We start from the raw sequence: 57671 nt of genomic DNA on the forward strand, positions 1-57671 counted from the left end.
CAGCAGGACGCCGCGGCGCGCGCCCGCACGCAGCAAAACGCCGCCGCCGACGTGCGCGGTCGCGTGATCGCCGAGGGCTTCGCCGCGCTCGACCGCGACGACGTCGTGACCGCGCGCGCCAGGTTCTCGTCGGTGCTCGCAAACAGTCCTAACGATACCGACGCGCTCGGCGGCATGGGCATCGCCGCGCTGAAGCAGGAGCGATTCGCGGACGCGCGCAACTACCTGGAGCGCGCCTCGCGCGGCCCCAATCCGGCGCGCTGGAAAACCGCGCTCGACAGCGCGACCTACTGGACCTACACGAGCGAAGCGATCGGCGCGCGCAGCAACGGCGAGTTCGCGAAGGCGAAGGCGCTGTTCGAGCGCGCGATCGCGCTGAATCCTTCGGACGTGACCGCGCAGGTGCAGCTCGGCGAAATGCTGCTTCAGACCGGCGACCCGGCCGGCGCCGAGCAGGCGTACCGGATGGCGCTGCGCCGCCAGGCCGACAACCCCGACGCGATTCGCGGCCTCGTCGGCGCGCTCGCCGCACAGGGCCGCGCCGACGAAGCGCTGCAGTTCGCCAATCAGCTGAACGCGGAGCAACAGGCGAAGGTCGGCGGCATCGACCGTTTGCGCGGCGATGCGCAGGCGGCGCAGGCACGCGCGGCCGAAGCGCGCGGCGACCTCGGCACCGCGCGCAGCCTGTTCGAAGACGCGCTGCTGAACAAGCCCGACGATCCGTGGCTGCGGCTCGACCTCGCGCGCATCTACGTGCGCCAGGGCGCCGTCGCGAATGCGCGCAGCATGATGGACGGCCTGCTCGCCACCCATCCGGACATGACCGATGCGCTGTACGCGAGTGCGCTGCTGTCGGCGGAAACGCAGGACTGGTCGACCGGTCTCGCGCAGCTCGACCGCATTGCGCCCGCGCAGCGCACCGACGCGATGACGACCTTGCAGCATCGGCTGTGGGTGCATCAGCAGGCCGATCTCGCGACGCGCATGGCGAAGAACGGCCAGACGCAGCAGGCCATCGCGACCCTGCGCGCCGCCGAGCCGGTGGCCGGCAACAACCCCGAGCTGATCGGCGTGATCGCCGGCGCGTACCAGCAGGCCGGCGATTCGACCCGCGCGCTGGGTCTCGTGCGCGCCGCGATGAGCGCGGCGCCCGGCAATACCGATCTGCTGCTGCAGTACGCGGGCATTCTGTCCGCGGCAGGCCAGCAGGTCGAGCTCGGCAACGTGATGCGCCAGTTGCAGGCCACGCAGCTGACGCCGCAGCAGCGCAACGACTTCGACAACCTGAATCTCGGCATCGTCATCCGGCAGGCCGATGCGGTACGCCTGCGCGGCGATCTCGCAAGCGCCTACGAGGTGATCGCGCCATGGCTCGCCGCGATGCCCGACAACCCCGACCTGCAGGCCGCGCTCGGGCGCATGTACGCGAGCGCGGGCGACGACCGCAACGCGCTCACGAGCTTTCGCGTCGCGCTGCAGCGTCGCCCCGACGACCTGAGCCTGCTGCAGGCGGCGATCTCGGCCGCGGCCGGCTCGAAGCAGTTCAGCTACGCCGAAACGCTCGCGAACCAGGCGCTCGCCCTCGCACCGAACGATCCGGGCGTGCTCGCGACGGTGGGCCGCATGTATCGCGCCCAAGGCAATCTGTCGCTCGCGTCGACCTATCTGCAACGCTCGCTGGTCGCGGCCAATACGCCGCTGGTCGCGAACGCGCCCCGAACCGCAGGCAGCAACGTGCCGCGCGGCTGGGAAGCGGCGATGAGCCAGATCGGCGCGACGCCGCTGCCGGGCACCAATCCCTTCGAAGGCAAGACGGCGATCGCGACTTCGAGCGACGCCGACAATGGCGCGCGTCCCGCGCTTCCGTTCCTGAACACGCAGTCTTCCTCGCCGACGCAGACCGTGCCGAACTATCCGCCGCCCCCTCCGCCCGCGCCGTATGTCGCGCCTTATACGGCGCCCGCCGCGACGCCTTATAACGCGCCCGCCGTGCAGCCCGCCCCCGTCGCCGCACCATATGGAGCGCCCCGCTCCGCCGCCGAGGTCGGCGGCTACGGCCAGGAATCCTATGGCTCGAGCCAGTCGGGCACGCCGTTGCAGCCTTATCCGGGGCAAGGCCCAGCGCCGATGCAGCCGATGCCGCAGCAGCAGTACAACGCGGGTTATCCGCAGCCGCAGCCTTATGCGCAGCAGCAGGCGTATCCGCAGCAGCCCTACGGCGCGCAGGACGGCTATGCGGCCACTCCATGGCCGATGTCGCCGGCCGCGCGCGAAGCGCAGGCCAACGCCGCGTCGGCGACGCCGCTGCCATACGGATCGACCCGCAACAGCGCGAAGAAGAACACGAAGAAGAGCACCGCGAAAACGAGCCAGCCGGCGCCGGTCTATGCGCAGCAACCGCCGCCGTATCCGCAGCAGCAGGGCTATGCTCAGCCGTATCAGCCGTATCAGCCGTACCCGCAGCAGCAGCCCTATCAACCGCAGCCGCCATACCCGAACCAGGGCTACTACGCGCAGCAGCCGTACATTCCGCAACCGCCGGCCGGCTATGCACAGCCGTACTACCCGCCCGGCGGCAGCGCGCGGAACAACCCGCAGCCGAACGTCGCAAACGCGCAGACGCTCGGCGTCGCCGAGGAGCTTGCGCAGATCAATCGCGAGCAGTCGAGCACCGTGTCGGGCGGCCTGATCTTCCGCAATCGCGTCGGCGAGGACGGCCTGTCGTCGCTGACCGACATCGAGGCGCCGATCCAGGGGCGCATCAAGGCGGGCAACGGTCACGTGGTCGTGACCGCGACCCCGGTCACGCTCGACGCCGGCACCGCGTCGAACAGTACGTCGACGCTCGCGCGCTTCGGCGCGGGGCTTTCGACCGACTCGTCAAAGAACGCCGCGGTAAACGGCACCAACAACTATGGCAGCCAGACCGCGAGCGGCGTGGGATTGTCGGTCGGCTACGACAGCCGCAGCATCAGCGGCGATATCGGCGTGACGCCGATCGGCTTTCGCGAGACCAACATCGTCGGCGGCGCGCAATACAACGGCGGCATCACCGACAAGGTGTCGTACTCGATCGCGGTCGCGCGGCGCGCGGTGACGGACAGCCTGCTGTCGTATGCGGGCGCGCGCGATGCGGCCGCCGGCCTCGAATGGGGCGGCGTCACGTCGACCGGCGCGCGCGCCAGCCTCGCGTGGGACGACGGCACGAGCGGCCTGTACGTGAACGCGTCGTATCAGCACTACATGGGCAACAACGTGCCGAGCAACAACGCGGTCAAGGGTGGCGGCGGCGTCTACACGCGTCTGCTGAAAGACGCCGACCAGACGCTGACGGTCGGCGTGAACACGACGATCATGGGCTACAACCGCAATCTGTCGTTCTTCACGTACGGCCAGGGCGGCTACTTCAGTCCGCAGCAGTACGTGATCCTGAATCTGCCGGTCGAATGGTCGGGCCGCGCAGGCCTGTTTACGTACGACGTGAAAGGCTCGATCGGCGTGCAGCATTACCGCGAGGATGCGTCGAACTACTTCCCATTGAACGACGGCTCGTCGCGCCAGGGCGACGCGGCCGCCGCCGCGCAATCCCTCGGCAACGGTCTGACCGCCGTCTACCCGGGGCAGAGCAAGACCGGTGTGTCGTATTCGATCAGCGGCGTTGGCGAATATCAGCTCGCGCCGCAGCTCGCGGTCGGGGCAACCGCGTCGTTCGGCAACGCTTATGAATATCGCGAGTGGCTTGCGGCCGTGTACGTGCGCTACAGCTTCAACAAGCAGACCGGTTTGCAGCCGTTCCCGCCGGTGCCGTTGACCTCGCAGTATCTGTCGTTGTCCAACTGACGCCCCACGTTCATTCGCATTGCCTCGCATAGCGCGTACGTCGCGTGTCGATCCACGCCGGAAAAGCGGGCGCTTCTTCCGCTTTCGCTGCGCTGCAAACGCGCCTCGCGGTAAATGTTGCCCGTGCATCGAACGACGTGCCGAATCGGTACGTTTTCGGACATGGCTGCTTACCCGGCAAAACCCCGAATAGCGTTCTCGAAGCATCAACGGTACGGCGATGTGCCATACAATAATTGCAGCTCGCGAGGCTGTCCGAAGCCCTCGAAGCTTCGGTCCCGAGCCGACCATTTTCGACGTGAATTCAGGTGGAGCGCTGCATGCCTTTTCCGGCACAAGACTACGGCTGCGCCGGCTGGCGCGGCGAGATGGCGCGACGCATCAGCGAATTCGACTGGCGTGCGACCAGCCTCGGCGCGATCGAAAACTGGCAGCGCAGTCTGAACTCGACGGTCCTGACGATGCTCGCGTCGCCGATGCCGCTCGTGCTGCTGTGGGACGAGCCCGGCTACATGATCTACAACGACGCCTATGCGGTCTTCGCGGGCGGCCGGCATCCGTATCTGCTCGGCCGTCCGGTCGAAGACGGCTGGCCCGAAGTGGCCGACTTCAACCGTCACGTCATGGTCACCTGTCTCGCCGGCGGCACGCTGTCGTATCGCGACAAGGCGCTCGTGCTGCTGCGCGACGGCAAGCCGGAAGACGTGTGGATGGATCTGTACTACAGCCCCGTCGCGGGCGACAGCGGCGCGCCGGCAGGCGTGCTCTCGATGGTCGTCGAAACCACCGGGCGCGTGCTCACCGAGCGCCTGCGCCAGCAAGCCGAAACCGAACTGCACGAGACCAACGAACGCCTGCAGCTTGCGCTGAACACCGGCGCGGTGCTCGGCACCTGGGTGCTCGACGTGCGCACGGGCGAGGTCACCGGCGACGAACGCTTCGCGCGCACCTTTTCATTTGGGCGCGATACAGCGTTGAAAGGCGTCGCGCGGGATGCCGCCACGCAGATCATCCATCCCGACGACCAGGCGCTCAACGACCGCCTGACCGCCGAAGCGATCCGCAGCGGCGAGCCCTTTCGCGCCGAGTACCGGATCCGGCGTCCCGACGGCGGCTATATGTGGGTGCAGGCGAACGGCCGCTGCCAGTTCGACGAACACGGCGAACCCACGCGTTTTCCGGGCGTGCTGATCGACATTCACGAGCGCAAGATCGCCGAACAGCAGCTTCTTCAGCTAACCGAAACACTCGAGCAGCGCGTCGCCGATTCGATTGCGGCGCGCGCGCTCGCCGAGGAGCAGCTGCGCCAGGCGCAGAAGATGGAAGCGATCGGCAGCCTGACGGGCGGCGTCGCGCACGACTTCAACAACGTGCTGCAAGTGATCAACGGCAATCTGCAGATGCTCGCCGCCGACGCCGACGACAACCCCGTCACCCAGCGGCGTCTCTCCGCCGCGACCGATGCCGTCAGACGCGGCGCGAAGCTCGCCGCGCATCTGCTCGCGTTCGCGCGGCGTCAGCCGCTGTCGCCGACCGTGCTGAATCCGCGCCGCCTGCTGACCGGCATGAGCGAAATGCTGCACCGCGCGCTCGGCGAAACGGTGCGGATCGACACGGTGCTCAGCGACGATCTGTGGAACGTGCAGGTCGACCGCAACCAGCTCGAAAACGCGCTGCTCAATCTCGCGATCAATGCACGCGACGCGATGCGCGCCGACGGTGTGCTCACCGTGCGCGCGACCAACCGCACGCTCGACGCCGCGTTCTGCCGCGGCAAACCCGACCTGTCGCCGGGCGAATACGTGGAGTTCTCGGTTGCCGACACCGGTTCGGGGATGCCGCCCGAAGTGCTGCAACACGTGTTCGAACCGTTCTTCACGACCAAGCCCGACGGCCACGGCACCGGCCTTGGCCTGTCCATGGTGTTCGGCTTCGCGCGTCAAAGCGGCGGACAGGTGTCGATAGAAAGCCAAGTGGGACGCGGCACGACGGTGTCGCTGTTCTTTCCGCGCTGCTGCGAGGCGGAGACGCCGGAGACCGTCGACGGCACCGCGGCGTCGGTCGGCGGCGGCGAAACGATACTCGTCGTCGAGGACGATGCCGACGTGCGGCTGACCGCCGTCGAAATGCTCGCGCAGCTCGGCTATAAGGTGCTGACCGCATCGAACGGCGACGCGGCGCTCGAGTTTATCGACAGCGACATGCCGATCGATCTGCTGTTTACCGACGTCGTGATGCCCGGCAAGCTGAAGAGCGTCGAACTCGCGCAACGCGCGGCCGCGCGCACGCCGCCTCTGCCCACGCTGTTCACATCGGGCTATACGCGCGACGAAATCGTCCACCACGGCAAGCTCGACGCGGGAATCACGCTGCTATCGAAGCCGTACCGGCGCGACGATCTCGCCCGCATGGTGCGCAACGTTCTACGTGCGGGCGCCGCCCGCGCGGACCGCGCGGCCGAGATGCGAGAAGCGGGTATCGCCGCATGCGTTCCGCCCGCGGCGTACGAAGCCGTCAACACGTACGGCGTCACGAAGGCGCCGCAGAAAACGTCGAAAAAAGAGCCGAAGAAAAAGCCGCCAAAGGCGACCCAGCCGCGCGCGGCCCAGGAAGCCGCACGCGTGCTGTTCGTCGAGGACGACAGCGAATCGCGCGAGGCGCTTGGCGAACTGCTCGGCGCGCTAGGTCTCGCGTGCACCGCGGTCGCGAGCGCGGAAGCAGCGCTGCCGCTCGCGACCGCGCAACACTACGACGTGCTGTTGACCGACCTCACGCTGCCCGGTATGTCCGGCGACGAACTCGCGCGCGCCGTGCGGCAAGTGCAGCCCGCAATCCGCGTGCTGCTGGTGTCGGGCTACGGTCGCAGCGCGGAGATCGGGGCGGCGATTCCGGGTGCGCGGCTGCTCGGCAAGCCGCTCGATATCGCGCAGTTGCGGCACGAGTTCGCGCAATGGCTCGATCACACCGAAGCGACGTCCTGATCTAAATACCGAACCTCTGCCGCCGCGGCGTAAGTGTCTTCATGATGCTTCAGATCGACCGGAATAACGGGCTTTTCGCGAGCGCTTCGGCGCCGTCCGCATTGCTGAGGAATTTCTCCGTGTAGATGTCGCGCTCGAACAACTGCCCCTGCATCAGCGCGCGGATCGACGCTTCGATCATCACCGGCGGTCCGCACAGATACGCCTTGTGGCCACGAAAATCGCCGCCGAAATGCGCCTTCGCGGCCTCGTGGACGAAGCCGCGAAAACCCTCCCATGCACTGCCTTCGGCCTCGTTCGACAGCGCCGGCACATAGGTGAAGTTCGCGTGCCGCTCGGCAAGCTCGGCGAACTCGTCGTGGTAGTATAGCTCCGCGCGATCGCGCGCGCCGTACACCAGCGTGATCGGCCGCGTGTCGCCCTGTTCGAGCAGATCGAGCAGCATCGAACGCGGACTCGACAATCCCGAGCCGCCCGCGATCAGGATCACGGGCTGCGGGTCCGACGCACGCACGAAGAAGCGGCCGAACGGACCGCTGAAACGCAGCGCGTCGCCGGGCTTCAGCGCTTCATGAAGATAGCCGGTGCCTTTGCCGCCCGGCACGCGCCGCACGTTCAGTTCGATCAGCGTCGACGAACCCGGTTTGCCGGCGAGCGAAAACGCGCGCGGCGTGTCCTCGCCGGGAATCTGCACGTTCACGTACTGACCCGCCTGAAACTCGATGCCGTCGCCGTCCAGTTCGACGAAGATGCCCTTGATCGTCGGCGTCAGATCGATGCTGTCCTTCACGCGGCCGGTGAAATCGCGGACCGGGAAGTGGCGCGCGTCGGCGTCCTCGTCGATATCGGCTTCGATCGTCAGATCCGATTGGGCGGTCGCGCAGCACGCGAGGCACTTGCGTTCGTCGCGCTCGAAATCCATCAACGCGAACGGCGACGCATTGCCGTGCTCGATCTCGCCGTCGACCACCTGCACCTTGCAGGTCGCGCACAAACCGTGGCAGCACGCGTGCGGCAGCCAGACGCCGGCGCGCAGGCAGGCGTCGAGAATGGTCTGTTCCTCGGCGATCTCGATCGTATGGCCGATCGGCTCGATGGTTAGCTGGTAGCTCATGTCAGCGTCTCCTGTTTCTCTGATCCGGTGAACCCGCGGCCTAGCTGCACGATCCGCGAATGCCGGTCAGACCCGGCGTGCGAAAACGGACCAGCGCCTTGTGGCGCAAGCCGTTTTCTTCGAGCGTCCGATCGAACACGGGCGTAAAGCGCTCGTTCGAGCGGAACCATTCGATATCGTCGAGCTTCACGTTCTCCCAGTCGGGATGCGCGGAATAGATGCCGGGCAGCACGTCGTTCGCGAGCGTCGCGAACGTCATCGTTGGCGGCACCGGAATGCAATGCGGTGCACAGAACATCAAATGATCTTCCCAGCCGATGAACAGCAGCCGGTTGCCGTGGAAGTTCTCCTCCCGGTCTTTCACTTCGCCCGTGTAGCCTTCTCTGAGCGCGATAACTGACATGGTGTGTCTCCTTCGTATTCGGTTGGCGTGGGCGAATCACGCAGCCTGCGCGGCCGGCGTGCTTTGCGATGCGGTATCGGTCGCGCTTTCCTTGGTCCCTTCGCCGCCGTGACTCGGCTTGCCGGTCCAGCGCAGCCAGTTCTTCCTGTCGGGCGAATCCTCGAATTCGTGGCCGTCCGCGCCGACGTTGATGTGGTAATAGCGCAGCACTTCGGCGAGCGGATCGAAATCGGCGGCGCTCGGGTCCGCGTCTTTCTCGAAGCAGTTGCCCTGATAGATCTGATGCACCGGCAACCAGGCCTGAACGTATTTCTCCGGCTCGTTGTCGAAGATGTCCTTGCAGCCGTCCGAGCAGAAGTGATACTTGTTGCCGAGATAGTCGCTTTCGCGGTAGCAGGTTTTGGTCGGATCGTCGGGCTCGGTGAAGGCCATCGGGACCTGGCAGACCTGGCACAGCATCGGCAGCGTGTTGTTGTAGAAGCGCTTGCCCGCTTGCTGCTGCTCGCGCCAGTACTCGAAGCGCGGACGATACAGCCTGTCGAACGTCGCCGGATACTTTTCGGCGAGCCAGTTCATTTCGTCATCCGACGGAATCCATGTGTGCATCGCCGCCGCGTGCGTGTAGTTGTAGAAGATGCCCCACGCCTCGTGTGAAATGCGATCCTTCTCCTTCGACGCGACCTCGTGATACTTCGGCATGCGAATGCCGTAGCGTTCGAGGTCGTGAAACAGCGCGCCGCCGTTCTTCTCGAAGTAGGTTTCCCATGCTTCCTGCCACGACATGATCCGCTTCGGCAGCATGTAGTCCATCATCATCGCGACGAGCGTCAGCAGCCGGTAGCCGCGCCAGAACCATTTATCGATCCACTTCTGGATGATCGGCACGTTGCCCGGGTCCTGTTCGAGCAGGAACTTCACCACTTCGAGTCCGAGCGTCATATGGCGCGATTCGTCGGACTGCGCGGAGAAGCCGAACGTCACCGTCGCCATGTCGCCGTTGAAGGCGGCACCCGACATGAACGGCATGAACAGCAGATTGGTCAGCACGTATTCGAACGAGAACGAGATCGCGGTAACGAACTCGAACGGGCCGGCGCTCATCGCGTCTTCGAAATACGACTTCGGCACCGACAGATACCAGACCCGGTCGTGCATGTGCTTGAAGTCGTGAAAGCCGTTGAAGAACTTGTTGTAGTGGCTGATCGTATGAACCTGCGTCTGCGCGTGACGCAGCTCGTCGATCGCCTGCATCTGACACGCGATTCGCGCGCCGGCGCCGCGAAAGTTGCGGCCGGCCAGAGCGAAGCCGCGGTGCGCCGCATATTCGAGCGGACTCACGCCGGTCAGGAATAGCTTCAGCGCGTTGATATAGCGTGGGTCCGTCACGTTGAACTGGCCATTGTTCTGCTGGAACGCGTCGATGATCGCGTACAGCTTGCGTTCCTTTTCACCCTGATATTTCCAGTAGGCGTCCATCGTCAGACGGAACGGGTCTTCCCATTTGTCCCAGTCGTGGACCTTGATGCCTTCGAAGCGGTCGTATGGAAAGACCTCGTCCATCGGCTGATAGGTCGTGTCCCAGCCAAGGCCGCGCGTCAGCATCGCGTAGTTTTCCTTGATGCTCAGTTTTTTCGGCGTGGTATTCGTGGTGCTCATCGTGCGTCTCCCATGCGATTGATCGCGGCCGCTCAGGCCTTCCATTCGAGAATGAATTCGTCGTCGGTCTCGTCGATGTTGCCGCCGAGCGAAATAAGATTGAGTTGCAGCTCGCGCAGATCGAAGTCGCGGCCGATGCGCTCCTCGATCGACTCACGCCGGATCACGAGCCGACCGACCGCGTCGATCTTGACCATCGCCGGAAACGCGTTGACGACGGCGTGCGGGTTGTCCGCCTCGATCGCCTCGATGATCGGGCGCGAGTCGTCGTTGGCCTGAAACGCGATGAATACGGAATCAGCCATGTTTGGCCTCCCCGATTTGCTGTTCTGCGTGCTCCGCCACGAGCGGCACACCCTGCTTCTGCATGCGCGCATCGAACGCCTGGGCGATATCGGCGAACGCCGCTTCGGCTTCGTCCGCGCCGAGCGCTTCCAACGCCAGCGGGCACAGCGCATCGAGAACGCGCGAGCGCCACTGCGCGATCCACCGGCCGAGCAGCACAGCGTTATCCGTCGACTCCGCCACCGCGGTCTTCAACGTCGCATCGACCCAGCGGCTCGTTTCGTCGTACCAGGTGCTCGCGAACTCGTTCAACATGCCGATTGCCGCGCCGTAGTCGCGCGACAGACGCTGGTCGATATGCCGATACACGAGCGGATACAGCAGACCATCGAGCACGACGTTCTGCGCGACGAAGGTTTCGAACCAGTCCTGCACGACCATCGTGTCCTCGACCAGCCGGCGCAGGGCCTGCCACAGCGGATCGTCGAGCCAATGCGCCTTGCCAACGACCAGTGACGCGCCCGAATTGCCATCGAGCAGCAGACCGATACGCGACAGGTACTGCGCGATGCCGAGCCGGTCCATCGCATGAAACATCGTCGCCTGCGTGATCGCGGTGCCCCAGCCGTAACCGCTCACGAAGCAGTTGTTGGTATTGGCCGCCCATTCGATATGGCGCAGCGGCACCATCAGCGCGGCGATCCGCGCTCTCGCGTCGTCAGGCAAGTCGGCGAGCAGACGCCGCCGCGTGACGAACTCGATGTTCTTTTCCATCGCATCCTGCTGCCGGGCGCGCGCGATCGTGTACGCGCCGTAGTAGTACTGGCGCGGGTCCTTGAACGCGTACCAGTCGTTCATGCGGATCGCCGTGCGGCCTTTGTCGTAGAGCGCGAAGTCCGGCTGCCACAGCGGGCGATAATGAAAGTTGTCTTCGGGCTGCAGCTCCAGCGTCGCTTCCTGATAGCGCGACGCCGGTTTGTCTGCGCCGAGCCTTCTCGCGACGTGCGAGAAAGTCTGGCGGATCTGCTGAACCGAGGACGTCTTGATGTCGATCTGCATGCGGTGTCTCCTTGTCTGTTATGCGGGGCCTTCGACGGTCATGCGCGCTTCATTCGCTGACACCCGGCTCGCCGTAGCGCCACTTCAGTTGTTCGAGATCGAGCGCCGCGGCTTCGTCGTCGCTCAATTGGCACACGCGATGATTCGCGCAAAAAGACGCGAAGTCGTGAGCGCTCATCACGAGCTCGACGCTCAAGCCCGGATCTCCGATCGAAAAATCGAACTCGACGAAACCGTCGTCGCGCTGCTCGCGCACGCGGACATAGCGCCGCGTGACGTCGAAGGGTCGCGAGACCGGTTCGGCGTGGGGTGTATGCGAGGGCATCACTGTCTCCAGATGGTTTTGCGTTATCCGTCACTGCACGTTTTGGTTCAAATCGGCGGCAGCGGGCCTATTAACGCAACTGCTATGCCAACGAACCCGGAAAGACCGCGCTCCGTGCGGCGAAAGGCGCACAATCCCTTGTGAATCAATGCCCAAACATAGAGCGGCGATTCGCGCGGCGCAGGCGCGGCGAAACGCGCGCGGGCGTGGGCTAGATCAAATGATCGAAACCGGCCGCTCGCACGCATTGCGTAACCGATCAATTCGTTATCAGGGAACACCCGGAGGCGCTCGTCGCGCGATTCGCGATACAGCACTGCGCGTGGCATTGCATACTGACGGCCGGCATTTGCCGGCAATCCACATAGACAAGCAGTTGGAGACGAATTCAGATGGCCACCCGAAGCAAGCCCGCGGCGAGCCCGCGCATGTCGATGGTCTCGCCCAAGGGCGACTGTGTGGACAGCCTGCGCTATCCAGACATCGCGGACCTGATGTCCCGGCTGCACTTCGCGCCCGGCGACGGGCGCATCTGGCTCGGCGATCAGCGCATGCTGCTCGTGCACACGGGCTCGGTCGGCGTGATGCGTCGCGAGCTGATCGACAGTCTCGGTATCGACGCGGCGCGCGGCCTGCTCACGCGCATGAGCTACAACTCGGGTGCACGCGACGCCGAACTCGCGCGCAAGGCGCGTCCGGATAGTTCGATTACCGAAATGTTCGCGGTCGGCCCGCAATTGCACATGCTCGAAGGCATGACCGTGGTCGAGCCGGTGCGGCTCGAAATCGACGTCGAGAAAGGCCAGTACTACGGCGAGTTCATCTGGAAGAACTGCGCGGAAGACGAGGAGCACATCCGTATCTACGGAATCGGTGCGGAGCCCGTGTGCTGGACGCAGATCGGTTATGCGTCGGGCTATACGAGCGTGTTCATTGGACGCCCGGTCATCTATCGCGAGGTCGAGTGCCGCGCGCTCGGGCAATCGCAATGCCGGATCGTCGGCAAGCCGGTCGAGGAATGGGGCGACGAAGCCGCCGACGATCTGCGCTTCATGCAGGCGCAGTCCTTCACGCAGGGGCTGTCGGCCGCGGCGGTCAAACGTGAGGCCAGGCACGCCCCAGCCGTCGCCCTGCTCGGCGGCACCCCGCCGCCCACGCCGACCGCATTCGGCGACGACAACATGGTCGGTGCGTCGCCCGGTTTCAATGCCGTCTGCCATATGATCCGGCGCGTCGCGAGCACGCGCGCGACCGTGCTGTTTCTCGGCGAGAGCGGCGTCGGCAAGGAGGTATGCGCGCGCACGCTGCATCGGATCAGCGCATGCAGCGACGGTCCGTTCGTCGCGGTCAATTGCGCGGCGATCCCGGAGGCGCTGGTCGAGTCGGAGCTGTTCGGCGTCGAGCGCGGCGGCTTTACCGATGCGACACACAGCCGGCCGGGCCGCTTCGAACGTGCCGACGGCGGCACGCTGTTTCTCGACGAGATCGGCATTCTGAGCCTGACCGCGCAGGGCAAGCTGCTGCGCGCGTTGCAGGAAGGCGAGATCGAACGGGTCGGCGATACGCAGACGCGCCGCGTCAACGTGCGTGTGATCGCGGCGACGAACCTCGACCTGAAGGACGAGATTCGCGCCGGACGCTTCAGGGAAGATCTGTATTTCAGGCTCAACGTGTTTCCGATTCGCGTGCCGTCGCTGCGCGAGCGGCGCGAGGACTTGCCGGTGCTGCTCAATCACATGCTGCACAAATACCGCGAACGTCACGGGCGCGACGTGACCGGCTTCACCGGCCGCGCGCTCGATGCGCTATTGAGCTACGGCTGGCCCGGCAATATCCGCGAGATGGAGAACCTGGTCGAGCGCGGCGTGATTCTCGCGCCGGACGGCGGGGCGATCGACATCGGCCATCTGTTCACGAGCGGCGAAACCATCGACGCGCAGATGTTCGGCCTTGGCACCAACGGCTCGCTGATGCCGTCGGGCTCGCTGCTCGATCAGCAGGCGGGCGGCAGCGGCGAAGCGGAACGCGTTGTCAGAAAAGTGAACGATCTGCTGATGGGCGCGAGCGGCGACATCGATCCGACCTCGCTCGACGATATCGAAACCGCGCTGCTGAAAAGCGCGGTGCAGCGCGCGCAGGGCAATTTGTCGGCGGCCGCGCGCACGCTGGGGATTACGCGGCCGCAGCTGGTTTATCGGCTGAAGAGTCGCGGGCTGCGGGTGTAGGCCGCCGAATGCAACGCTAGCATCATCGGAGGCGAAGCAATTGGCGGTTCAGCGGGCCAAACCACGCGTAAATCCGGAATTAGAAGGAACCGCCCAAACCGTAAGATCGCCGGGAACCGGTCAGTTAGGCGTTGGCGGCATGTTAGATCTTCCTCTTTCCGATGACGCGTGGGCGCGCATCAGTCATCTGTTCCAGCAGAACCCGAAGAAACGTTTGGGCCGGCCCGCGCGTCCTCCGCGCGAGATTCTGGACGCGATTCTGTGGATCGTCACGCGCAACGAGAAATGGCATCGGCTGCCCGGCACGTTTCCGCCGTCGCAGACGTGCTACATCAGGTGGCTGCAATGGCGCCGCACCGGCTTGATGAGCGCGATTCTCGACGAGCTCGGCCTGAGCGCTTGCGCGCTCGCATCGGCATCGTGCGCGCACGCGGCGCCTTCGGCGGGGCCGCAAGCCGACGCCTGAAATCGTGGCCTGGAATGGCATATATTGTGGGTAAGGATGGGTACCCGCGACGGCGCGGCCAACTGCATCAGCCGTGCGCGCGGGTATGATGCCGGGCGCGGTATCCACCGCGGCCGCTTCCGATGCCGCATCTTTTGCCACGAGAACCATCATGCCTGCCCAACACGACGAAGCACCCGGCGCTCACGACACGAACAACAAGCCGAAGCGCAAGACGCTGTCCCTGTCCGTGCGCAATCTCCTGATGGTCGCCATTGGCGTGGCGATGTTCGCGATCGTGTCGGGCGTCGTGCTGTACAACCCGATCATGTACGGCGACGAGATCCCGAACTTCGGCATCATCCTGATGCTGACCGTGCCGGTGATCGCGGGCGTCGCGTTTCGCGTTGGGCTCGACGCGTGGCTCGATCGCGAGTGAGCGGCAACAACACCGCACCCTCCCTCCGTTGCGCGGTTATGCCGCCTTGACCGGCAATACGACCCACACTTCGAGGCCGCCCCCTTCGCGCGGATGAAACTGCAGGCCGCCGCCGTGCAGCCGTGCGATCCGCTCGACGATCGACAGCCCCAGCCCCGTGCCGCCGCTGTGCGCACGCGCATTGCGGCCGCGCTGGAACGGCGCCTTCAGCTTTTCCAGTTCCTCTGCCGTCAAACCCTTGCCGCGATCGGCGACCGCGACGGTCACCGTGTCCTGCTTCGCCCACGTGCGTACTGCAAGCCCGCTGCCGCCGTAGACGATCGCGTTCTGCATCAGGTTCATCAGCAGCCGCATCATGCTGACCGGCCGATAGGGAACCGCCGGCAAACTGCCCAGCGACAGTTCGAACTCGTGCCCGAGCCCAGCGAAGTCGCCCGCGAGCCGTTCGATCAGCGCATTCAGATCGCCGGGCTGCACTTCCTCGCGCTCGCCGCTGCCCGCGTAGTCCATGAACTGCTGCAGGATCGTCTCGATCTGATCCAGATACGATTCGGCGGCGATCACGAAGCTGCTGTCGGCCCCCTGCGGCATCGCCATCGCCATCGACAGGCGCAGCTTCGTCAACGGCGTACGGATGTCGTGCGAGATGCCCGCGAGCATCAACGCACGCGTCGCTTCGGCGTCCTGTAACGCGCGCGTCATCTGATTGAAAGCGCTGCCCACGGCGGCGATTTCTGCGGGGCCGTCGGTCGGCAGCGGCGCGGGCAGATCGCCGGCGCTTACGCGCCGCGCCGCTTGCGTGAGCTCGTGCAAGGGTTCATTCAGATGCAGCTGGATCGCGTAGCCGGCGAGCGCGGCGAGCACGCCGAGACCCAACGACAGAAAGATCGCCGCTTCGAGGCCGCTGCCCTGCGCGTCCTCGGGAACCGGCAGCGCAATCCAGTACGGCGCGCTCGCCAAACCCGCCGCGTTGCCGGCGCCGGCAAGCGATCCATGCATGCGAATCCACAGCCGCTGAGCGCCCTCGGTCTGCCAGCGTGCGGGCATATCCGCGGGCAGGTGCTTCTGCAGGCTGTCGATGAACACGCCGCGCTGATAGGTGCGATACGCGTGCAACAGATCGTGCGGCGGTGTGTCGGTCGCTTCGGGCGGCAACTGCTCGCGCGCGTCGAGACGCGCGGTCAGCGCCGCGCGCGAGGCGGGCGGAGTGGCCGCGAGCAGGTTGTCGAGCGTCGTCACGTAGGTCGCGAACACGGCCGCCGCGCGCTCGACGCGCGGCCGCTGCACGTAATGCAGCAGCACGACGATCGAGCAGATCTGGCTCAGCATCACGAGCGCGATCAACAGCGCGATGTTGCGCGCGAGCAGCGTGCGCGGCAGCAGCCCGCGTGACAGTGAGCGCATCATGATTCCACATCGGCGACGAGCATATAGCCGACGCCCCAGACGGTACGAATGAAACGCGGCTTCGACGGGTCGTCCTCGACGATCTGCCTCAGCCGCAGCACCTGCACGTCGATGCTGCGATCGAGCGCGTCATGGTCGCGCCCTCGCGCTCGCGCGAGCAGATTGTCGCGGCTCACCGCGCGATTCGGCGACGACGCGAGCGCGACCAGCAGCAGCATCTGCGCGGAATGAATCTCGAGCGGCTCACCCGCGCGCGATAGCTCCTGCTTGCCGACGTCGAGCGTGAAGTCGCCGAAACGCACGCGCTGCGAGGTCACCGTGACGTCGCCGGCGGCCATCTTCTGGCGGCGCAGCAGCGCGTTGATTCGCGCCACCAGCTCGCGCGGCAGGAACGGTTTCGCGAGGTAGTCGTCGGCGCCGGTTTCGAGGCCGGTCACGCGATCGAGCGGATCGCCCTTCGCGGTCAGCATCAGGATCGGCAAGGTCTGCCCTTGCGCGCGCAGCTTCGCGCAGATCTCGAGGCCGTCCTCTTCGCCGATCATCAGATCGAGGATCAGCAGATCGAACGGCTCGCGCTCCAGGTAGCGGTTCAGACGCTTGCCGTCTTCGGCCGCGCGCACGTCGAAACCGTGACCGCGCAGGAAGCGCAGCAGCATGTTGCGCAGCTCGGCTTCGTCGTCGAGCACGATGATCCTGGCGGGGCGTTCCATTCGAATGCTCCTGTCCGAGCCGCTCAGTGTGCGGCGCCGCGTTCCTGCATGAACGCCTCGATCTGCGGCAGCGTGATGTAGCCGGCCTTCTGCGTGTCGATCTCATCGAAATGACGCGCGAGCATCGGCATGCCAGCCGCCGCCTGGTCGCGGGTCAGCTTGCCGTCGTGCGTGGTGTTCGCGGTTGAAAAGCGCATCTGCAACTGCTGCTCCATGCGCTCCATGCGCTGCTGGCTGATACCTTGCGGCGCGGCGGCCTGAGCGAACGTGACGGTGGACGCGCAGCACAGCAGCACGGTGGCGAGCAACTTCTTCATGACTGACTCCTTCGGTTGGAACATCGACCGTCGCCTGGCTGGGTGCCGCGATCCGTTTCGATGACAGGCCGAATTCTTGGTCAGACGCCACGCGATCGCAATTCAAGAATCATGTCGAATCATGTCACGGCGCCGGGTGCCGGTGCAGCGTGACATCGAATGAAATGAGTTTGCGGTTTCGTTTCGCGGGCCTGCTGCGTATCGTTCCGTCTGCCGTCCGTCGGCTTTCCCGCATCAGGAGTCCCAAATGAGTATCCGCCTCGCCTGTGCCTCGACTTTCACCGCCATCGGTCTCGCCTGTTCTTCCGCTGCCTACGCGAGAGTCGTCGTGTATCTGCCCGCCGCCGTGGTCTACGCGCCGCCGCCGCGGCCGGTCTACTACCCGGTGCCGATCAATCCCGTGTACGTGTCGGCGCCGCCTGTCGCCGTTCCGGTGGCGGCCGCGACCATCGTCGCGGCGCCGCCCGTACAACCGGCGAACTCCTCGGCCGCCGCGGTCGTGCCGCCCGCGCCCAACTATGCGGTGGTGCCCGCACCGACGGTCAGCTATGCGCAACCGCTGGTGATCGTGCCGCATTGAAAATGCGTTCAGGGTCCTCGCGCGGGCGGTTCCGATCGCCCACGGCCGGGCCACGCCGTTGACTCAGCATAGGACACGCGCCTGGCGCGCACGCCTGGTGAATTCCCGTTGTCTGGTTGAAAGGTAGAGCGCCGCCGCGGCGCGTGGGGCGTCGCGCGTAAAGCTTGCATGGAGTTTGCCGCTTCTTACCATCGCGCAGCGCGCGAGGCGCGCGCCCGATCTGGCGCTTCGCGCCGTCACGGCTGATTTTGACTAGATTAAGGCGGGATGGAACGGAGCTTGCTCCCTTTTTAGGTTCGCGCGCCTCTATCCCCAATCTTTTCCTGGACCTTTGCGATGAGTTACCAAGATATCGACAGGGAAATTGCCCACCTCGAAGTCGTTTTCAATGCGCTTTCAGCGCGCGACCGCTTTCCGCTGTCGTACTGGCATCGCCGGCTGCATGCGTTGAACCGGTCGTCGATGGTGCCCGCGCAACGTCAGCGCGTCGCTCACCTCGAAGCGAGGCTGCGCTCGGTCGGCGCGCAACTGGACCAGCTCGCCGGCGCGACACGCGTCGGCTCCCGCGCGAGCCCGCGGATCGAGGGCCGGTCCGGCGTCCCGTCAGCCCGTTAGAATCCGTGCCCCAAGCGCCAGCACGAGCGCGGGCACCATCACCAGCACGCCGACCTTCAGGAACTTCATGAAGCCGACGTCTTCGCCTTCGCGGCGAATCGCGTTGAGCCACAGGATGGTCGCGAGCGAGCCGCTGATCGACAGGTTCGGGCCGAGGTCGACGCCGATCAGGAACGCGTCGATCACCCGTTCCGGGCTCTGCGCCTGCATCACGGTCGAACTCGCGATCAGTCCGGACGGCAGGTTGTTGATCAGATTGCTGAGCGCCGCGATGCTCGTGCCAGCCCACGCGGCCGCTTCCATTTCGTTGTGTTCGGTCGCGCGCCGCAGCGCACCCGCGAACGTGCTGATCACGCCGGTGTGATCGAGCATCTCGACCAGCACGAACAGCCCGGCGACGAGCGGCAACACGTTCCACGAAATTTCGCGGATCATCGGCAGCGGTGATTTGCGCTCCTTGATCAGCACGACGAGCGCGGTCAGCGTGCCGAGGATCGCGGTGGGCATGCCGAGCTGGATGTCGTACGCGGAGACCGTCAGCAGCGCGCCGGCCGTCACCGCGATGCCCGCGAGGGCGACCTTGCCGCTTGCCGACAGCTCGACCGCGTCGAGATTCGCCTCGCAGACGCCAGCGAGCGCGTCGCGTTGCGTCCAGCGCAGCATCACGAAGGTCGCGCCGATCGACAGCACCGACGGCAGCGCGAAGCGCAGCATCCACGGTCCCAGCGGCGGCGTGTGATTGCCGTACAGCACGATATTGGCCGGATTCGAAATCGGCAGCACGAAGCTCGCCGCATTGGCGACGAACGCGCAGACGAACAGCAGCGGCAGCGGCGGCGTCTTCGCTTTCTTCGCCGCCGCGAACACGGCGGGTGTCAGCACGACGGCGGTGGCGTCGTTGGAAAGAAACGCGGTGATCACCACGCCGAACAGATACACGAGCACGAACAGCTTGCGCGGCGAACTGCGCGCATGATTGACCGCGAGCACCGCGACCCAGTCGAACAGCCCTTCGCGGCGGCCGACTTCGGATAGCAGCATCATGCCGATCAGGAACAGATAGACGTCCGTGCCCTTGCCGATCGCTTCGATCGCGAGATGCAAGGGCAACAGCCCGAGCACGACGAGCAGCACCGCGCCCGCGACGGCCCACACGGCTTCGGGCCATTTGAACGGCCGGGTGATCACCCCGGCGGTGGCGAGCACGGCAATGCCCCAGGAAAGAAAAACAGGATTCACAGCTTGAGCCCTGACAATGGGTTGGGTCGATGGCCGCGCAAAGCACGCGCAACCTTGTTATTTCGGCGCAACAAGTTACCACAGCGGTTGTCGCAGCAACCGGGCCATAGCAGCCGGCGTGCGTTGCCACGCGCATGTCTTTCAACACAATTAACATCAACGAGGAAACAATCTGTTCCCGCGCACCCCCTATTCAGTTTCTATTGACCTCCCTACCATCCGCATTCCCACACGGCTACTCGCCAGCAACAGACAAACCACGATGCGAACACACGCTCACGCTCCCACGCGCTACCACGGCGCCGCAATCGCGCTGCACTGGCTGATCGCCGCGCTGATGATCGGCGGCTTCTACATCGGCTGGATCATGACGGATATCCCAGGCTTCACGCCGACGAAGCTCAAATACTTCTCGTGGCACAAATGGATCGGCGTGACCGTGTTCGCGCTCGCGCTGCTGCGCGTGCTGTGGCGCGCGACGCACCGCGCGCCCGCGCTCGATGCCGCGACGCCCTTGTGGCAGAGGGCCGCCGCGCATCTGGTGCACGGCCTGCTGTATCTGCTGATGCTCGCGATTCCGCTGTCCGGCTACTTCTACAGCTCGGCGGCCGGCATTCAGGTCGTGTATCTGGGCATCGTGCCGCTGCCGACCATCATCGGTCCCGATCAGGCGCTGAAGGCCACGCTGCGCACCGTGCACGTGCTGCTCAATTACACGCTGCTCGCGCTCGTGCTGATGCATGTGCTCGCGGCGCTCAAGCATCAGTTCGTCGATCGCGACGGCTTGCTCGCGCGCATGGTGCCGTTTCTGAAGCCCCATGCATAACGACATGACAGCTTGAAGAAAGGCATAACGCCTGTCGATTGGTTACGACTGGTTGGCAATCAAATTCCTCGCGGTGTGCAATCAGGCCGCGAAGCTCGGATAGGATGCGTACCATCATGAAGACACCCTTTTATCTCTCCGCTCATCGCGCGGCGCTCGCTTCTTTCGCGGCGCTTGCGCTCATCGGCGCGAACCTCGCGCACGCCGACGTCGACCTCGCGAAAAGCAGCGTCATCGCGACGACCAAACAGATGAACGTGCCGGTCGACGGCAAGTTCAGGAAGTTCTCCGCGCAACTGAACTTCGATCCGGCGAAGCCCGCCGCGGGCAGCGCCAACGTGTCGATCGACACCGGAAGCTACGACCTCGGCGCCGACGACTACAACAAGCAGGCGCAAGGCAAGGAATGGTTCGACAGCGGCGCGTTCCCGAGCGCGACCTTCGTGTCGAGCTCGATCGCGCCGGCCGGCGGCAACCAGTACAAGGTGACCGGCAAGCTGACGATCAAGGGCAAATCGCAAACGGTCGTCGTGCCGGTCGTGATCGCGAGCCAGGGCGCCACGCAAACCTTCGACGGCTCGCTGCCGATCAAGCGCACGCAGTTCGACGTCGGCACCGGCGAATGGAAGGACACGTCGGTGGTCGCCGACGAAGTCGTCATCAAATTTCACCTGGTCGCGGCAAAGAAATAACGTTCAACACAGCAGCACCGCATTACCTTTAGACCCCTGGAGTCCAACTTGAAGAAATCCCTCCTGCTCGCCGCCGGCGCGCTCGCCGCCGCATGCTCGTTCAACGCGATGGCTGCCGCCGAGACCTATCTGCTCGATCCGACGCACACGTCGCCGAGCTTCGAGACCGACCACTTCGGCGGCCTGTCGATCTGGCGCGGCAAGTTCCAGAAAGCCAACGGCACCGTCGTGCTCGATCGCGCGGCGAAGACCGGCACGGTCGAGGCGACGATCGATCTGAGCTCGGTCGGCATCGGCAACGACAAGCTCAACGAGGAGCTGGTCGGCGACAAGTTCTTCGACACCGCGAAGTTCCCGACCGCGACCTACAAGGGCACGCAGATCCGCTTCGACGGCGACAAGCCGGTCGAAGTGATCGGCACGCTGACGCTGCACGGCGTCACCAAGCCGGTCAACCTGAAGATCGAATCGTTCAAGTGCATCCAGCACCCGATGCTCAAGCGCGAAGTGTGCGGCACCGAATCGGTCGCGACGTTCAATCGCGACGATTTCGGCATCGACTTCGGCAAGGCGTACGGCTTCAACATGAAGACCACGCTGCATATCCAGGCCGAAGGCATCAAGCAGTAAGCGCATCGCGCCCGGCCCGGCCGGGCGCCGAACTACTGGATCGCGGGCTGCGCCGGCGCGTGCGACGCGCGGCGCGCCTCGAGCCACGCGAGCAGTTCCTCGCGCCGCATCGCCTTCGCGAACAGCCACCCCTGCCCGAACTGAACGCCCCGGCGCACCAGATACTCGACCTGCTCGCTGCGCTCGATCCCCTCCGCGACGATTTCCACCCCCAATTCGTGCGCCATCTCGATGATATGCGGCGCGACGATGCTCGACGCCGCGTCCTGGGCGATCGTGTCGACGAACGATTTGTCGATCTTCAGCACGTCGATCATGAAGGTTTGCAAATAGGCGAGGCTCGAATAGCCGGTGCCGAAATCGTCGATATAGACCGGGTGGCCGGCGCTTCGGAAGGCCGCGATCGTCTGCCGGGTCACATCGGCGTTCAGAAAACTGCGCTCGGTCGCTTCGATCCTGATTTGCGCGGGACGCAGGCCGGTTCCGGCGAGCCTCGCGTTGATCAGGTTCAGAAAGCGCGGCGTGCGCAGATCCTCGCCGCTGACGTTGATCGACACGTAGAACGACGGCCGCGAACGCAATAGCTCTGTCAGATCCTCGAGCGCTTCATCGAACACGAGGTCGGTCAGCGACTGGATCAGGCCGTGCTGTTCGGCCAATGCAACGAAGATATTCGGCGAGATATCGCGTCCGTTCAGATTCCATCTGGCCAGCGCTTCGACGCCGACGCATTCACTGGTCGCGAGATTCATGATCGGCTGATAGACGACGTCGATGGTTCTCTGCGAGATCGCCCATTCGAGCGAGGCCTCTAACGACACCTGCCGCGAGATCCGTTTGAATGCGAACCAGCCGAACGCGGCGCCCATCGCGACGCCGATGGATAGCCACGTCGCCAGCAGGCCGGGCCAGTCCCTGAGCAGGCTGGTGCGCCGGCCTTTGACGACGACACCGAGAGCGCGCGTCTCCGAGCGTGCCACCGCGTAGTTCCATTCATCGCTATCGACGCGCCCCGCCTGCTTCCATGCATGCAGCATCTCGTCGGCGTCCGCGCCGGTCGACAGTGCAACGATCGAATTTATCTCCGTGTTGATCGTAGCGATTGGCCGTCCCGCTGGGTCCATCACATCGACATATGACTGCGGATCGATCGACACGTACTCGCCGTTGCGCCCGATCTGGATATCCTCGCGCAAGTCGCTGAGCGGATTCTTTTGCTGAAACCAGATCAGGTAGCCGTCGTTGCTGCGCCAGCGCGGCGGCGGCAGTTCGACATCCTGCGCGCGAACGTCGCCCAATAGCGGCGAGCAAAGATAGCGCCCGTCGCCGTACGCGCCCGCGTCCCGCACGTAGCGGTAGTTGAAGATCACGTGGGCAGCCCGTCTCAGATATTCCGGCGAGCACGGCTCGGCGTGCTCGGCCTGCAGGTCCGCGATCGCGGCAAAGCCCTGATACGTGACCAGTTCCGTGCGCATCACGGCCTTTTCCGCGTAAAGGTTCAAGTCTCTCTGCTCGCGGCGGCCGACGTCTTCGTTCGCGATATAGATGCTGATCAGGACCGGCAGCACCGTTGCGGCGCAGCCGAGTGCGATATACGCCGAAATCAGCGACATGCGCTTGATCATCTGTCGAGCCCGGTGGTGAACGGTCGCGGCGAAATCGGCTGCAGCGGTCGCGGACCCGCGTGGACCCGCCACGCAACCTGCGGATTTCAGTGTGAAGAATAGTTACTGGAGCCGCTTTTTCAACATTGCGTTGAATGCCACGCATGCGGCCAGCCGCGGCGAGCCCGACCCGTGGCGCGCCCGGCAAGGTACCATTACGGCCTGGCGGCGTCGCGACGCGCGCCGTCACCGCTTTCGTTCATTACCATCGCCCGCTTCGATTCCCATGAATTCGCCATCCCGCCGCATCGCGCACCTCGATATGGACGCGTTTTACGCGTCCGTCGAACTGCTGCGCTATCCGGAACTGCGCGGCCGGGCGGTGGTGATCGGCGGCGGCCGCAACAGCGCGCCGCAACTGCTCGAAGACGGCAGCAAGCGCTTCGCGAAGCTGCGCGATTACGCGGGCCGCGGCGTCGTCACCACCTCGACGTACGAGGCGCGCGCGCTCGGCGTGTTTTCGGCGATGGGCATGATGAAGGCCGCAGCGCTCGCGCCCGACGCGATCCTGCTGCCGACCGACTTCGATTCGTATCGCCACTACTCGCGCCTCTTCAAGGCGGCCGTCCGGACGTTCACGGACCGCATCGAGGATCGCGGCATCGACGAGATCTATATCGACCTGACCGAGCTGCCGGGCGAAGCGGCCGACATCGGGCGGCGCATCAAGGAGGCCGTTCATCAGGCCACCGGTCTCACGTGTTCGATCTGCGTCGCGCCGAACAAGCTGCTCGCGAAGATCGGCTCCGAACTCGACAAGCCCGACGGCCTGACGATCCTCACGCCGGCCGACATTCCGCTGCGCGTGTGGCCGCTGCCGGTGCGCAAGGTCAACGGCATCGGCCCGAAGGCGGCGGAGAAGCTGACCGCGCTCGGCCTCGCGACGGTCGGCGATCTGGCCGCCGCCGACGCCGGGCTGTTGCAGGACAATTTCGGGCGCAGCTATTCCGCGTGGCTGATGGAAGTCGCGCAGGGTCACGACGAGCGGCCGGTGGTGGTCGAATCGGAGCCGAAGTCGATCAGCCGCGAGACCACGTTCGAGCGCGATCTGCATCCGCGTCACGATCGGCCGGCGTTATCCAGCGCGTTTACGGGGCTGTGCGTGCGGGTCGCCGACGATCTGGTGCGCAAGGGCTACGTGGGCCGCACGATCGGCATCAAGCTGCGTTACGACGATTTCCGCACCGTCACGCGCGACCTGACGCTCGACGAACCGACCGCCGACGCAACCGAAATCCGCCGCGCCGCGACCGAATGTTTGCGACGCGTGCAGTTGAACCGCAAGCTGCGGCTATTGGGCGTGCGCATCAGCACGCTGAGCTCGGCCAGCGAACAGGCGCTGAAGCCGCGCCTGCCGGTTCAGGCCGACTTGCCTTTCGCGAGCGACGAGTAGGCGGTATCGGCGGCGACGCCGGCCGCATTGGTATTGGCATTCGCGCTCGCGTTCGCACGCGCGGCCGGTATATCGCCGGACGTGGAGATCACAGACGCCGCCACCGAAAACGAGAACGTGTTGATGCCGTTCGCGCTGTGCGCGGATACGGTGCCACGATGCATCTCGGCGATCGCCTTAACGATCGCGAGTCCGAGGCCGTGGTTTTCACGGCTATTGGTGCGCGAGACTTCCGCGCGATAAAAACGGTCGAACAGATGTTCGAGGACGTCCGGCGCGATCGGCTGCCCCGGATTCGCCACGACGACGCGCACCTGGTCGCGCATCGCACCTTCGCCGCGCGCGATCGTCACGCTGATCGTCGCGCCCGGCTCGCAGTGCTGGATCGCGTTCATCAGCAGGTTCGCGCACGCGCGGCCGAATAGCGAGCGGTTCACGCGCGCGTACGCATCGCCCTGCAACTTCGCATGCACGCGCGCCTCTTCGAGCGGAATCTCCAGAAACTCCAGCGTATGCGCGACTTCCGCCGCGAGCGACACCTCGATCAGGCCGGTCGCGCGTTCGCCCTGGTCGGCGCGCGCGAGGAACAGCATGTCGTTGATGATCGCGCGCATCCGCTCGAATTCTTCGAGGTTCGATTGCAGCGTGTGACGCAGATCGTCGACCGAGCGGTTGCGCGTCAGCGCGACCTCCGTCTGGCCGATCAGGATCGTCACCGGCGTGCGCAGTTCGTGCGCGACGTCCGCGTTGAACGATTCGAGGCGGCCGTAGGCGCCGTCGAGCCGTTCGAGCGCGCCGTTGAACGAGTTGGCGAGATCGTTCAGTTCGAGCGGCAAGGACGCGGTATTGAGCCGCTGCGAGCGGTTGTTCGGGCTGACCGCGGATGCGTCGCGCGTCAGACGCGTGAGCGGCGCGAGGCCGATGCGCGTAACCGAGTAGCTGAGCAGCAGCACCGCGAGACTGCCGAGCGCCGACAGCGCCGCGAGTGCCGAGCCGAACACGCGCATCGTGCGCAGGTTCGGCGAATAGCTCGCCGCGACCTGCAACTGCACCGCAGGCCGCGCGCCATTGGCGGGCAGGATCACCGTCGAGGTCAGCATGTCGGGGCCGCCGCCCTCTGGCGCGATGCGCGCGTAGCCGCCGGGCCAGCTCTTCCTGACGGCCCCCTGCACCGGGGTGCCGAAGTGGAAGTTCGGCTCCGCGCTCGTCACCGAGTACATGGTGCTGCTGTCGTGCGGCGTCATGTCGGCGAGTTTTTCGCGGGCCATCCGCCATTTTTCCGGCGTCACCGCGTGAGAGACGATGATGCGCGCGATCTGCGTGCGATCGTCGAGCGACTCGCGCAGATGATGTTCGAGCTGCGAGCGCAGCACCAGAAAGAGCCCGCTGCCGACGAGCGTAAAAACGAACAGCGCCACCAGCGCGAACATCGACGCAAGGCGGCGGGCAATCGAGCGGTTCATGATGACTCGGCCTCTTCGCGCACTTCGAGCACGTAGCCCATGCCACGCACCGTGTGCAGCAGCTTCGACGGGAACGGGCCGTCGAGTTTCGCGCGCAGCCGCTTGATCGCGGTTTCGACGACGTTCGTGTGGCTGTCGAAATTGACGTCCCATACGAGCTCGGTGATCGCGGTCTTCGACAGAATGTCGCCCTGGCGGCGCGCGAGCACGCTGAGCAGTTGAAACTCTTTCGCGGTCAGGTCGAGGCGCACGCCGTCGCGGGTCGCGCGGCGGCCGATCAGATCGACGAACAGATCGCCGACCGAAATCAGCGTGGACTCCTGCGAACGCGTGCGGCGCGCAAGCGCATGCAGGCGCTCGACGAGTTCGAGGAACGAGAACGGTTTGGTCAGGTAGTCGTCGGCGCCTTCGCGCAGGCCGCGCACGCGATCGTTCACGTGGTCGCGCGCGGTCAGCATGATGACCGGCGTCGACTTGCGCATGCGCAGCGCCTTCAGCACGCTGAAGCCGTCGCGCTTGGGCAGCATCACGTCGAGGACGATCACGTCGTAATCGAATTCGGTGGCCAGATGCGTGCCCTCCTCGCCGTCGAGCGCGACGTCGACGACCCAGCCCTGCTCTGTCAAACCGGAGCGCAGGTAGTCCACTACCTTGTGCTCGTCTTCAACAATCAGCAATTTCATTCGCGTCCTCGCCACTAATGGCTGTCAACCTTGCATTATACGAACGCCCTCGATTCTTCGCGCCGACCCCACTGCGTCGGCATGGAAGCACGGCCGCGGCGATTCAGCGTGCCGGAGCCGGCATGTCTTTCTGCTGCGCGTCGCCGGCAGGCGCTTGCTGCGGCATCGCCGCAGCGTCGGTTGCATGTGCCTCGTTCGCGGCCATCGCACTGCCTTGCGCGCCGCCATCCCAACCGCCGCCCAGCGCCTTCACCAGCGCCACCGACAGCGTCAACTGCTGCCCGTGAATCTGCACATCCGTGCGCTCGCTCGTCAGCAGCGACTCCTGCGCGTCGATCACGTTCAGATACGCGACGAGCCCGCCCGAATAGCGATCGTTCGCGAGCGACAGCAGCCGCTGCGCATCCTCGACCGCCTCACGCGACTGCTTCGCCGCGCCATCGAGCACCGACAGTCCGGTGATGCCGTCCTGCACCTGCTGGAACGCGCTCAGTACCGTCTGCCGATAATTCGCCTCGGTCGCCTTGTAGCCCTCGCTCGCGAACTTGACGTTGGCCGCGCGCCGCCCGCCGTCGAAGATCACCTGGCCGACCGCCGCGCCGAGCGTCCACATCAGCGTCGGCGCGCTCAGCAGATTGGCGAACTCGGTGCTCTCCCAGCCGATGCCCGGCGTCAGCGTCAAACTCGGGAAGAACGCGGCCTTGGCCACGCCGATCTGCGCGTTGGCGGCCGCCATCGCGCGTTCCGCCGACGCGACGTCGGGCCGCCGCTGCAGCACGTCGCTCGGCACACCGAGCGGCACCGTCGGCGGCTTGATGTCGAGCACCTTCGGCTCGATCGAAAACTGCGGCGCCGGCACGCCGACCAGCGCGGCGATCGCATGCTCGAATTGCGCGCGCTGATTCAGCAGCAGTTGCGCCTGCACGCGCGTCGCATCGAGCTGCGATTTCTGCTGCAGCACGTCGAGGCCCGAGACCGAACCGAGGTCGTGCTCGGTGTTCACGTAATCGAGCGCCTTCTGCTGCAGCTTCACCGACTGGTTCAGCACGTCGATCTCGTTGTCGAGCTCACGCAGCGAGAAGTAGTCGGTGGCGAGATCGGTCGTCAGCACGAGGCGTGCGTTCGCGAGATCGTCCGCCGATTGTTCGGCCGACGCCTGCGCGCCCTCCACCTCACGACGGATGCGGCCGAACAGGTCGGTGTCGTAGCTGAGCGTCGGTCCGAGCTGGATGTTGTTCTGTACCGTCGATTGAGTCGGTGTCGCGTAGTTGGTCAGCGGCCGGTCGTGCGAAATGCGAAAGCGCGAGGCCTGGGCCGAGAAATCGACTTCCGGCACGCGCTGCGCGCTGGTGTTCGCGAGTGTCGCCTTGGCCTGCTCGTAGTGCGCGCTCGCCGCGGCGAGCGTCTGGTTCTGCGCCAGCGCCTGGGTTTCGAGCGTCGCGAGCGTCGGGTCGGCGAAGCCCGTCCACCAGTCCGGCGCAATCGGCGCATGCGACGGCGCGGCGACGCGCCAGAACGAATCGGTGCGCCATTCGGGCGGCACCTCGGCCTGCGGACGCTGATAGTCGGGACCCACCGTGCAGGCGGCGAGCAATGCCGCGCCGGCGCAAGCGCTCAGCGCGGTGAACGCGGTGCCACGTGGGCGCGCCCGGCGGGAAGCCGCGAACATCACGACGCCTCCTTGCCGTTCTTCGGCAGCGGCTGCACCTGAACGTGATCGCCGTCGGCGATCGAGTCGCTCGGATTGATGATGATGCGATCGGTCGGCGAGATACCGCTTTCGATTTCGAGCTGCTGTCCGAGGTCCACGGCGATCACGACCTTGTGCAGGCTCACGTTGCCCTTCGCATCGACGACCGCGAGACGCGGACCCTCCGCGCGAAACAGCAACGCGTTGCCCGGTACCGTCAGGCGTTCGTGCGCGGCGGCCGGCACCTCGACCTGCACGTAGGCGCCGGGGCGCAGCCTCGCGTCGGGATTCGGCAGCGTCACTTCGATCTGCAGCGAACGCGTGGGCACGTCGATCGCACCGGAGATATGCGTGATCGTGCCGTTGAACTGCTGGCCCGGCAGCTCGGCCTGCGTGACCACGACCTTCTGCCCGACCGAGACGTTCTGCGCGTAGGCCTGCGGCAACTGCACATAGACGCGCAACGGGTCCGACTGCGCGAGCGCGAACAGCGCCCGGCTCGTGCCGCTGCCCGCGTCGATCAGATCGCCGACGTCGACGTTGCGCTGCGTGACCACGCCGGCAAACGGCGCGACGATCCGCTTGAACGATTCGAGCTGCTGCAGACGCTTGACGTTCGCATCGGCCGCGGCGAGATTCGCGAGGTCCTGCGTGTAGGTGCTTTGCCGTTCGTCGAGTTCCTGTTGCGAGACCGCATCGCGCTGACGCAACTGCTGCCAGCGCTCCAGCGAGCTCTTCGCGAGCGCGAGGCTCGAATTGATCTGCTGACGCTGCGCCAGAGCCTGCGCGAGTTCCTGGTCGATTTCCGGCGTATCGAGCTCGGCGAGCAATTGCCCCTGCTTCACGCGCGCGCCGATATCGACGTACCAGTGCAGCAGATAACCGGTCGCGCGCGCATAGATCGGCGACTCGACATAGCCGCGCAACGTGCCCGGCAGCAGCGTGTTGCCGCCGCCGTCGGTCTGCTTCGGCGTGACGACGTTCACGTACTGCGTGGCGTTCTGCTGCGCGGTCGCCGTGACTTCGCGGTTTTGCATCACGTTCGCGATCACGGTGCGCAGCGTGCCTATCGCGAGCAGTACGAACACGATCAGGATCGCGACCTTCGCGTGCCGCCATTCGCGATGGCGCGGCGGCAGCAGGTGCTCCCCTTGTTCGGTTTCCCGCGTGGGGATCCCTAGCGATGCATGAGTTTTTTCGGTCATCTCAGTCAACCATCGTTTAACTTTTACGCGGGCGTCGCCGCACTGCTGTGTTCAGGCGCGGGGCTGTCGCTATGGCCGCTGCTTCGGCCGCGATCACCGCCTGTTCCACCGCCATTGCCGCCGTTGCCGCCGCCATTTCCACCGTCATCGCCGCCGCCGTTGCGATGGCGGCGCGCGAGCCACGAGTGAATTCCCGCGAACACGAGCGGCACGAAAAACAGCGTCGACACGGTCGCGAACAGCAAGCCGCCGATCACCGCGCGGCCGAGCGGCGCATTCTGCTCGGCGCCTTCGCCGAGACCGAGCGCCATCGGAATCATGCCGATGATCATCGCGAATGCGGTCATCAGCACCGGACGGATCCGGCTCGCGCCGGCTTCGAGCGCGGCCGTGAGCGGCGGCGCGCCGGCCGAAAGCCGCTGGCGCGCGAACGCGACCATCAGAATACTGTTCGCGGTCGCGACGCCCATCGTCATGATCGCGCCGGTCAACGCCGGCACGCTCAGATGGGTGCCGGTCAGGAACAGCATCCACATGATGCCCGCGAGCGCCGCCGGCAACGCGCTGACGATGATCAGCGGATCGACCCACGACTGGAAGTTCACCACGATCAGCAGATACACGAGCACGATCGCCATCGCGACGCCGATGCCGAGCCCAAAGAACGAACTGCGCATCGTCTGTACCTGGCCGCGCACGGTGATCGTGCTGCCGCGCGGCAAGGTACCGCGCACCTCGTTGACGATCCTGTCGACCTGATTCGCGACGCTGCCGAGATCGCGCTTTTCAACGCTCACATACAGATCGATCACCGGCCGGATGTTGTAGTGCGAGACCTCAGCGAACTGGCTCTTCGGCGATACCTGCACGAGGTTGCCGAGCAGTTGCGTCGGGCCGTTCATCGTGGCCGACACCGGGGTGCGCAACAGTTCGTCGATCGACGACACCTGGTACTGCGGCGTCTGCACCTGAACCCTGTATTCGACGCCGTTCCTGTTGTTGACCCAGAAGCCCGGCGACGTCTGCGAGCTGCCCGACAGCGAAACGAGCACGTTCTGCGCGACGTCGTTTGCGGTCAGGTTCAGTTGTTGCAGGCGGGTGCGGTCCATCTGCAGACCGAGTACCGGTTCGTCGAGCTTCTGCTGGATGTGCGTGTCGACGGTGCCGGGAATCAGCCGCACCTGCTTCAGCAATTTGCGCGCGACCTCGAGGTTGCCCTGCTGATTCGCGCCGGCGATCTGCACGTCCACCGCGGCGGGCAGGCCGAAGTTCAGGATCTGCGTGACGATATCGGCGGGCTGAAAGAAGAACTCGACGCCCGGGAAACGCTGCGGCAGGATCGTGCGCAGCTTGTCCATGTAGATCTGCGACGGCTTGTGGCCTTCGTTCAACGCGATCTGGATCTCACCGTCGAGCGTGCCCATCGTGCCCGCATTGCTGTACGACAGGTTGATGCCGCTATACGGCAGACCGAGGTTGTCGAGAATCGTGCCCAGTTCCCTCTGCGGCACGACTTCGCGGATCACCTTCTCGACCTCGTCGGCGAGCCGCGCGGTTTCCTCGATCCGCGTGCCGGTCGGCGCGCGCATGTGCAGACGGATGTCGCCCGCGTCGACGCTCGGGAAGAAGTCTTCGCCGAGCGCAAAAAACAGGCCCATCGACAGCACGCAGAAACCGAGGAACAGCGTGCCGAACACCTTGCGGCGCACGAGCAGGCTGCTCAGGATCATGATGTAAGCCGCGCGCATGCGCTCGAAGCCGGCGTCGAAGCGGTGATACAGACGCATGAACGGATTCGGTTTCGCGCCCGCCTTCGGCTTATGCGCGTGGCCCATCAGCAGCATCGCGAGCGTCGGCACGAGCGTACGCGACAGGATGTACGACGCGAGCATCGCGAATACCACCGCTTCCGCGAGCGGCACGAACAGATAGCGCGCGACGCCGGTCAGGAAGAACATCGGCACGAACACGATGCAGATACACAGCGTCGACACCAGCGCCGGCACCGCGATTTCGCCGGCGCCGTCGAGAATCGCGTCGTGCAGATTGGTGCCCATGTGCAGGTGCCGCTCGATGTTCTCGATCGTCACGGTCGCGTCGTCCACCAGGATCCCGACCGCGAGCGCGAGACCGCCCAGCGTCATGATGTTGATGGTCTGCCCGAGCGCGTGCAGCACGATCAGCGACGACAGGATGGACAGCGGAATCGAGATCGCGATGATGCAGGTGCTGCGCCAGTTGCCGAGGAACAGCAGGATCATCGCGGCGGTCAGCGCGGCGGCCACCAGCGCCTCGCGCACCACGCCCTGCACCGCCGCCTTCACGAACACCGACTGGTCGAACAGCGCGGTGATCTGCAGATCCGGCGGCAGCGCGGCGCGCGCGGCTGGCAACAGGCCTTTCAACGTATCGACGATCGACAGCGTCGACGCGTTGCCGTTCTTCAGCACCGACATCAGCACGCCGCGATGGCCGTTCTGCCGCACGATGTTGGTCTGCGGCGAGAAGCCGTCGCGCACATGCGCGACTTCACGCAGATAGGTCGTCGCGCCGTTGACGGTGCGCACCGGAATATCGTTGAGGCCTTCCAGCGTCGGCGGCGAACCGTTCATGTCGATCGTGTATTCCTTCGGCCCGATCTTGGCCGTGCCGGTGGGCAGAATCAGGTTTTGCGCGTTGAACGCGTTGACCACATCGGCCGGCGTCAGGCCCTTGGCCAGCATCGCGCGCGTATCGAGGTCGACCGAGATCAGCCGCGATTTGCCGCCATACGGGTACGGCACGGCAGCGCCTGGAATCGTCACGAGTTGCGGACGCAGGAAGTTCAGCGCGGTGTCGTTCAGGTCCTGCTCGGAGAGCTTCGGACTCGACAGACCGAGCTGGATCACCGGAATACTCGAAGCCGAGTAACTGATGACGAGCGGCGCGGTGGCGCCCGGCGGCATCTGCTTCAACTGCGCCTGCTCGACGGCGACCGTCTGCGCGATGGCCGTCTGGATGTTCGCGTTCGGCTGCAGAAACACCTTCAGGATCGCGATGCCAGGCAGCGACTGCGATTCGATATGTTCGATGTCGTTGACCGTCGTGGTCAGACTGCGCTCGTTGACCGACGTGATGCGGGTGGCCATGTCCTCGGCCGACAGCCCGGTGTACGTCCAGATGATGCTGACGACCGGTATGTTGATTTCCGGCAGCACGTCGACGGGCGTGGTGAACAGCACGAAGGGCGTCGCCAGCACGATCAGAATCGCCATCACGATGAACGTGTATGGCCGCTTAAGCGCTACGTTGACGATCCACATTGAAACGGGCCAGAGAAAATGCGGGTGGAGGGAGGGATTGAATCTCCGCTTATGCTAGATCGGTAGCACCAACGCCTGCATGGCGCGAGAATGGCGAAATTGTCAGGAAGCTTGTTGAAAGCAAATGCGCCATTTTTGAAGGCGCAAAGCAATCGCCAGATTTGCAGCGAATTAGGCGAGGCGCAAACGTTTGTTGAATAAATTTACGCCCAGTTAATGGAACGTTTGCTGATTCGCGGCACGGCTTTGGTTCGAAATATTGTGAAACATGCTTTCAGTTCTATTCGCGACACGGGTCGATTTTGCTTCGCGCGGCCATTCCCCTTCAACGAAAAAGGCCGGTCAACCTGAATGGTCGACCGGCCTTCTCATATGCAGCTATCCGTGTGCCGGCGTCAACGCCCGCGACGCCTATTTGGCGAACAGTGACGACATATCGGCGAACGCCTTGAACTCGAGCGCATTGCCCGACGGATCGAGGAAGAACATCGTTGCCTGCTCGCCGACCTCGCCCTTGAAGCGCACGTGCGGCTCGATGATGAATTCGATGCCGGCCTTCTGCAGTTTGTCCGCGGCGGCCTGCCATTGCTCCATCGACAGTACCGCGCCGAAGTGGCGCACCGGCACCGCGTCGCCATCGACCGCGCTGGTATGACGGTGACCGACTTCGTCGGGCGCCAGATGCGCGACGATCTGATGACCGTAGAAATTGAAATCGACCCATGCGTCCGAACTGCGCCCTTCCGGGCAGCCGAGCAATTCGCCGTAAAACTCGCGCGCGGCGGCAAGGCTATGAACAGGAAACGCCAGATGGAACGGCGGCAAAGCGGTTTCGGCAACGCTCATGATAGGAAGACTCGCTAGGTGGGTGTGAGGATGGGTGACGACTGGCGCGACTCGCACGGCTGGCAATCGGCACAGAATAAGCCAAAGTTTAACCATGAATAAAAATGTTGAGAAACGATATATATTTGACCTGACCATCACTAAAATCGATTGATCGATCATGCTCAGCGAGTTGAAGACCTTCATCGCCGTCAGCCAGTACGGCACGTTTTCCGGCGCGGGCGCGCGCATCGGGCTCACACAATCGGCGGTCAGCGCGCAGATGCAGCGGCTCGAGCAGGAACTCGGCTTCCCGCTGTTCGACCGCACCGGCCGCTCGGCGACGCTCAACGAGGCGGGCCGCGAAACGCTCGCGCTCGCCGAGGAAATGATGACGCTCTACGCGCGGCTCTCCGAGCGCAGCGGCGGCGCCGCCGAAAGCGGCATGCTGCGGGTCGGCGCGATCGCGTCCGCGCAGGTATCGCTGCTGGCCGACGCGCTCGCGCGCTTTCGCGACGACCGTCCCGGCTGGCGGATTCGCGTGGTGCCTGGCGTGTCGCTGGCGCTGCTCGGCCAGGTCGACGCGGGCGAGCTCGATCTTGCCGTCATCATCAAGCCGCCGTTCGCGCTGCCGTCGGAGCTCGAATGGCGCACGCTGGTCGCCGAACCGTTCGTGCTGCTCGCGCCGAAAAAGCTCGCGCGCGGCGGCCGCTCGTGGCGCGAACTGCTGCGCAGCGAGCCGTTCATCCGCTACGACCGCGCGTCGTTCGGCGGGCGGCTCGTCGATCGTTTTCTGCGGCGCGCGCGCCTCGGCGTTCGCGATGCGGTCGAGCTCGACGAGTTGCAGGCGATCGTGCAACTGGTCGCGCGCGGCATGGGTGTCGCGCTGATTCCGAATACGGCCGGGCTCGGCAAATGGCCGGCGAGCGTGGTGGCGCTCGAACTCGGCGATGCGACCTTCGAGCGTGAGATCGGGCTCGTGCTGCGGCCGCGGCATAGCCGGCCGGTGGTCGCCGATGCGTTGGCGGAGTGTATTGCGAGCGCGGCGCACGGTTGAGCGTTTGGCGCGCCGCGTTCGATGCGGGCTCGATTCGGCTGCGAAGCGAGTGTGCTGCCACACGTACGCGCAACTGTATCTGTGAGCGGCGCGCGACGGCGCTCAGAATCGTTGCTTCATTCAACCGGCCGTGTGGCGCGTTGCATGGCATTGCCGAACACCCGCCCCGCCCCTACATTTGCCCGCCATGATCGCTAGCCCTGTGCTCACCGCCGATGTCCTGATCGCCTACAGCGCCTATTTCGTCGGCACCGCGAGCCCTGGCCCGAGCAATCTCGCGATCATGTCGCTCGCGATGAGCGCGGGCCGGCGCGCGGCGCTGGTGTTCGCGCTCGGCGTCGTGTCGGGCTCGTTCTCATGGGCGCTGCTCGCGTCGCTCGGGCTGTCGGCGGTGCTCGCCACCTACTCGGAATGCCTCGTGGCGATCCGGATCGCGGGCGGGCTGTATCTGCTGTGGCTCGGCTTCAAGTCCGCGCGCTCGGCGTGGAGCGCCGGCAAGCCGGCCGCGAGCGCGGCGCGCGTCGACGAACCGCTCGGGCGGCTCTATCTGCGTGGCCTTTTGCTGCACCTGACGAATCCGAAAGCGGTGCTGGTGTGGCTGTCGATCGTGTCGCTCGCGATGTCGCCGGTACACGGCGCCGCGCACGTGATGCCGGTCGTGCTGGGCTGCATGGCGATCGGCGCGACGGTGTTCAGCAGCTACGCAATGCTGTTTTCGACGGCATCCGCGCGGCGCGTTTATGCGGCGATCCGGCGCTGGCTCGATGGCTCGCTCGCGGTGATGTTCGGGATTGCCGGGATCAAGCTGCTGACGTCAAAGAACTAGCGTGGCCCGGGCGCGCGCGGCCGCCCCCGGTCCACGCTCTGCGATACTGGCGGCTCGGCTCCCTCCACGACGGCTGCTAGCGCACCCACCCACGCAACGATGAACGGCAACAATCACGACGCACCTTCCTCCACCCAACGCTCGCCGCTGCAAAAGCGGCTCTATCTCTGCGGTGCGGCGATCCTGGTCGTCAGCCTGATCGCCGCGGTGCTGATCTACGTCAGCGTGCCGCCGCCCGATAGCGCGGTCGCAATGTACGGCATCGTCGATCCGCGCTATCAGATCGAGCTACAGCAAATCGGCGGCAACGCGGCAGTGCTGATGGCGCAGTTGCATCAATGGTTCGATAGCTTGGGGCACGGTGTCAGGCTTGCCTATACGGTCGCGGCGCTGGGCGCTGCGCTGGCGGGCGGCTGTTTCTTCATCGGTCATTATTTCGTCGACGATTGAACCCCGACAGGATCGCATCCGCCACGACGATTTAAAAACGTTAATTATCGTTTATTCAAATCCGGTGCATCGCCTTCGCCGACGAAATTCCGCCGCAATAAACCAACAATGAATTCCGCAGTGCAATAAGTCCGCGCTTTCGCAGTCAACTTGCGGCATTAAGAAAACGAACTATTATTAGTTCGGGCCATACAGAATAGTGCCCCCTCACAGCATTCGAGGCGTATCAACTGCGAGAGGGACAACGATGAATGAAATCACCCTTCCGGTCGATCTAATTCACTGGATTCTGGCAACACTTTCCATCATCGCCTTGCTTGTCTTTCTCGTTCCGCTGCGTTGGCGGGCGCCCGAGGCAGGCCCTGGCGCGATGTTCGTTGCCGGCCTGATTGCCGTATTAGCATTCCGCACCCCGATCACGACTTTGGCTGTCGCCAGTGGCAAAGGCGTATGGGATGCCATATTCATTCTCTATGTAATGTGGCCGGCGCTTCTGCTCTATCAGATCACCAAACAGGCCGGCGGCTACGACGCACTTCGACACGGCATTTCCCGTTTCAGCCGCAATGATTTATTCGTCGTTCTCGGCCTCGGCTGGGTATTTTCGTCTTTTCTTCAAGGCATTGCGGGTTTCGGCGCGCCAATTGCAGTCGTCGCACCGCTTTTGCTCGCGATCGGTGTAAGACCGGTCCATGCCGCCGCCATCTCGATCATCGCGCACGCATGGGCGCGCTTCTTCGGCACCCTCGGCGTCGGCTGGCTCGCGACGTTGCAGGTGGCCGACATTCAGGACGTGGGACGCGCCGCTTTCGAATCGTGTGTGCTGCTGCTTATTCCGACGTACTTCGGTGGCCTGCTGATCGTGTGGCTATACGGCCGCTGGGCCGCGGTGCGTCACGGATGGCCGCTGGTCCTGATCCTCGGCACGATCCTCGGCTTCGGCCAGTTGATCTTCGCGTTCCTGAGCCCTGAACTGTCGACGTTCCTCGCCGCAACCGTCGCGATGGTCGCCCTGTATCCGCTTTCGCGCTGGCGTCGGTTCAGGGAGCCGGTTCCCGCGGCCGAAGTCCCGGATCGTCCGGCGATGGACCCGGCCGCCGTCGGCATGCAGACCGAAACCGAAGAGCCGGTGATGAGTCTCGGCATGGCATTCCTGCCGTATGTCGTGCTCACGGTCGTTACCTTGGGCATTCTGCTGATTGGCCCATTGAACGATGCGATGCGGCAATTCCGCATCGGCCTGCCGTTCCCCGAAGTGACCACGGGCTTTGGCGTGCGAAACGCGGCCGTCGAGCGTTACGCGCCGTTCTCGCCGTTCACCCACCCGGGGACGATGCTGCTGATCTCCGCGATCGTCGTGTGGATCGTGTACCGCGTGAACGGCTTCTACGGCGCGTGGCAATCGCGGCATGGCGGCGAGAATCTGGGGCGCTCGCTGATCGTCGACGGCGTGCCCGCATCGCTGCCGGTCATCGCTTTCCTCGTGACGAGCCGGGTGCTCGACCATAGCGGCCAGACCCAGGTGCTCGCGCACGGTATCGCCGATGTGTCGCCGCCGCTCGTCTATGCGGGCATCGCGAGCGTGATCGGCGCGTTGGGCGCGTTCATGACGTCGAGCAGCACCGCGTCGAACGTACTGTTCGGCGGCCTGCAGAGCGATGTCGCGCAACTGCATTCGCTGCCGACCGAAGCGATCATCGCCGCGCAGGCGGCCGGCAGCGCGTATGGCAACGCGATCGGCCCGGCCAATATCGTGCTGGGCACCAGCATCAGCGGCATCAAGGGACAGGAGGGCGCGGTGATGAAGCTGGCCCTTCCGTGGACGGTCATCGTCGCCATCCTGACCGGCATCGGCACGATCCTCCTCGTGATATTCGCGTGAGGTGACTCGTATGGACAAGCTCGTTGCGGAAACCCTGGCGCTGCTTCTGATGTTCGCGGGTTTTCCGCTCACCAGCAGGGGCTCGGTCACCGGCAACATGCTGCTGTTGGGGCTGGGGCTGCTCTGCGTGATCGCCGGCGGAGCGTTGCCGATCATCACGCGGTTCATGGATCACTCGAACGACAAGATCAGGGACGCGGGCGTCGAATTCGACGATCGGGCTTCCTGATCGAAGCGGCGCGCCCGTTCCTTCGCCGCAGTTGCTTCGCCGTCGCACACTCCCGGCAGGCATCGGGCGCCGGGGCCATTGCGGCGGGTCATCCTCAGGGGAGCTTTTCACCATGAGTCATCCTAATGGGCCTCGTACCGGTCGCCCACCCACGCGCGCACCGCATGGCATGGTCGCCACGCCGCACTATCTGGCCAGTCAGGCCGGTGTCGAGATGCTGCAACGCGGTGGAACCGCGGTCGATGCCGCGATCGCCGCGAACGCGGTGCTGTGCGTCGCCTATCCGCACATGGCCGGGCTCGGCGGCGACGGCTTCTGGCTGATCGCCGACGGCAACAGCGAACAGATTCACGCGATCAATGCGAGCGGACCGGCGGCGCAAGGCGCGACGCTCGCCCACTATCGCGGCATCGCCATCGACAACGAAATCGCGGCGCGCGGCCCGCAGGCGGTGCTGACCGTGCCGGGCGCGATCGACGGCTGGCGTCTCGCTCACGAGCGCTTCGGGCGCCTGAACTGGGCGGACCTGTTTGCGGCGGCAATCGGCTATGCGCGCGACGGCGTGCCGGTCTCTCGCTCGCTCGCGGACTGGACCGTGCAGGACGTGCCGATCCTCACGCGCTACCCGGAAACGGCTGCGATCTTCATGCCGGGCGGCCGCGTGCCCGCCGACGGCGAGAAGCTCGTGCAAACCGCGCTGTCGCAGTCGTTGCAGCAACTCGCCGATCAGGGCCCGCGCGCCGGCTTCTACGAAGGCGATCTCGCGGCGCGCATCTGTGCCGGCGTCGGTGCCGCCGGCTCGCCGCTGCAACCGGTCGACTTCGCCGCGTACCGCGCGGAATGGGTCACGCCGATCAGCACGACGTATCGCGGTCATACGGTCTACGAGCTACCGCCGAACACCCAGGGCTTTACGCCCTTGCAGATTCTGAACCTGATCGAAGGCTACGACGTGACCGCGTGGGGCGAAGGCACCGCGGACTACTACCACCACCTCGCCGAAGCGGTGAAGATCGCGTTCGCCGATCGCGAAGAGTGGTTGACGGACCCGCGCTTCGTCACGATTCCGGTCGACCAGCTGATCACGAAGGCCTACTGCGACGAACGCCGCAAGCTGCTCGACCCCGAACGCGCGCTCGACATCTCGACGGTCCCGCCCGGCATCGCCTATCAGTATCCGCACGACCGCCGCGCGCCGGACGGCGACACCTGCTACTTCTGCGCGGCCGACAAGGACGGCATGGTGGTGTCGCTGATCCAGTCCATCTATCACGACTTCGGCAGCGGCGTGCTCGGCGGGGACACCGGCATCATCATGCAGAACCGCGGCGCGTTCTTTTCGCTCGACGAGCATCACCCGAACTGCCTGCAACCTGGCAAGCGCACTTTCCACACGCTGATTCCGGCACTGATGACCCGCGACGGCAAGCCTTGCCTCGCGTTCGGCTCGATGGGCGGCGAAGGTCAGCCGCAAACCCAGGCCGCGCTGGTCACCCGCATCGTCGACTTCGGCTACGACGTGCAGCAGGCGATCGAGGCGCCGCGCTGGCTGATGGGCCGCACGTGGGGTACCAAGTCGCGCAACATGTCGCTCGAGGGGCGCATCTCCGACGAGGTCGTGCGCGAATTGAAGCGCCGCGGCCAGCCGGTGCAGATGGTCACCGACTGGAACGACAACATGGGGCACGCGCACGCGATCGCTGTGGATCGGCAACAAGGCTTTTACGAAGGGGGCGCCGATCCGCGCGGCGACGGCGCCGCGCTCGGGTACTGAGGAGGACTGATATCGGCTCCCGCAAACGGCCGGCAGTTGGGGCTGCCGCGCTCGCGCACCGCGCCTCCATACGACGGGAAAAATAGATGAACCCGATGATCGTGACCTCGCTGGTTCTCGCCGTGACGATGGCGCTGTTCATCTGGAACAAGGTGCCGGCCGCCGTCGTTGCGGTGATGTCGCTGATCGCGCTATATCTGACCGGCGTTCTGACAATGCGCGAGGCGTTGAGCGGCTTCGGCGATCCGCTGATCGTGTTCATCGCGGCGCTGCTCGGCATCGGCATCGGCCTCGAAACGACCGGTGTCGGCACATGGGCGGGACAGTGGCTGATTCGCCACTCGGGCAGCAGCCGCAAGCGACTGATCGCGTCGCTGCTGATCCTGTCCGCGGTATCCACTGCGCTGATCGGCATGAACGGCGCCGTCGTCGCGATGCTGCCGATCGCGGTCATCATCTGCGTGCGGACCCAGCTCGCGCCGTCGCAACTGATGATGCCCGTGTCGATCGCGTGCCTGACCGGCGCGAAGCTCACGTTGCTCGGCAGTCCGGTCAACGTGATCGCATCGAGCGCGGCCGATGCGCTCGGTGGCGCGCCGATCCGCTTCTTCGAATGGTCGATCGTGGGTCTGCCGTTGTTCGCCGGCACCCTTGCGATCATTCTGATACTCGGCCCGCTGTTGTTGCCCAGGCGCAACTCGAATTCGCTGCCGGCCGATTTCAGCCAGCACGCGCACACGCTGGTCGAGCAATACCGGCTCGCGGACGGCCTGTTCCGGCTGCGCGTGCGCGCGGGCTCGCCGTTGATCGGCAAGACGCTCGACAGCATCGATCTGTCGCGATACCCCGCTGTCAGCGTGCTCGGCCTGACCGACGATGAAGGCGCCGAACTCGCGCAGAAAGAAGCGAGCGAGGGCCATCACCTGCTGGTGCGCGGCGACGCGCAAGGCATCGCCCGGCTCGCGAACGACTTGCATCTCGCGATTCGCGAGCCGCTCGCCGAAGCGCAGGCGGTCACGAATGCGCTGTTCGATCGCTCGTCGGGTCTCGCCGAAGTCGTGATACCACCGCGCTCGGGGCTGATCGGACAAACCGTGTTTCCGGGCATGGCGACGCACGAAGGCGATCTGATCGTGCTCGCGATACAGCGCGGCGGCAACAACGTCCCCGAGCCGTCGACCACGCTGCTCGCGGGCGACCATCTGCTGTTCAGGGGCACATGGGAAGCGCTCGACAAACACTTCTCCGACCCGCAGATACTGATGGTCGATTCTCCGCAGATGGTACGGCGCCAGACCATCGCGCTGAGTCGCGGCGCGCGCGAGGCGCTCGCGATCCTCGCGGTGCTGGTCATCCTGCTCGCGACGAACGCGGTACCGCCCGCGGTGGCGACGCTGATGTGCGTGACCGCGATGGTATTGACGCGCGTGATCACACTGAACCAGCTGTACACGATCGACTGGAATACCTGCGTGCTGGTCGGTGCGTTGATTCCTCTCGCCACCGCGATGTCGAACACCGGGCTCGCGTATCAGATCGGTGATTACGTGATCCAGGCGGTCGGCTCGGGCGGTCCGCGCGCGGTGCTGGCGGGACTCTTCTGCGTGGCCGCGGTGCTGACCCAGGTGATCTCGAACAACTCTGCGGCGCTCGTGACGGTGCCGATCGCGGTCGCCACCGCGCAGGAACTCGGCGTGTCGGCGACGCCGTTCCTCGTCGCTGTCGCGCTCGGTGCAGGCGCGGCGCACTTGACGCCGATGAGCACGCCGGTCAACCTCGTCACGTACGGCCCGGGCGCGTATGAGTTCGGCGACTACTGGAAGATCGGCCTGCTGATCGTGTTGTGGTCGATGGCGGTGGTCGTGTTCATTGCGCCGTTGTATTGGCCGTTCTAGCCGCGATATCGGCCGCCCCGCCCCTACGCCATCAACAGCGCTTCGTATTCCGCGCGGAACTGATCGATGGAACTCTCCACCACCGTCACCGCGCCGTCGATCAAACCGCAACGCCCGCTGCCGGGAAGAACGCGGCACAGGTTCTCCAGTGCATCCAGATCGGCTCGCACGCCGCGGCCCGTGTCGAGCCGGTTCAGAAGCCGCATCATCTGAAACGTTCCGCCCTTGCAAGGCGGGCACTGCCCGCACGAACCCTGAGCGAAGAAGTTCACGTAGTCCGCGACCTTGCGCACGATGCTCGTGCCTTCCGACACCACGATCATCGCGCCCGTCCCGAGACGCGAACGGCGTTGACGCACCGAGTCGAAGTCCAGCGCCACGTCGAGATCGCGCTTGGTCAATAGCGTGTTCGATGGGCCGCCCGTGAAGACCGCCTTGAACTCCTTGCCCTGCAGCATGCCGCCGCCGTGCTGGAACACCAGCGTCTCGAGGCTCGTGCCCATCGGCAGTTCGTACAGGCCGGGACGCAGCACGTCGCCGGAAAGAGAATAGAGCTTGGTTCCGGCAGCATTGCCCACTCCGAGCTCGCGATACCACTGCGCGCCGTGGCGCAGAATCCCGGGCACGTGGGCCAGCGTCTCGACGTTGTTGACGATGGTCGGCGCGCCGTGCACGCCCTGCTCGGCGGGGAAAGGCGGTTTGCGCCGCGGAAACGGAAAGCCGCCTTCGACGCTCGCGATCACCGCCGTCTCCTCACCGCCGATATACAAGCCCGAGCTGGGCACGACGCCGAGCGACAACGGCGCACCGATCCAACGCTCGATAGCGGCGAATTGCGCGTGCCCCGACCACTGCCTGACCGCCTCGCGAGTCGCTGCGAGCGACCCCGTCTGATGCGGATTCACGTACAGGACGACATGGTTGGCCCGCGTCGCCACTGCGGCAATCAGCGCGCCCTCGATCACCTGATGCGGTGTGTGTTCGAGCAGAAAGCGATCCTTGAAGGTGCCCGGCTCGTCTTCGTTGCCATTGCAAACGACGTACTTGTCGCCGCCGGGGGCGCTCGCAACCGGCGCCCACTTTCGATGCGCGGGGAAGCCAGCGCCGCCCATGCCACGCAAATCGGCCTCGGCGAGCGCGGCGATGATCGCCTCCGGGTCGTCGAGCGCTTTGGCGAGTCCCTCGCCGCCGCCGCGCGCGACCCATGCATCGAGGTCGGCGCCGACGCGGAAATCGTCCCTCATCAAGCACTGATTCAGCGTTTGCATCGCGTGCTCCGTGGTTCGCGTCACCGGATGCCACCGATCACGCGGCTCCGCGCGCTCGTGCGCAATCCCGCATCGACTCGCAGATCGAAATGCGCATAGGCGGGAAAGAGTTGTGGCGCCTTCACGTGAAGCGGCAGTCCCGCCAGCGTCAGCTCTCTCTGCCACGCGTGCACGTGACCGATTCCGGCGCGGTTCGTCATCACCCATTCCCTCGATTGCGCGGCCTTCGCGCCAGCACGCCGACCCATGCTCAGAATGTCGAGCAGCGCGTTGCCCATCAAGCGGTTGCGGCCGTGGATGCCGCCCGTCACCTCGCCGACGCAGAAAAGGCCGGGGACGTTGGTGGCGCCATCTTTGTCGATCGCGACGCCGCCGTTCTGGTAGTGGAGTGTGGGATAAACGAGGAAGGGCTCCTGCGCGGCATCGATGCCGCACTTGTCAGCGAGATGGCGAAGCGTGACGAGGCGTTTGGCCAGAATGCCCGGATGCTCGAGTTCGAGTGTCGGCGTATCGAGGAACACCCCGACCTGGCCGTCGCGCTCGATCCCGCGCCCTAGTGCGCACTCACGCAGGATCGCCGACGCGACCACGTCACGCGGCCTGAGTTCGTCGACGAAACGTTCGCCTTCGCCGTTCAGCAGTCTCGCGCCGGCGGAGCGCGCCGCCTCGGAAATCAGGCCGCCCGCCAGATGGTGCGGGTAGGCGATGCCGGTCGGATGGTACTGGAACGAGTCGAGTTCGCGCAGGCGCGCGCCGATCCGATAGGCGAGCACGAGGCCGTCGGCGGTGGCGCCGTAGTGGTTCGAGGTCGGAAACGAATTCAGATGCAGTCGCCCCGCGCCGCCAGTGGCGAGGATCACGGCGCGCGCACGCACCAGCACGAAGGTACGCCATTCGAGGTTGTAGATCACCGCGCCGGCGCAACCGCCGTGCTCGTCGGACAGCAGCTCGACCAGAGGGCAGCGGTTCCACAACTCGATGCCCGGATCGAGGTCCACTGCCTCGCGCAGCACGCGCATCATTTCGAGGCCGGTATAGTCCCGATACGACAGAATGCGCGCCGCCGATGCGCCTCCGGGTTTCTTGCGCATCAGATTGCCGCCAAGCGGCTGCTCCTCTTCCAGATCGAACATCATGCCGAGCTGGATCAGCCAGCGAATCACATCGGGGCCGTCCATCACCATCTGGGCCACGAGTTCGGGCTCGCCGCAGAAGTGTCCGGCGCGAAGCGTGTCCTCGAAGTGCAGTTGGGGACTGTCGTCCTCGCCGATGGCCGCCTGGATTCCACCCTCGGCCATCACCGTATTGCTGTCGCCAAGACGCAGCTTGGTGGCGAGGATCACGCGCGCGCCCTGCTTCGCCGCCGTGAGCGCCGCGGCGCAGCCGCCGCCACCGCCGCCGATTACCAGCACATCGGTCGTGATCAGCTGTGCGCCGGCGATATCGACATCATCGATCAGCGCGTTAGCCTGCAGATGGCGCGCGAGATCGGGCTGACACGGCTCGCCGCGATTGACCCCGACACTCAGCGTGACCCGCGCATGCGGCCCATGATCGGGGTGATAAGCCTTCAGCAGTTCAGCGACCGGGACGTCGTCGCCGCGGAGCGTGGCCGCCATCCCGGGGCGGTAGCGCTGGCGCGCGGTTTCGTAGGGTATGCCGGCGGACATGACGATTCGCTCCGGTCAGCGCGGCGGTTGCGCGCCAGGCGCATCGAAGTCGATCTTCATCTCGCCGCTCTCGATCTGCTGCAGCCGTCGCATCAGATTGGCCGGACGCAGCGAAAGCGACGCGATCATCCGGCGCACGAACACACCCAGATGGTTGGGCCGGATATGCTCGGGGCATGCGAGCGTGCACAGGTTGCACATCACGCATTCGTCGAACACCTGGCTCGATGCGGGCAGATTGCCCTCGACCGCGAGGTTCACGCCGCGCTGCACCTCCAGCCCCTTCGGACAGGCGCGATCGCAGCCGCTGCAATGACGGCAATGCGCCGCTTCGGGGAAGATCTCGGCGATCTTGCCGAGCGCCTGCCAGCTGTCGCTGATCTCTTCCATTCGATACAGGTGACGCTCCGACTCGGTGAAGTAATCGAGGAAGGCGACCTGCATGCCCTCTTCGACGAGGGTCTCGCAGGCGAGCGCGGTTTTGACTTCCTGCTCGCCGCTGCGTCGCACCATCACGCGGCACGAGCCGCACACGCCCTGGGACATGCAGCCGACACCCTCGACGAGAGTCTGCCCCGCATGCCCCATGGCCTGCAGAATCGAGCAATTGCCCGGCGCCTGAATCTCGCGCCCTTCGATACTCACGCGAACCATGGCCTCGCACTCTCCTTGCATGCCGTGAACACTTCACTGGCGAACGCGCAAAAAAGGTCATATAAACCTTAGCACAAGGACGGTTATGAGAATGGAGCATGGCATGAAAACTTTCTGGAAGGCCGTCGCTCCTCTGATCGTGGCGATCGTGATCGGACTGATTCCCGCGCCGCCCGGTCTCGCGCAGCACGCGTGGTATTACTTCGGGATTTTCGCGGGCGTGATCGTCGGGCTGATGCTGGAGCCCATTCCGGGCGCCGCGATCGGTCTTATCGCGGTGACGCTCGTCGCCGTGTTCAGCGAGTGGGTGTTCTTCAGTCCCGCGCAACTCGCGAAGCCCGGTTTCAATGTTGCGAACGCGGGCCTCAGTTGGGCGCTTTCCGGTTTCTCGAACAGCACCGTCTGGTTGATCTTCGGCGCCTTCATGTTCGCCCTCGGCTACGAGAAGACGGGGCTCGGCAAACGCATTGCATTGATGCTCGTGCGGGCGCTGGGACGCCGGACCCTCACGCTCGGCTATGCGGTGATGGTGGCGGACGCCGTGATCGCGCCATTTACCCCTTCCAACACGGCGCGCAGCGGCGGGACGATCTTTCCGGTGATTCGCAGTTTGCCGCCGCTTTACGACTCGAAGCCGAACGACCCGTCGGCGCGGCGCATCGGTTCCTACATCATGTGGACCGCTATCGCCACGACCTGCGTGACGAGCTCGATGTTCCTCACCGCGCTCGCACCCAATCTGCTCGCCGCGGAACTCGTCAAGAAAACGGTCGACGTCGACCTCGAATGGACGCAGTGGTTTCTGGCCTTTGCGCCCGCGGGCATCCTGCTGCTGCTGGCCATCCCGCTGCTGACCTACGTGCTGTATCCGCCGCAAGTGAAGCACAGCGCCGAAGTACCGAGCTGGGCTGCCCAGCAACTGAAGGAGATGGGGCCGCTCACCAGACGGGAAATCATGCTCGCCGTGCTGGTACTGATCGCCCTCGCGTTATGGGTCTTTGCGGACGACTATGTCAATCCGACGACCGCGGCGCTGATGGTGATCGCGCTGATGCTGGTCACCCAGGTAGTGAGCTGGGACGACATGCTCGGCAACAAGCAGGCGTGGAATACCCTCGTGTGGTTCGCGACGCTGGTCGCCCTCGCCGACGGGCTCAGCAGGACTGGCTTCGTCAAATGGTTCGCCGGGACGATATCGACTCATATGGCAGGCTTTCCCCCGACGGAGGCCGCGATCGTCCTCGTGCTGATCTTTTTCTTCACGCATTACATGTTCGCGAGCGTCACCGCTCATGCGACGGCGATGCTGCCGGTCATGCTGGCGGTGGGCTCGACCATTCCCGGCATGCCGATGGAGGCGTTCGCGCTGATGCTGTCGCTGACTTTGGGGATCATGGGCATCCTGACGCCGTACGGCACGGGGCCGAGCCCCGTGTACTTCGGCAGCGGGTATCTGCCTGCGGGTGATTTCTGGAGACTCGGGCTGATTTTCGGCGTCATTTATATCGCGGTATTTCTCCTGATTTGCGCGCCGATCCTGCTTTGAGGTTTGAGGCCTGTTCTTCTAGATATCGAAGTACAGGTAAAACTCCCATGGATGCGGGCGCAATTTGATCGTGTCGATCTCGCGGCTGCGCTTGTAGTCGATCCATGTCTGAATCACGTCGTCGGTAAAGACTTCGCCTTTGCGCAGGAACGTGTTGTCGGTTTCGAGCGCCGCCAGCGCCGCTTCGAGCGAGCCCGGCACCTGCCGGATATTGCGCGCTTCTTCGGGCGGCAAATCATAGATGTTGCGATCGAGCGGCTCGCCGGGATCCGTCTTGTTTTCAATGCCGTCCAGACCGGCCATCAGCATCGCGGCGAAAGCCAGATACGCATTGGCCGACGGGTCCGGACAGCGAAACTCGACGCGCCGCGCGTTCGGCGAATCCGAATACATCGGAATGCGCGCCGCGGCCGAGCGGTTGCGCTGCGACATCGCCAGATTGACGGGCGCCTCGTATCCCGGCACCAGGCGCTTATACGAATTCGTCGTCGGCGCGCAAAAGGCCATCAGCGCGGGCGCGTGCTGAAGCAATCCGCCGATGTACCAGCGGCACATGTCGGAAGTCAGCGCCCAGCCGCCCGCGTCGTAAAAGAGGTTCTGCTGGTCTTTCCACAGGCTCTGGTGACAATGCATGCCGCTCGCGTTGTCGGCGAACAGCGGCTTCGGCATGAAGGTTGCAACCTTGCCGTGCCGGCGCGCGACGTTCTTGCAGATGTATTTGTAGATCATCACGTTGTCGGCCATGCGGGTGAGCGTCGCAAAACGCATGTCGATCTCGTTCTGTCCGGCGGTCGCGACTTCGTGGTGATGCACTTCGATCTGCACGCCGGCCTGCTGCAGCGTCAGCGCGATTTCCGAGCGGATCTCCTGCAGCGTGTCATGAGGAGGCACCGGGAAATAGCCCTCCTTATAGTGCTGCTTGTAGCCGAGGTTGCCGCCGCCGTATGCGCCCTCGTCGCGGCCGGTGGTCCAGTCGCCCTCGGCCGACTCGACGTAGTAATAGCCGCAGTGCTGATCCTGGCCGAAGCGGATCGAGTCGAAGATGAAGAATTCGAGCTCCGGCCCGAAATAACACGTCGTCGCGATGCCGGTCTGGCGCAGGTAGTTCTCCGCCTTTTTCGCCACGTAGCGCGGATCGCGCGAATACGGTAGTCGCAGAACTGGATCGACTACGTCGCAAATGATCGACAATGTCGGCGTGCCGCAAGCCGGGTCGACGAAGGCCGTTGCCGGGTCGGGCCGCAGCAGCATGTCGGACTCGTGGATCTCCTGGAAGCCGCGGATCGATGAACCGTCGAAACCGATGCCGGCGCTGAACAGGTCGTCGTGAACTTCGGGGAGCGTGATCGAGAAATGCTGCCAGAGGCCGGGCAGATCGGTGAATTTCAGATCGACGATCTGAATATCGCGCTTTTGCAGCAGGTCGATCACATCGCTTGCGTTTTGCGGTCGCGTAACGCGATAACTGCCCGCTTCGACGGACGCCGCAAACGGCGATCCGGTGCTTCCTTGCGTACTGGCCATGAGCTTTGCCCTCTTGCGCCCCCGTTACCGCCGGTTTACTTATAGTCCAACGTTAGTACTTCCGTGGGCGAAAACAAGGCGGCGGTAAGTGGGCCTAGCGGTCCTGCTCCAAGCCCTTCAAATGGGCCTGCCCCGCATCTCTGGCAGCGGCGGCGGTCGCATATGTCTCGTCCGAAACGAGCGAGCGTCTGACCTCGCGGGCCGCGAAGTCGACCAGCGTGATTACCCAGACATGCTCGCCACCCTGCTCCGCCGTTTGCACGAAAGCGCGCACGTCGCCCTTGTCGTCTGATTTCATCGTGACCTCCTTGTGGAAGAGTCGCGCAGGAAACGGCTGCGCGACGATAAAGACATTCGCGAGCCGCGGTGCATTCCTCGCGGAGCGCGTAACTTGATCTTAGGCAATCGAATCGGTCCGTTGCCGGTTTTCTCGCTTCCGATGGCCTTCCCAAATCGCGTGCCGCACGTCGGGATTCCGAATGCGGTTCGCGCCAATCGAACTTAACCCGTTTGCGGCGCGGAACGGCGTCCGCCCAGCCGTCTTGCGAACGACATTAGCGAAGCTCGCGGCAATTCTTCAACGGAAAGCGCCCACAGCGAATACGCGACGCTGCGCTGGAACAACAAGCTGACTGCAGTCCGAAGCTGACCCCGGCCCAGCGCGTACACCGAATCGGTCACGGCGATCGCACCGTGCATCAGAATGCTGGCGTGCCGATAGCATCCCATCATGCAGGCATTGCAGGGTTCGCATTGATCGGGCAGACGGTCCAGGTCGAACACGGAGCCCATCGGCTCGGGCCATGCCTCGCAACGCCAGACGTCGAGGTTCCAGTCGATATAAAAGTACTTGCTGCCACCGATACATGGAACCAGTTGCCGTTCACCGCGCACGAAGCGCGCGACCTCGTCCAGCGCGGCGCTCGGGTCCATCACACGGAAGTGCTTCTTCAGGCGCGCGATCGCGCTCAACGCTTCGAGTAATTCGTCGGTGTTCAGGTCGACGAGTTTCGAATCTTCGTCGTACACGAGCGAAGTCGATCCAAACGCCTCGCGCCGCGGATAGGAAAAAACGACCGCATCGAAGCCGAGCCGGTTGAGCGTCTCGGGAAGCAATTCGTAACGGACCAGACGGCTCACCGTAATCGATGCGCACACCTCGATGCCGAAGCGATGAGCTTGCGTGATGCCCTCGCGGATGCGGGCCTCGAGACCGCGCAGGCCGCGGTTGTGCTCATGCTCGCGCATGTCCGCGCTATCGATGGAAATCAGCAGGCGCTTGAGGCCGGCCTCCGCCAGTTGCTTGATATGGCGCGGAAGAAACCAGCCGTTGGTGATCACACCGCACTGAATGCCGGCCCTGGTGGCCGAAGCCACCAGCGATGCGATCTGCGGATGAACCAGCGGCTCGCCGCCTTGCAGCGTCATGTAACGAATCCGGCGTCTGCGCAGGATCGGCAGTGCGCGCGCGAATTCATCAGGATCGAGATAGCGACGCGGTCCGGCCAGATTCTTCTCGCGAGAGAACCCGCAGAAGTCGCATGCGGCGTTGCAAACGTTCGTCACCGATACGTCGCACACCGCGGGCAGCGGATTGCGCGGTTCGCTGACGGCGCCGTCTACATGCCGTAGATCGCGCCACTTGATGATCCGCTCTGTCGTATTCATGAGACCCTCGCTGCCTGCCGATGAATTCGTCACGAGGCTTCATAGAATACGCTCACTGCGCTGAGCGTGATCGTTGTTACGCCTGCCGTCGGCTTTCGGTGCGTGCCGTCAATGCGAGTCCGATCGCGGCAATACCAGCGAACAGCGCTGGCAGCAGGAATACATTCGGCAGGCCCAGCATTTTGACCCCGAGATCGCCGGCGACGCCGCCTAACGCCGAAGCGTGAGCCGTCGAGCTCATGAAAATCGCCGATGCGGTCGCCAACGCGCTCGGAAGCAGGCGTTGAGCAACGAGGATGCCCAGCTCCATGAAGATGCCCCCACACACCGCCCCATCAGAATCTGTCCCGCGAACATGCCCGTTGCGGACGGCCACAGCGCAAAGCAAATGTTGGCGAACACCCTCAGGGCGGCCGCGATACACATCAACCACACGTTGCCGAGCCGGCGACCCAGCCCGATGCTGAAGGGCATGATGAGAAGCTCGAGAGTCCGGCCAACGGCAGCGAGGCGCCAAGTTCCTTCACCAGGAAAAGAACGATCTGCGGCGCGGCCGCTGACGTGCCGAGTCCCGACAGAAACATCGCGAGCGTCGAGCCGCGAAACAGCCTCGACGTTGCAACTTGACGCAATGCGGATTCACTAGCGGTTTGATTTGAAATCGTTAGAGCTTCACTATCGGTTTGGTCAGGCATCGTGAAATACGCGAAGCCGATGCCTGAAACGGGACACGCTGAATAGCAGCGGACCACGCGAAACGCCTGATTGAATCGGTGCTAGCTAACCGCGCTATGAATCATGCCGACCATAGGCCAATATCGGGGGGGGGGGCGCAAGAACAGCGCAGTCGTCGAGCTCGGAGGAATCAATCAGTTGGCAGAAACACTCGAGCATCTGCCTTGGCGATGCGCCACGGTCGATCACCGCATCGACACCCGGCCACTCTGCGAAAGGAGACAGCGTACTGGACAGAACCGCAACCCGGCATTGCGGGCAGTGCTTGTTGATCAACTCGATCGCTTTTAACTTCGATGCAAGATGGCAGTCGCCGTCAAGCACCGTCAGTTGTGCGTTGCTGACGATTTGCCCCCGTACCGCATCAGCGCACGTCTCGAGCGTGGAAACGAAGCCTCGCACCCGGGCGATAACGAAGAGGGATTCGGCAATCGGCTCATGTCCTCTGCGGAGGACGAGCAGGCGCCGTCCCTTACCAACGTTTGGCATCATGGTTCGCGCTCCATTGGCAACCAGCAACGCGTAAATTGACTTCCACCTGAGAATCGTAATGCGATACCTCTCGCACGCCTCGGTGTAAGCGAGTGAATCCTCGCCCGAGGTGGAACGGGCAAGTTCCAGGGCCTCGAACGCCGAATCGACTTCGCTCAGCGATATATCGAACGCATCTCGCGTATCCATGGCGAGTATTAGAGTGGAGTCACCTGGATTGCCAGCATACGTCGGCCCAGCCCCGTGCAAAAGGTCGGCCGTGCGAAAGTGATTTCTTTTCGTCCGTTGGTCTTTCGTGCACAACTATTTTCTGCCCTCGGCGATTCGTGGGCTATTTCAACGGTTCGTCGGATTTGAAGCACTGCTCCCGCTTTCGGGTCTCTGGGGCAGCCAGCGCGGCCGGACGGCTTGAGCGGTAAGCAGATACTGGTGGCTGCAAAGTCTGGGATTCATTCTTGGCAAGTTCTGCCGGGCCGCTGCCGCGGGTTCCTATGCGATCGGCGGCACGATACTTGCGCGCTTACATCTCAACTGTTTCCAGCTTTGCACGCTCACATCCAACTTACCAATCGTCACGAGGCGATGGCGAGAATCGGCGAGCGAAGATCCGTCGGCAGGAGAGAACCGACGTTCGACTGTCCGCGAGTACCGCGAAGACAGGTTTCAGCTTTTTCGGGACGTTTTTGGCACAAATGGCGTGGGTATGTGCTGGACCTTTTCGCTTCCGCACTTGGGGCAAGCGGGATGAGCGTCTTGATGTTCAGCAAGATGCTCGGCATGTTCGAACATCTCACCGCATTTCTCGCACCTGTACCGGTAGGTCGGCATGGCATTCCTCCAACGAGAATCCTGCACGTCGCGCTGACCAGATACGTCTACGACGTCGACAATAACCCATTCTAGTGCAGGAAAGTGCGGGAAACGTCCGCGTACACGTCGCGCATCGCCGCTCAATTGGATGCCCCGCTGATTGCGGCACTGACCGCGACTATCGGTTTGCCCCGTCACCTACCAGCCGAAAAACCTGCACCGCATCTTCCAACGTGGACGCCTGTTCCTGCATGCTGGCCGCCGCGGCTGCCACCTGCTCGACCAGAGCAACGTTTTGCTGGGTCATCTCGTCCATGTGTCCGATCGCGCGATTGATTTCGCCGATGCCGGTACTTTGCTCGTTGCTCGCGTGCGTAATCTCACCCATCAAGGTGACCACACTATCGACGGCCGTGACGATTTCGGTCATGTCCCGGCCAGCCTGGTCGACCAGTTCTCCGCCTGCATTGACGTTGCCGACCGAATCCGTGATCAGCGCCTTGATTTCCTTGGCGGCCATCGCGCTGCGTTGGGCGAGGCTGCGCACCTCGGCGGCGACGACCGCAAAGCCGCGCCCCTGGTCGCCGGCGCGGGCCGCCTCGACGGCCGCGTTCAAAGCCAGGATATTGGTCTGAAAGGCGATCGAATCGATCATGCTGATGATGTCGACGATCTTGCTTGAACTGCCGCGGATCAGCGACATGGTGGTGACCACACGGCCCACCACGGTGCCGCCTTTGACCGCGAGATCGGAGGCAGACGCGATGTGCTGGTTGGCGTGCGAAGCGCGTTCGGCATTCGCGCGGACCATCGCAGTCAATTGCTCCATCGTCGAAGCGGTTTCCTCGAGCGAGCCGGCCTGCGCCTCGGTGCGGGACGACAGCTCCGCGTTGCCGGCGGCAATCTCGCGCGCGCCCAGCGCGATCATATCGGACGCGCGTCGCACGTTGCCGACTACCGAGGCCAGGCCGACACTGATGCCGTTCATCGCCTGCATCAACTGGCCGAGTTCGTCGCGGCGGCTCACATGCACCTGCGCGGTCAAGTCGCCGGCCGCCAGTTTTTCCGCGGCGGCCTTCGCTTCGAGCAGTTGCATGCCGAGACCGCGCCGGGTCGTCACGAAGACGAGCGCGCTGACCACCAGCGCGCCGAGCAGCCCGAAGCCGATCACGCCGGTTGGCAGGAAAGGCGGCGACGCCCCCGCGGGGCTCGTTGAGTCCGGGAGGACCACTACCTGCAGCAGCCGACCGTAGCCCAGCAGGAGTACGGTATTCGCGGCGAGGGTCAGCAGCGCGAGCTTCGCTCCGATCGACAGGTTCCACACCTTGCTGACATCGAGGCCGACGTACAGCGCGCCGATTACGGCGCCGGAACTGTCCCGGATCGGCTCGTACCGCGTCATGTATTGCTTGCCGAATAGCGTCGCGTAACCGGTGTAGGGCTGCCCGCTGCGCAGCATCCGATAGCCGGGGTGCGAGCGGTCCAGTACCGTGCCCACGGCCCGCTCGCCGGTTTGCCTTTTGACCGAGGTCGCGACGCGCACGAAGTCTTCGCCTATTGCGACGAATAAGGTGCCCGTCGCGCGGGTCTTGTCGGTGAAGCGGTCCACTTCGCCGTAGTTGAGGTTCAGCAGCGTGCCTCCGTTCAGCAGCCTCGGCGTCATCACACCGAGGATGTCGACACAGCTTGATTCGTCGCGTGTAAATGGAGCTGGAAAATACCCGGCGAGCGTGCGCGCGTGACGACGCACCTGGGCCTTGAGCGGCAGCAGAGAGTGCATGAAGTGAACCCCCGTCGACTGTGTCAGCGATTCGAATGAATCGGACGTTTTATTCTGATTTAATTAGACAGAATATTGCATGAGATGGCAATAGAGGTTGCTCGCTAATCTCAGTTCACTGACAGTGAGGCGCCAGCCGGGTCATAGATGCTTGAACACGCCGCACGCCAGAGCACGCAGTTCTTCGAACTGCGTGACCAGTTGCAGACATAGAAGGAAGGCGAGCATGGCCGAAGGTCCCGGATAGCGTTCGATCCATCGCAGCACCGGGGTCGCGTAGCGCGTGCGAATCGCATCGCGTGTCAGGATCAACGTGATCCCGATTCCCAGCGCGGCACCCGCCAGCAAATCGGTCGGATAGTGAAAGCCGAGATAGGCGCGCGGAAGGCAAATGAACAGCGCGGTATAGAGAAGCGCCAGCACGCCGATGCGCCGCCACACGACGAAGATGCCGGTGGCGACCGCCATCCATAACATGGCGTGATCACTTGGAAACGAACTCCAGTCCGACAACTGCGCAGCCTTGGTCGCGCCGCTCGCGAACTGCAGATGCAGTTCGGTGCTGTAGATGGGACGCACTCTAAATGGCAGCCAGTGCGCCAGCAGCCTTCCGACGAAGAGCGCCACGACACCGCTGAGAAGCGTCGCGAGCACTATTTCGCGCCGCCATTCGGCGCGTTCGTCTCGTTGAAACCAGATCCACCAAAGCACGGCAATCAATACCAGCCCTTTAAAGGTGTACAGGTCGGCGATGGCTTGTATCGATTGGGTCGCGAAATGACCGAAGTGTATGCTGGACAGATATGTTTCGATGGTCGAATCGAAGCTGTTCATGTTTTTGTAATTAATATCTGCTAATCGCAGCGACAGATCAGCATAATCCAGCCAGGCGACGAAAAATGAGGCGTAGACAACGTTTGCCATCAATTTTTTGTTCGCTCCGATACCGCACGCGCCCTCCCCGTCATGGCGCCCCCTTCACCTGCTCATGCGGCTTCTCCACCCCCGCCATGCTCAGCGCCTCATGCAGCGTGCCGAAAATGCAGCGCTCCTCGACGATCGGCGTAATGCCATGCCGATCCATATCCGAGCGCAAATAGCGATTCACCCGCGCAAAGACCACCTCGATCCCATCGCGCTTGAGCGCCGAGCACAACTCGCCCACCGAGCGCGCCGCCGAATAATCGACGTCCGTGATCGCGCTCGCATCGACGACGAACCAGCGCACGGCGTTCGGTGCGTGCTCGATCAGGCGGCGCGCATCGTCGACGAAAAAATGATCGTTCGCGTAGAACAGGTCGGCGCCGAAGCGATAGACGATCAACCCCGGCGCGGTCTCGATGCCGGGCACCGCCGGCACCGGCACCCACATGCCGTCGCCGTTGGGCGCGAGCATCATCGTGTGCGGGCGGTAGCTGTGCCGCACGTGACGCAGCAAGGACAACGCGACCGCGACCAGAATGCCGTGCTCGACGCCGATCAGCACGACCGCCGCCGCCGTGAACAACGCTAGCGCGAACTCGCCGGGGCTTTCCCGGCGAATCGAAAAGAGCGACTGCACGTTGATCAGGCCGACCGCGATCGTAAACACGATGCTCGCGAGGATGCAGTGCGGCAGATACTGCAGATAGCGGCTGAAAAACAGCAGCACGATCACCACGACCGCAGCGAACACGAGCTGCGCGAACTGGCTGCGCGTGCCGGCGCGATCGGCCATCGCGGTCTGCGTCGGGCTGCCGTTGACCACGAACGCGCCGGAAAACGCCGCCGCCGCGTTGGCGGCCGCGATGCCGAGCAGGTCCGCGTTGGTATCGACCGGCTCGTGATAGCGCTCGGCGAACACGCGGCTCGCGGCGGCGCTTTGCGCGACGATCATCACGAAGCACGAGGCCGCGACCGGCACGAGATCGAGCATCTGCTGCCACGTCACCAGCGGAATCCGCAGCGGCGGCAAGCCGCCCTCCACCGGTCCGAGGATCGAGATGCCGTGCGCGGCGAATCCGAACACGTCGCTCGCGGCAATGCCTCCGACGACCGCGATCAACGGCACCGGCAGGCGCGGCCAGAACCGCTTGCAAACGAGAATCGCAGCCACCACGAAGAGCGAGATCGCCAGCGTCGGCCGATTGATCTGGGTGGCCTTGCTCACCACGAGCAGCAGTTGATCTACGCTGCGCGCCGCATGTCCGGGCACGCCGAGCATGTCGCCGAGCATCGCGATGCCGACCTGCACGCCGACGCCGGCGAGAAAGCCGACCAGCACCGTGCGAGACAGGAAATCGGCGAGAAAACCGAGTTTGAAGATGCGCGCGACGAGCAGCAAGCCGGCCGTCAGCAGCGCGACCATCGCCGCGAGCGCCGCGTATTCGGCGCTCGACGCTGGTGCCATCGTCTCCAGACGGCTCGCGAAGATCGTCGCGGTGGCCGAATCGGCAGCGACGACCAGATGCCGCGACGCGCCGAAAAACGCGAACGCGATCAGCGGCAGAAACACCGTATAGAGCCCTGTGACGGCCGGCATACCGGCAATGCGCGCATAGCCGAGCACCTGCGGTATATCCATCGACGCAAGCTGCACACCGGCCAGCGCATCACGCGCCGCCGCGATCCGGCTCAAAGGAAGAACGCCCTTCAGCACGCTGGCACGTGCCGCCATTTTCTGCAGAGAATCTTGCATGTGCGATGCCGACCCAAAAACGAAGGTATCGCGCATCGTGCCGCGAACCGGCACGCCAAGGCAAGACTTGTGAAAGGTAAAACGGGCTATTGATGAAAACGGAAACGAGAAAGCAAACCGAAAGGACGCAAACGGTTAGCCCTTTCAGATTAACGACAAACTAACGAATGCTTGATCGCAAAGCGAAAATCTCCACGGCGTGGCCGCGGAAAGAACGCGCGAAGAAAAACTACCGCTTGAAACGTCCCGTCTGCGGATCCACATGGCGCGCAAAACCAAACAGCTCAGCGATGCCGATCGGACAGGCGATCAGAAAGATGGCCAGCATCACACTCACCCCGTAACAGCTTGTTACAGCGGAGTTTAGAGAAATTTGACGCAAGTTTAATGAGGGAAAACCGCAAAGCAGTATTGCGAAGGATTACGGCGACCTTAAAAAGACCGTCACATCCGTAAGTGAAAACGCGAATGAGCGCGCGACGGCGCTCGTGAAAAAACACGACGAAAAATCGGTGGGACTCTGAGGAAAGCCTCGCCGCGTATAGCGGGTAGCCGCGTCGCCATTCAATTCGCGAGTTCCAACCGGCGCCGGCATAACACAGAAGAGACGGCGCGCATCCGCGCGCCAGACATCACACCGCCACGATTAGTCAAACCCTTCTACCGCATTGCGCCATGGGTATTTTTCTTCTGCATCGGCGCTGGTCCGACCGATTCGCGC

General features: G+C 64.3%; 50 protein-coding genes (1 of these 50 running past the window's edge). 19 read left to right on the forward strand and 31 right to left on the reverse strand.

The window, feature by feature from the left end:
• Positions 1 to 3840, forward strand: a 3840-nt coding sequence (locus tag AB3X89_RS25580) for a cellulose synthase subunit BcsC-related outer membrane protein (RefSeq protein WP_368585778.1), incomplete at its 5' end; no start/stop codon positions are given.
• A gap of 320 nt (positions 3841 to 4160) precedes the next feature.
• Entirely contained in the window at positions 4161 to 6821 is a 2661-nt protein-coding gene (locus AB3X89_RS25585; protein ID WP_368585779.1) for a response regulator, read from the forward strand.
• A gap of 49 nt (positions 6822 to 6870) precedes the next feature.
• On the opposite strand, the gene AB3X89_RS25590 is transcribed toward AB3X89_RS25585, so the two are convergent.
• From AB3X89_RS25590 to AB3X89_RS25615, 6 genes are read right to left on the reverse strand one after another with little or no spacing between them, the layout of a single operon-like run.
• Positions 6871 to 7935, reverse strand: a complete 1065-nt coding sequence (locus AB3X89_RS25590; RefSeq protein ID WP_368585780.1) for an NADH:ubiquinone reductase (Na(+)-transporting) subunit F — start codon at positions 7933 to 7935, stop codon at positions 6871 to 6873.
• Positions 7936 to 7975: 40 nt separating this feature from the next.
• Entirely contained in the window at positions 7976 to 8338 is a 363-nt protein-coding gene (locus tag AB3X89_RS25595; RefSeq protein ID WP_368585781.1) for a phenol hydroxylase subunit P4, read from the reverse strand.
• Positions 8339 to 8374: 36 nt separating this feature from the next.
• A complete protein-coding gene (locus tag AB3X89_RS25600; protein WP_368585782.1) occupies positions 8375 to 9994 on the reverse strand; it encodes an aromatic/alkene/methane monooxygenase hydroxylase/oxygenase subunit alpha in 1620 nt (539 codons plus the stop codon).
• 32 nt (positions 9995 to 10026) lie between these two features.
• Positions 10027 to 10299 (reverse strand): MmoB/DmpM family protein, encoded by a 273-nt coding sequence (locus AB3X89_RS25605; RefSeq protein ID WP_129957605.1) that lies wholly within the window; start codon positions 10297 to 10299, stop codon positions 10027 to 10029.
• Positions 10292 to 11338: an aromatic/alkene monooxygenase hydroxylase subunit beta gene (locus AB3X89_RS25610; protein ID WP_368585783.1), complete on the reverse strand. Its 1047-nt coding sequence runs from the start codon at positions 11336 to 11338 to the stop codon at positions 10292 to 10294. The genes AB3X89_RS25605 and AB3X89_RS25610 overlap by 8 nt, the downstream gene beginning before the upstream one ends.
• 49 nt (positions 11339 to 11387) lie before the next feature.
• Entirely contained in the window at positions 11388 to 11663 is a 276-nt protein-coding gene (locus tag AB3X89_RS25615; protein ID WP_368585784.1) for a phenol hydroxylase subunit, read from the reverse strand.
• A 392-nt stretch (positions 11664 to 12055) separates the two neighbouring features.
• Here AB3X89_RS25615 and AB3X89_RS25620 point away from each other — a divergent pair, with 392 nt between their 5' ends.
• From AB3X89_RS25620 to AB3X89_RS25630, 3 genes are all read left to right on the forward strand, one after another.
• A complete protein-coding gene (locus AB3X89_RS25620; RefSeq protein ID WP_368585785.1) occupies positions 12056 to 13888 on the forward strand; it encodes a sigma 54-interacting transcriptional regulator in 1833 nt (610 codons plus the stop codon).
• A gap of 139 nt (positions 13889 to 14027) precedes the next feature.
• Complete coding sequence (locus tag AB3X89_RS25625) at positions 14028 to 14354, forward strand: transposase (RefSeq protein ID WP_368585786.1); 327 nt, start codon at positions 14028 to 14030, stop codon at positions 14352 to 14354.
• A 151-nt stretch (positions 14355 to 14505) separates the two neighbouring features.
• Positions 14506 to 14772 (forward strand): hypothetical protein, encoded by a 267-nt coding sequence (locus AB3X89_RS25630; protein ID WP_368585787.1) that lies wholly within the window; start codon positions 14506 to 14508, stop codon positions 14770 to 14772.
• 36 nt (positions 14773 to 14808) lie between these two features.
• Here the strand turns inward: AB3X89_RS25630 and AB3X89_RS25635 are convergent, their stop codons facing one another.
• The 3 genes from AB3X89_RS25635 to AB3X89_RS25645 are packed head-to-tail and all read right to left on the reverse strand — an operon-like array spanning position 14809 to position 17206.
• Complete coding sequence (locus AB3X89_RS25635) at positions 14809 to 16179, reverse strand: ATP-binding protein (protein WP_368585788.1); 1371 nt, start codon at positions 16177 to 16179, stop codon at positions 14809 to 14811.
• Complete coding sequence (locus AB3X89_RS25640) at positions 16176 to 16889, reverse strand: response regulator (protein WP_368585789.1); 714 nt, start codon at positions 16887 to 16889, stop codon at positions 16176 to 16178. Before AB3X89_RS25640 ends, AB3X89_RS25635 begins: the two co-directional genes overlap by 4 nt.
• A 23-nt stretch (positions 16890 to 16912) precedes the next feature.
• A complete protein-coding gene (locus AB3X89_RS25645) occupies positions 16913 to 17206 on the reverse strand; it encodes an EF-hand domain-containing protein (RefSeq protein WP_368585790.1) in 294 nt (97 codons plus the stop codon).
• A gap of 247 nt (positions 17207 to 17453) precedes the next feature.
• Between AB3X89_RS25645 and AB3X89_RS25650 the strand changes: the two genes are divergently transcribed.
• Together AB3X89_RS25650 and AB3X89_RS25655 are read left to right on the forward strand one after the other, a co-directional pair.
• Positions 17454 to 17786: a hypothetical protein gene (locus tag AB3X89_RS25650; RefSeq protein ID WP_368585791.1), complete on the forward strand. Its 333-nt coding sequence runs from the start codon at positions 17454 to 17456 to the stop codon at positions 17784 to 17786.
• 336 nt (positions 17787 to 18122) lie between these two features.
• A complete protein-coding gene (locus tag AB3X89_RS25655) occupies positions 18123 to 18401 on the forward strand; it encodes a hypothetical protein (protein WP_368585792.1) in 279 nt (92 codons plus the stop codon).
• Here AB3X89_RS25655 and AB3X89_RS25660 read toward each other — a convergent pair.
• Positions 18390 to 19640, reverse strand: a complete 1251-nt coding sequence (locus AB3X89_RS25660) for an arsenic transporter (RefSeq protein WP_368585793.1) — start codon at positions 19638 to 19640, stop codon at positions 18390 to 18392. The genes AB3X89_RS25655 and AB3X89_RS25660 overlap by 12 nt on opposite strands.
• Positions 19641 to 19902: 262 nt before the next feature.
• Here AB3X89_RS25660 and AB3X89_RS25665 point away from each other — a divergent pair, with 262 nt between their 5' ends.
• From AB3X89_RS25665 to AB3X89_RS25675, 3 genes are all read left to right on the forward strand, one after another.
• The gene (locus tag AB3X89_RS25665) at positions 19903 to 20466 is read left to right on the forward strand and encodes a cytochrome b (protein ID WP_368585794.1); all 564 of its coding nucleotides are present in this window, start codon (positions 19903 to 19905) and stop codon (positions 20464 to 20466) included.
• 116 nt (positions 20467 to 20582) lie between these two features.
• Complete coding sequence (locus tag AB3X89_RS25670) at positions 20583 to 21158, forward strand: YceI family protein (protein WP_368585795.1); 576 nt, start codon at positions 20583 to 20585, stop codon at positions 21156 to 21158.
• Positions 21159 to 21206: 48 nt separating this feature from the next.
• Positions 21207 to 21788: a YceI family protein gene (locus AB3X89_RS25675; protein WP_368585796.1), complete on the forward strand. Its 582-nt coding sequence runs from the start codon at positions 21207 to 21209 to the stop codon at positions 21786 to 21788.
• 32 nt (positions 21789 to 21820) lie between these two features.
• Here AB3X89_RS25675 and AB3X89_RS25680 read toward each other — a convergent pair whose 3' ends face one another.
• Positions 21821 to 23401, reverse strand: coding sequence for an EAL domain-containing protein (locus AB3X89_RS25680; RefSeq protein ID WP_368585797.1), 1581 nt, complete (start codon positions 23399 to 23401; stop codon positions 21821 to 21823).
• 277 nt (positions 23402 to 23678) lie between these two features.
• Between AB3X89_RS25680 and dinB the strand changes: the two genes are divergently transcribed.
• Positions 23679 to 24845 carry a DNA polymerase IV gene (gene dinB / locus AB3X89_RS25685; RefSeq protein WP_368585798.1) on the forward strand — a complete coding sequence of 389 codons (1167 nt, stop codon included), beginning with the start codon at positions 23679 to 23681 and terminating at the stop codon, positions 24843 to 24845.
• Here dinB and AB3X89_RS25690 read toward each other — a convergent pair.
• The 6 genes from AB3X89_RS25690 to AB3X89_RS25715 all read right to left on the reverse strand — a co-directional run bounded on the left by AB3X89_RS25690 (position 24812) and on the right by AB3X89_RS25715 (position 34034).
• Complete coding sequence (locus AB3X89_RS25690; protein WP_368585799.1) at positions 24812 to 26308, reverse strand: heavy metal sensor histidine kinase; 1497 nt, start codon at positions 26306 to 26308, stop codon at positions 24812 to 24814. The genes dinB and AB3X89_RS25690 overlap by 34 nt on opposite strands.
• Positions 26305 to 26991 carry a heavy metal response regulator transcription factor gene (locus AB3X89_RS25695; protein ID WP_013091374.1) on the reverse strand — a complete coding sequence of 229 codons (687 nt, stop codon included), beginning with the start codon at positions 26989 to 26991 and terminating at the stop codon, positions 26305 to 26307. The genes AB3X89_RS25690 and AB3X89_RS25695 overlap by 4 nt, the downstream gene beginning before the upstream one ends.
• A 103-nt stretch (positions 26992 to 27094) precedes the next feature.
• On the reverse strand, positions 27095 to 28660 hold the full coding sequence (locus tag AB3X89_RS25700; protein WP_368585800.1) for an efflux transporter outer membrane subunit: 1566 nt from the start codon (positions 28658 to 28660) through the stop codon (positions 27095 to 27097).
• Entirely contained in the window at positions 28660 to 29886 is a 1227-nt protein-coding gene (locus AB3X89_RS25705) for an efflux RND transporter periplasmic adaptor subunit (protein ID WP_368585801.1), read from the reverse strand. Before AB3X89_RS25705 ends, AB3X89_RS25700 begins: the two co-directional genes overlap by 1 nt.
• A gap of 23 nt (positions 29887 to 29909) precedes the next feature.
• A complete protein-coding gene (locus tag AB3X89_RS25710) occupies positions 29910 to 33188 on the reverse strand; it encodes an efflux RND transporter permease subunit (protein WP_368585802.1) in 3279 nt (1092 codons plus the stop codon).
• Between the two features lie 411 nt (positions 33189 to 33599).
• A complete protein-coding gene (locus tag AB3X89_RS25715; protein ID WP_008918388.1) occupies positions 33600 to 34034 on the reverse strand; it encodes a VOC family protein in 435 nt (144 codons plus the stop codon).
• A gap of 160 nt (positions 34035 to 34194) precedes the next feature.
• On the opposite strand from AB3X89_RS25715, the gene AB3X89_RS25720 reads away from it, so the two are divergent.
• From AB3X89_RS25720 to AB3X89_RS25750, 7 genes are all read left to right on the forward strand, one after another.
• Positions 34195 to 35070: a LysR family transcriptional regulator gene (locus tag AB3X89_RS25720; protein WP_368585803.1), complete on the forward strand. Its 876-nt coding sequence runs from the start codon at positions 34195 to 34197 to the stop codon at positions 35068 to 35070.
• Between the two features lie 187 nt (positions 35071 to 35257).
• The gene (locus tag AB3X89_RS25725) at positions 35258 to 35896 is read left to right on the forward strand and encodes a LysE family translocator (protein ID WP_368585804.1); all 639 of its coding nucleotides are present in this window, start codon (positions 35258 to 35260) and stop codon (positions 35894 to 35896) included.
• 99 nt (positions 35897 to 35995) lie between these two features.
• Positions 35996 to 36346 (forward strand): hypothetical protein, encoded by a 351-nt coding sequence (locus tag AB3X89_RS25730; RefSeq protein WP_368585805.1) that lies wholly within the window; start codon positions 35996 to 35998, stop codon positions 36344 to 36346.
• 247 nt (positions 36347 to 36593) lie between these two features.
• Entirely contained in the window at positions 36594 to 38228 is a 1635-nt protein-coding gene (locus AB3X89_RS25735) for an L-lactate permease (protein ID WP_368585806.1), read from the forward strand.
• Between the two features lie 10 nt (positions 38229 to 38238).
• Positions 38239 to 38457, forward strand: a complete 219-nt coding sequence (locus AB3X89_RS25740; protein ID WP_176124777.1) for an EmrB/QacA subfamily drug resistance transporter — start codon at positions 38239 to 38241, stop codon at positions 38455 to 38457.
• A gap of 112 nt (positions 38458 to 38569) precedes the next feature.
• Complete coding sequence (gene ggt, locus AB3X89_RS25745) at positions 38570 to 40231, forward strand: gamma-glutamyltransferase (RefSeq protein WP_368585807.1); 1662 nt, start codon at positions 38570 to 38572, stop codon at positions 40229 to 40231.
• 86 nt (positions 40232 to 40317) lie between these two features.
• Positions 40318 to 42126, forward strand: coding sequence for an SLC13 family permease (locus tag AB3X89_RS25750; RefSeq protein WP_368585808.1), 1809 nt, complete (start codon positions 40318 to 40320; stop codon positions 42124 to 42126).
• A gap of 23 nt (positions 42127 to 42149) precedes the next feature.
• Here the strand turns inward: AB3X89_RS25750 and AB3X89_RS25755 are convergent, their stop codons facing one another.
• From AB3X89_RS25755 to AB3X89_RS25765, 3 genes are read right to left on the reverse strand one after another with little or no spacing between them, the layout of a single operon-like run.
• Positions 42150 to 43394, reverse strand: coding sequence for an NADH-quinone oxidoreductase subunit F (locus AB3X89_RS25755; protein WP_368585809.1), 1245 nt, complete (start codon positions 43392 to 43394; stop codon positions 42150 to 42152).
• A 20-nt stretch (positions 43395 to 43414) separates the two neighbouring features.
• Positions 43415 to 45064: an FAD-binding protein gene (locus tag AB3X89_RS25760; protein ID WP_368585810.1), complete on the reverse strand. Its 1650-nt coding sequence runs from the start codon at positions 45062 to 45064 to the stop codon at positions 43415 to 43417.
• A gap of 15 nt (positions 45065 to 45079) precedes the next feature.
• Positions 45080 to 45718: a 2Fe-2S iron-sulfur cluster-binding protein gene (locus tag AB3X89_RS25765; protein WP_368585811.1), complete on the reverse strand. Its 639-nt coding sequence runs from the start codon at positions 45716 to 45718 to the stop codon at positions 45080 to 45082.
• Positions 45719 to 45821: 103 nt separating this feature from the next.
• On the opposite strand from AB3X89_RS25765, the gene AB3X89_RS25770 reads away from it, so the two are divergent.
• Positions 45822 to 47264, forward strand: coding sequence for an anion permease (locus tag AB3X89_RS25770; protein WP_368585812.1), 1443 nt, complete (start codon positions 45822 to 45824; stop codon positions 47262 to 47264).
• Positions 47265 to 47282: 18 nt separating this feature from the next.
• Here AB3X89_RS25770 and glnA read toward each other — a convergent pair whose 3' ends face one another.
• The 11 genes from glnA to AB3X89_RS25825 all read right to left on the reverse strand — a co-directional run.
• Positions 47283 to 48788 carry a type I glutamate--ammonia ligase gene (gene glnA / locus AB3X89_RS25775; RefSeq protein WP_368585813.1) on the reverse strand — a complete coding sequence of 502 codons (1506 nt, stop codon included), beginning with the start codon at positions 48786 to 48788 and terminating at the stop codon, positions 47283 to 47285.
• A 94-nt stretch (positions 48789 to 48882) separates the two neighbouring features.
• Positions 48883 to 49086 (reverse strand): hypothetical protein, encoded by a 204-nt coding sequence (locus AB3X89_RS25780; RefSeq protein ID WP_013091358.1) that lies wholly within the window; start codon positions 49084 to 49086, stop codon positions 48883 to 48885.
• 203 nt (positions 49087 to 49289) lie between these two features.
• Positions 49290 to 50456 carry a radical SAM protein gene (locus AB3X89_RS25785; RefSeq protein WP_368585814.1) on the reverse strand — a complete coding sequence of 389 codons (1167 nt, stop codon included), beginning with the start codon at positions 50454 to 50456 and terminating at the stop codon, positions 49290 to 49292.
• Positions 50457 to 50532: 76 nt separating this feature from the next.
• On the reverse strand, positions 50533 to 50766 hold the full coding sequence (locus AB3X89_RS25790) for a hypothetical protein (protein WP_368585815.1): 234 nt from the start codon (positions 50764 to 50766) through the stop codon (positions 50533 to 50535).
• A 115-nt stretch (positions 50767 to 50881) separates the two neighbouring features.
• Positions 50882 to 51151, reverse strand: coding sequence for a hypothetical protein (locus tag AB3X89_RS25795; RefSeq protein WP_368585816.1), 270 nt, complete (start codon positions 51149 to 51151; stop codon positions 50882 to 50884).
• 94 nt (positions 51152 to 51245) lie between these two features.
• Positions 51246 to 51872 carry a hypothetical protein gene (locus AB3X89_RS25800; protein ID WP_368585817.1) on the reverse strand — a complete coding sequence of 209 codons (627 nt, stop codon included), beginning with the start codon at positions 51870 to 51872 and terminating at the stop codon, positions 51246 to 51248.
• Positions 51873 to 52346: 474 nt separating this feature from the next.
• Positions 52347 to 52511 (reverse strand): zinc ribbon domain-containing protein, encoded by a 165-nt coding sequence (locus tag AB3X89_RS25805; protein ID WP_368585818.1) that lies wholly within the window; start codon positions 52509 to 52511, stop codon positions 52347 to 52349.
• Positions 52512 to 52671: 160 nt separating this feature from the next.
• Positions 52672 to 54273, reverse strand: coding sequence for a methyl-accepting chemotaxis protein (locus AB3X89_RS25810; protein WP_368585819.1), 1602 nt, complete (start codon positions 54271 to 54273; stop codon positions 52672 to 52674).
• A gap of 141 nt (positions 54274 to 54414) precedes the next feature.
• Positions 54415 to 55107 carry a phosphatase PAP2 family protein gene (locus AB3X89_RS25815; protein WP_368585850.1) on the reverse strand — a complete coding sequence of 231 codons (693 nt, stop codon included), beginning with the start codon at positions 55105 to 55107 and terminating at the stop codon, positions 54415 to 54417.
• A 130-nt stretch (positions 55108 to 55237) separates the two neighbouring features.
• On the reverse strand, positions 55238 to 56950 hold the full coding sequence (locus AB3X89_RS25820; RefSeq protein ID WP_368585820.1) for a SulP family inorganic anion transporter: 1713 nt from the start codon (positions 56948 to 56950) through the stop codon (positions 55238 to 55240).
• 660 nt (positions 56951 to 57610) lie between these two features.
• Positions 57611 to 57671, reverse strand: the 3' end of a protein-coding gene (locus AB3X89_RS25825; protein ID WP_368585821.1) for a substrate-binding domain-containing protein. Its footprint extends 992 nt past the window's final position; 61 of the gene's 1053 nt are visible here — the last part of the coding sequence; its start codon lies beyond the right edge, outside the window; the stop codon is at positions 57611 to 57613.

The organism is Paraburkholderia sp. BR14320, assembly GCF_040948665.1.
Lineage (GTDB): Bacteria > Pseudomonadota > Gammaproteobacteria > Burkholderiales > Burkholderiaceae > Paraburkholderia > Paraburkholderia youngii.

What these genes read in the sequence shown, in the direction of transcription:
- AB3X89_RS25585 (WP_368585779.1), top strand. Translation starts at nt 4,161, where the DNA reads ATGCCTTTTCCGGCACAAGACTACGGCTGCGCCGGCTGGCGCGGCGAG.
- AB3X89_RS25590 (WP_368585780.1), bottom strand. Translation starts at nt 7,935, where the DNA reads ATGAGCTACCAGCTAACCATCGAGCCGATCGGCCATACGATCGAGATC.
- AB3X89_RS25595 (WP_368585781.1), bottom strand. Translation starts at nt 8,338, where the DNA reads ATGTCAGTTATCGCGCTCAGAGAAGGCTACACGGGCGAAGTGAAAGAC.
- AB3X89_RS25600 (WP_368585782.1), bottom strand. Translation starts at nt 9,994, where the DNA reads ATGAGCACCACGAATACCACGCCGAAAAAACTGAGCATCAAGGAAAAC.
- AB3X89_RS25605 (WP_129957605.1), bottom strand. Translation starts at nt 10,299, where the DNA reads ATGGCTGATTCCGTATTCATCGCGTTTCAGGCCAACGACGACTCGCGC.
- AB3X89_RS25610 (WP_368585783.1), bottom strand. Translation starts at nt 11,338, where the DNA reads ATGCAGATCGACATCAAGACGTCCTCGGTTCAGCAGATCCGCCAGACT.
- AB3X89_RS25615 (WP_368585784.1), bottom strand. Translation starts at nt 11,663, where the DNA reads ATGCCCTCGCATACACCCCACGCCGAACCGGTCTCGCGACCCTTCGAC.
- AB3X89_RS25620 (WP_368585785.1), top strand. Translation starts at nt 12,056, where the DNA reads ATGGCCACCCGAAGCAAGCCCGCGGCGAGCCCGCGCATGTCGATGGTC.
- AB3X89_RS25625 (WP_368585786.1), top strand. Translation starts at nt 14,028, where the DNA reads ATGTTAGATCTTCCTCTTTCCGATGACGCGTGGGCGCGCATCAGTCAT.
- AB3X89_RS25630 (WP_368585787.1), top strand. Translation starts at nt 14,506, where the DNA reads ATGCCTGCCCAACACGACGAAGCACCCGGCGCTCACGACACGAACAAC.
- AB3X89_RS25635 (WP_368585788.1), bottom strand. Translation starts at nt 16,179, where the DNA reads ATGATGCGCTCACTGTCACGCGGGCTGCTGCCGCGCACGCTGCTCGCG.
- AB3X89_RS25640 (WP_368585789.1), bottom strand. Translation starts at nt 16,889, where the DNA reads ATGGAACGCCCCGCCAGGATCATCGTGCTCGACGACGAAGCCGAGCTG.
- AB3X89_RS25645 (WP_368585790.1), bottom strand. Translation starts at nt 17,206, where the DNA reads ATGAAGAAGTTGCTCGCCACCGTGCTGCTGTGCTGCGCGTCCACCGTC.
- AB3X89_RS25650 (WP_368585791.1), top strand. Translation starts at nt 17,454, where the DNA reads ATGAGTATCCGCCTCGCCTGTGCCTCGACTTTCACCGCCATCGGTCTC.
- AB3X89_RS25655 (WP_368585792.1), top strand. Translation starts at nt 18,123, where the DNA reads ATGAGTTACCAAGATATCGACAGGGAAATTGCCCACCTCGAAGTCGTT.
- AB3X89_RS25665 (WP_368585794.1), top strand. Translation starts at nt 19,903, where the DNA reads ATGCGAACACACGCTCACGCTCCCACGCGCTACCACGGCGCCGCAATC.
- AB3X89_RS25670 (WP_368585795.1), top strand. Translation starts at nt 20,583, where the DNA reads ATGAAGACACCCTTTTATCTCTCCGCTCATCGCGCGGCGCTCGCTTCT.
- AB3X89_RS25680 (WP_368585797.1), bottom strand. Translation starts at nt 23,401, where the DNA reads ATGTCGCTGATTTCGGCGTATATCGCACTCGGCTGCGCCGCAACGGTG.
- dinB (WP_368585798.1), top strand. Translation starts at nt 23,679, where the DNA reads ATGAATTCGCCATCCCGCCGCATCGCGCACCTCGATATGGACGCGTTT.
- AB3X89_RS25690 (WP_368585799.1), bottom strand. Translation starts at nt 26,308, where the DNA reads ATGAACCGCTCGATTGCCCGCCGCCTTGCGTCGATGTTCGCGCTGGTG.
- AB3X89_RS25695 (WP_013091374.1), bottom strand. Translation starts at nt 26,991, where the DNA reads ATGAAATTGCTGATTGTTGAAGACGAGCACAAGGTAGTGGACTACCTG.
- AB3X89_RS25700 (WP_368585800.1), bottom strand. Translation starts at nt 28,660, where the DNA reads ATGTTCGCGGCTTCCCGCCGGGCGCGCCCACGTGGCACCGCGTTCACC.
- AB3X89_RS25705 (WP_368585801.1), bottom strand. Translation starts at nt 29,886, where the DNA reads ATGACCGAAAAAACTCATGCATCGCTAGGGATCCCCACGCGGGAAACC.
- AB3X89_RS25710 (WP_368585802.1), bottom strand. Translation starts at nt 33,188, where the DNA reads ATGTGGATCGTCAACGTAGCGCTTAAGCGGCCATACACGTTCATCGTG.
- AB3X89_RS25715 (WP_008918388.1), bottom strand. Translation starts at nt 34,034, where the DNA reads ATGAGCGTTGCCGAAACCGCTTTGCCGCCGTTCCATCTGGCGTTTCCT.
- AB3X89_RS25720 (WP_368585803.1), top strand. Translation starts at nt 34,195, where the DNA reads ATGCTCAGCGAGTTGAAGACCTTCATCGCCGTCAGCCAGTACGGCACG.
- AB3X89_RS25725 (WP_368585804.1), top strand. Translation starts at nt 35,258, where the DNA reads ATGATCGCTAGCCCTGTGCTCACCGCCGATGTCCTGATCGCCTACAGC.
- AB3X89_RS25730 (WP_368585805.1), top strand. Translation starts at nt 35,996, where the DNA reads ATGAACGGCAACAATCACGACGCACCTTCCTCCACCCAACGCTCGCCG.
- AB3X89_RS25735 (WP_368585806.1), top strand. Translation starts at nt 36,594, where the DNA reads ATGAATGAAATCACCCTTCCGGTCGATCTAATTCACTGGATTCTGGCA.
- AB3X89_RS25740 (WP_176124777.1), top strand. Translation starts at nt 38,239, where the DNA reads ATGGACAAGCTCGTTGCGGAAACCCTGGCGCTGCTTCTGATGTTCGCG.
- ggt (WP_368585807.1), top strand. Translation starts at nt 38,570, where the DNA reads ATGAGTCATCCTAATGGGCCTCGTACCGGTCGCCCACCCACGCGCGCA.
- AB3X89_RS25750 (WP_368585808.1), top strand. Translation starts at nt 40,318, where the DNA reads ATGAACCCGATGATCGTGACCTCGCTGGTTCTCGCCGTGACGATGGCG.
- AB3X89_RS25755 (WP_368585809.1), bottom strand. Translation starts at nt 43,394, where the DNA reads ATGCAAACGCTGAATCAGTGCTTGATGAGGGACGATTTCCGCGTCGGC.
- AB3X89_RS25760 (WP_368585810.1), bottom strand. Translation starts at nt 45,064, where the DNA reads ATGTCCGCCGGCATACCCTACGAAACCGCGCGCCAGCGCTACCGCCCC.
- AB3X89_RS25765 (WP_368585811.1), bottom strand. Translation starts at nt 45,718, where the DNA reads ATGGTTCGCGTGAGTATCGAAGGGCGCGAGATTCAGGCGCCGGGCAAT.
- AB3X89_RS25770 (WP_368585812.1), top strand. Translation starts at nt 45,822, where the DNA reads ATGAAAACTTTCTGGAAGGCCGTCGCTCCTCTGATCGTGGCGATCGTG.
- glnA (WP_368585813.1), bottom strand. Translation starts at nt 48,788, where the DNA reads ATGGCCAGTACGCAAGGAAGCACCGGATCGCCGTTTGCGGCGTCCGTC.
- AB3X89_RS25780 (WP_013091358.1), bottom strand. Translation starts at nt 49,086, where the DNA reads ATGAAATCAGACGACAAGGGCGACGTGCGCGCTTTCGTGCAAACGGCG.
- AB3X89_RS25785 (WP_368585814.1), bottom strand. Translation starts at nt 50,456, where the DNA reads ATGAATACGACAGAGCGGATCATCAAGTGGCGCGATCTACGGCATGTA.
- AB3X89_RS25790 (WP_368585815.1), bottom strand. Translation starts at nt 50,766, where the DNA reads ATGGAGCTGGGCATCCTCGTTGCTCAACGCCTGCTTCCGAGCGCGTTG.
- AB3X89_RS25795 (WP_368585816.1), bottom strand. Translation starts at nt 51,151, where the DNA reads ATGCCTGACCAAACCGATAGTGAAGCTCTAACGATTTCAAATCAAACC.
- AB3X89_RS25800 (WP_368585817.1), bottom strand. Translation starts at nt 51,872, where the DNA reads ATGGATACGCGAGATGCGTTCGATATATCGCTGAGCGAAGTCGATTCG.
- AB3X89_RS25805 (WP_368585818.1), bottom strand. Translation starts at nt 52,511, where the DNA reads ATGCCGACCTACCGGTACAGGTGCGAGAAATGCGGTGAGATGTTCGAA.
- AB3X89_RS25810 (WP_368585819.1), bottom strand. Translation starts at nt 54,273, where the DNA reads ATGCACTCTCTGCTGCCGCTCAAGGCCCAGGTGCGTCGTCACGCGCGC.
- AB3X89_RS25815 (WP_368585850.1), bottom strand. Translation starts at nt 55,107, where the DNA reads ATGAACAGCTTCGATTCGACCATCGAAACATATCTGTCCAGCATACAC.
- AB3X89_RS25820 (WP_368585820.1), bottom strand. Translation starts at nt 56,950, where the DNA reads ATGCAAGATTCTCTGCAGAAAATGGCGGCACGTGCCAGCGTGCTGAAG.